Annotated in this window: 39 protein-coding genes (2 of these 39 cut by a window edge); 24 read left to right on the forward strand and 15 right to left on the reverse strand. The window is 60.6% G+C overall.

What is annotated here, in order from left to right:
• The 5 genes from KYK83_RS08420 to KYK83_RS08440 form a co-directional block, all read right to left on the reverse strand.
• Positions 1-761, reverse strand: the start of a protein-coding gene (locus KYK83_RS08420; RefSeq protein ID WP_222827897.1) for a VirB4 family type IV secretion/conjugal transfer ATPase. The gene continues 1,678 nt to the left of window position 1, outside the view; only the first 761 of its 2,439 coding nucleotides appear in the window; the start codon lies at positions 759-761; its stop codon lies beyond the left edge, outside the window.
• Positions 751-1,035: a VirB3 family type IV secretion system protein gene (locus KYK83_RS08425; protein ID WP_103024165.1), complete on the reverse strand. Its 285-nt coding sequence runs from the start codon at positions 1,033-1,035 to the stop codon at positions 751-753. The genes KYK83_RS08420 and KYK83_RS08425 overlap by 11 nt, the downstream gene beginning before the upstream one ends.
• Position 1,036: 1 nt before the next feature.
• Positions 1,037-1,336: a TrbC/VirB2 family protein gene (locus tag KYK83_RS08430; protein WP_222827898.1), complete on the reverse strand. Its 300-nt coding sequence runs from the start codon at positions 1,334-1,336 to the stop codon at positions 1,037-1,039.
• Between the two features lie 4 nt (positions 1,337-1,340).
• A complete protein-coding gene (locus KYK83_RS08435) occupies positions 1,341-1,970 on the reverse strand; it encodes a lytic transglycosylase domain-containing protein (RefSeq protein ID WP_248284343.1) in 630 nt (209 codons plus the stop codon).
• Positions 1,971-2,119: 149 nt separating this feature from the next.
• Entirely contained in the window at positions 2,120-2,503 is a 384-nt protein-coding gene (locus tag KYK83_RS08440) for a hypothetical protein (protein WP_103024163.1), read from the reverse strand.
• 265 nt (positions 2,504-2,768) lie between these two features.
• Here KYK83_RS08440 and KYK83_RS08445 point away from each other — a divergent pair, with 265 nt between their 5' ends.
• A complete protein-coding gene (locus tag KYK83_RS08445; RefSeq protein WP_222827899.1) occupies positions 2,769-4,343 on the forward strand; it encodes a hypothetical protein in 1,575 nt (524 codons plus the stop codon).
• A 123-nt stretch (positions 4,344-4,466) separates the two neighbouring features.
• Positions 4,467-7,220, forward strand: a complete 2,754-nt coding sequence (locus tag KYK83_RS08450; RefSeq protein ID WP_222827900.1) for a TonB-dependent receptor domain-containing protein — start codon at positions 4,467-4,469, stop codon at positions 7,218-7,220.
• 52 nt (positions 7,221-7,272) lie between these two features.
• Here KYK83_RS08450 and KYK83_RS08455 read toward each other — a convergent pair whose 3' ends face one another.
• Positions 7,273-8,124 (reverse strand): DMT family transporter, encoded by an 852-nt coding sequence (locus KYK83_RS08455; RefSeq protein WP_222827901.1) that lies wholly within the window; start codon positions 8,122-8,124, stop codon positions 7,273-7,275.
• A gap of 325 nt (positions 8,125-8,449) precedes the next feature.
• Here KYK83_RS08455 and KYK83_RS08460 point away from each other — a divergent pair, with 325 nt between their 5' ends.
• From KYK83_RS08460 to KYK83_RS08470, 3 genes are all read left to right on the forward strand, one after another.
• Complete coding sequence (locus KYK83_RS08460; protein ID WP_222827902.1) at positions 8,450-10,885, forward strand: S9 family peptidase; 2,436 nt, start codon at positions 8,450-8,452, stop codon at positions 10,883-10,885.
• A 180-nt stretch (positions 10,886-11,065) separates the two neighbouring features.
• Entirely contained in the window at positions 11,066-12,196 is a 1,131-nt protein-coding gene (locus tag KYK83_RS08465; protein WP_222827903.1) for a glycosyltransferase family 4 protein, read from the forward strand.
• A gap of 24 nt (positions 12,197-12,220) precedes the next feature.
• On the forward strand, positions 12,221-14,389 hold the full coding sequence (locus tag KYK83_RS08470; protein WP_222827904.1) for an amylo-alpha-1,6-glucosidase: 2,169 nt from the start codon (positions 12,221-12,223) through the stop codon (positions 14,387-14,389).
• A gap of 93 nt (positions 14,390-14,482) precedes the next feature.
• Here KYK83_RS08470 and KYK83_RS08475 read toward each other — a convergent pair whose 3' ends face one another.
• From KYK83_RS08475 to KYK83_RS08500, 6 genes are all read right to left on the reverse strand, one after another.
• Positions 14,483-15,160: a response regulator transcription factor gene (locus KYK83_RS08475; protein WP_222827994.1), complete on the reverse strand. Its 678-nt coding sequence runs from the start codon at positions 15,158-15,160 to the stop codon at positions 14,483-14,485.
• Between the two features lie 102 nt (positions 15,161-15,262).
• Positions 15,263-16,285 (reverse strand): aldo/keto reductase, encoded by a 1,023-nt coding sequence (locus tag KYK83_RS08480; RefSeq protein ID WP_222827905.1) that lies wholly within the window; start codon positions 16,283-16,285, stop codon positions 15,263-15,265.
• Between the two features lie 14 nt (positions 16,286-16,299).
• The gene (locus KYK83_RS08485; RefSeq protein ID WP_222827906.1) at positions 16,300-17,043 is read right to left on the reverse strand and encodes an SDR family NAD(P)-dependent oxidoreductase; all 744 of its coding nucleotides are present in this window, start codon (positions 17,041-17,043) and stop codon (positions 16,300-16,302) included.
• Between the two features lie 10 nt (positions 17,044-17,053).
• Positions 17,054-18,196: an acyl-CoA dehydrogenase family protein gene (locus KYK83_RS08490; protein ID WP_222827907.1), complete on the reverse strand. Its 1,143-nt coding sequence runs from the start codon at positions 18,194-18,196 to the stop codon at positions 17,054-17,056.
• Positions 18,197-18,210: 14 nt separating this feature from the next.
• A complete protein-coding gene (locus KYK83_RS08495) occupies positions 18,211-19,188 on the reverse strand; it encodes an NAD(P)H-dependent flavin oxidoreductase (protein WP_283249931.1) in 978 nt (325 codons plus the stop codon).
• Between the two features lie 57 nt (positions 19,189-19,245).
• Positions 19,246-19,836: a flavin reductase family protein gene (locus tag KYK83_RS08500; protein ID WP_222827909.1), complete on the reverse strand. Its 591-nt coding sequence runs from the start codon at positions 19,834-19,836 to the stop codon at positions 19,246-19,248.
• A gap of 220 nt (positions 19,837-20,056) precedes the next feature.
• On the opposite strand from KYK83_RS08500, the gene KYK83_RS08505 reads away from it, so the two are divergent.
• The 10 genes from KYK83_RS08505 (at position 20,057) to KYK83_RS08550 (ending at position 35,004) form a co-directional block, all read left to right on the forward strand.
• Positions 20,057-23,077 (forward strand): TonB-dependent receptor, encoded by a 3,021-nt coding sequence (locus KYK83_RS08505; RefSeq protein ID WP_222827910.1) that lies wholly within the window; start codon positions 20,057-20,059, stop codon positions 23,075-23,077.
• 110 nt (positions 23,078-23,187) lie between these two features.
• Complete coding sequence (locus tag KYK83_RS08510) at positions 23,188-24,741, forward strand: tryptophan halogenase family protein (RefSeq protein ID WP_222827911.1); 1,554 nt, start codon at positions 23,188-23,190, stop codon at positions 24,739-24,741.
• The gene (locus KYK83_RS08515) at positions 24,738-25,457 is read left to right on the forward strand and encodes a SapC family protein (RefSeq protein ID WP_222827996.1); all 720 of its coding nucleotides are present in this window, start codon (positions 24,738-24,740) and stop codon (positions 25,455-25,457) included. The genes KYK83_RS08510 and KYK83_RS08515 overlap by 4 nt, the downstream gene beginning before the upstream one ends.
• Positions 25,450-26,481: a cupin-like domain-containing protein gene (locus tag KYK83_RS08520; protein ID WP_346729440.1), complete on the forward strand. Its 1,032-nt coding sequence runs from the start codon at positions 25,450-25,452 to the stop codon at positions 26,479-26,481. Before KYK83_RS08515 ends, KYK83_RS08520 begins: the two co-directional genes overlap by 8 nt.
• Positions 26,478-27,980, forward strand: a complete 1,503-nt coding sequence (locus KYK83_RS08525; RefSeq protein ID WP_222827912.1) for a tryptophan halogenase family protein — start codon at positions 26,478-26,480, stop codon at positions 27,978-27,980. Before KYK83_RS08520 ends, KYK83_RS08525 begins: the two co-directional genes overlap by 4 nt.
• A gap of 64 nt (positions 27,981-28,044) precedes the next feature.
• Complete coding sequence (locus KYK83_RS08530; protein WP_222827913.1) at positions 28,045-29,106, forward strand: LacI family DNA-binding transcriptional regulator; 1,062 nt, start codon at positions 28,045-28,047, stop codon at positions 29,104-29,106.
• Positions 29,099-30,283, forward strand: coding sequence for an MFS transporter (locus tag KYK83_RS08535; protein ID WP_346729441.1), 1,185 nt, complete (start codon positions 29,099-29,101; stop codon positions 30,281-30,283). Before KYK83_RS08530 ends, KYK83_RS08535 begins: the two co-directional genes overlap by 8 nt.
• Positions 30,284-30,365: 82 nt before the next feature.
• Complete coding sequence (locus tag KYK83_RS08540) at positions 30,366-32,768, forward strand: glycoside hydrolase family 3 protein (RefSeq protein ID WP_222827915.1); 2,403 nt, start codon at positions 30,366-30,368, stop codon at positions 32,766-32,768.
• A gap of 110 nt (positions 32,769-32,878) precedes the next feature.
• Positions 32,879-34,177, forward strand: a complete 1,299-nt coding sequence (locus tag KYK83_RS08545) for a sugar MFS transporter (protein ID WP_222827916.1) — start codon at positions 32,879-32,881, stop codon at positions 34,175-34,177.
• Positions 34,178-34,269: 92 nt separating this feature from the next.
• Positions 34,270-35,004, forward strand: a complete 735-nt coding sequence (locus tag KYK83_RS08550) for a 3'(2'),5'-bisphosphate nucleotidase CysQ (protein WP_222827917.1) — start codon at positions 34,270-34,272, stop codon at positions 35,002-35,004.
• Here the strand turns inward: KYK83_RS08550 and KYK83_RS08555 are convergent.
• Complete coding sequence (locus KYK83_RS08555) at positions 35,001-35,894, reverse strand: HpcH/HpaI aldolase/citrate lyase family protein (RefSeq protein ID WP_173830052.1); 894 nt, start codon at positions 35,892-35,894, stop codon at positions 35,001-35,003. The genes KYK83_RS08550 and KYK83_RS08555 overlap by 4 nt on opposite strands.
• 345 nt (positions 35,895-36,239) lie before the next feature.
• On the opposite strand from KYK83_RS08555, the gene KYK83_RS08560 reads away from it, so the two are divergent.
• Positions 36,240-37,451 (forward strand): acyl-CoA dehydrogenase family protein, encoded by a 1,212-nt coding sequence (locus tag KYK83_RS08560; protein WP_103024142.1) that lies wholly within the window; start codon positions 36,240-36,242, stop codon positions 37,449-37,451.
• 18 nt (positions 37,452-37,469) lie between these two features.
• Positions 37,470-38,540: an acyl-CoA dehydrogenase family protein gene (locus tag KYK83_RS08565; protein ID WP_222827918.1), complete on the forward strand. Its 1,071-nt coding sequence runs from the start codon at positions 37,470-37,472 to the stop codon at positions 38,538-38,540.
• A gap of 108 nt (positions 38,541-38,648) precedes the next feature.
• On the opposite strand, the gene KYK83_RS08570 is transcribed toward KYK83_RS08565, so the two are convergent.
• Complete coding sequence (locus tag KYK83_RS08570; protein WP_222827919.1) at positions 38,649-39,875, reverse strand: TetR/AcrR family transcriptional regulator; 1,227 nt, start codon at positions 39,873-39,875, stop codon at positions 38,649-38,651.
• 348 nt (positions 39,876-40,223) lie between these two features.
• On the opposite strand from KYK83_RS08570, the gene KYK83_RS08575 reads away from it, so the two are divergent.
• From KYK83_RS08575 to KYK83_RS08585, 3 genes are all read left to right on the forward strand, one after another.
• Positions 40,224-41,474: a serine hydrolase domain-containing protein gene (locus KYK83_RS08575; protein WP_222827920.1), complete on the forward strand. Its 1,251-nt coding sequence runs from the start codon at positions 40,224-40,226 to the stop codon at positions 41,472-41,474.
• Positions 41,471-43,507 carry a 3-hydroxyacyl-CoA dehydrogenase NAD-binding domain-containing protein gene (locus KYK83_RS08580; RefSeq protein WP_222827921.1) on the forward strand — a complete coding sequence of 679 codons (2,037 nt, stop codon included), beginning with the start codon at positions 41,471-41,473 and terminating at the stop codon, positions 43,505-43,507. The genes KYK83_RS08575 and KYK83_RS08580 overlap by 4 nt, the downstream gene beginning before the upstream one ends.
• A 160-nt stretch (positions 43,508-43,667) precedes the next feature.
• Entirely contained in the window at positions 43,668-46,433 is a 2,766-nt protein-coding gene (locus tag KYK83_RS08585; RefSeq protein ID WP_222827922.1) for a TonB-dependent receptor, read from the forward strand.
• 107 nt (positions 46,434-46,540) lie between these two features.
• On the opposite strand, the gene KYK83_RS08590 is transcribed toward KYK83_RS08585, so the two are convergent.
• A complete protein-coding gene (locus KYK83_RS08590; protein ID WP_222827997.1) occupies positions 46,541-47,599 on the reverse strand; it encodes a YihY/virulence factor BrkB family protein in 1,059 nt (352 codons plus the stop codon).
• Positions 47,600-47,704: 105 nt separating this feature from the next.
• On the opposite strand from KYK83_RS08590, the gene KYK83_RS08595 reads away from it, so the two are divergent.
• From KYK83_RS08595 to KYK83_RS08610, 4 genes are all read left to right on the forward strand, one after another.
• The gene (locus KYK83_RS08595) at positions 47,705-50,017 is read left to right on the forward strand and encodes an autotransporter assembly complex protein TamA (RefSeq protein WP_248284345.1); all 2,313 of its coding nucleotides are present in this window, start codon (positions 47,705-47,707) and stop codon (positions 50,015-50,017) included.
• The gene (locus tag KYK83_RS08600) at positions 50,017-54,225 is read left to right on the forward strand and encodes a translocation/assembly module TamB domain-containing protein (protein WP_222827924.1); all 4,209 of its coding nucleotides are present in this window, start codon (positions 50,017-50,019) and stop codon (positions 54,223-54,225) included. The genes KYK83_RS08595 and KYK83_RS08600 overlap by 1 nt, the downstream gene beginning before the upstream one ends.
• Before the next feature lie 351 nt (positions 54,226-54,576).
• On the forward strand, positions 54,577-55,902 hold the full coding sequence (locus tag KYK83_RS08605; protein ID WP_222827925.1) for an alkaline phosphatase PhoX: 1,326 nt from the start codon (positions 54,577-54,579) through the stop codon (positions 55,900-55,902).
• A gap of 177 nt (positions 55,903-56,079) precedes the next feature.
• A protein-coding gene (locus KYK83_RS08610; protein WP_222827926.1) for a S46 family peptidase crosses the window boundary here: on the forward strand, positions 56,080-57,671 show its 5' portion. 457 nt of this gene lie beyond the right edge of the window; 1,592 of the gene's 2,049 nt are visible here — the first part of the coding sequence; its start codon is at positions 56,080-56,082; its stop codon lies off the right edge, out of view.

Below are 57,671 nucleotides of genomic sequence, written 5' to 3' on the forward strand. Positions count from 1 at the left end.
CCCAGTACTGCAGCGAAGTCGGGCGAACCGGATCCGCGCATCTCGATCGCATCAAGACCGAAGCTGACGCGGCGGTATGGCAGCATGTACCCGACATCGACATCGTCCGCCGGTTTGCGCACCGGGCGCATCTCGCCATTATACAGCGCGCTCAGCAGCTCGAGCATTTCCGAATTGATATTGCCCTGCGGCCCGACGTAATCGGCCAGCGGCGTCGCTCCGTACGCCTGCAATGCGGCGACCAGACCTTGCGACGCAGCGCGCAGGCTTCGCAGATCCTTGGGATCGGCCTCCAGCCTGTCGCCATCCTTGCGGCGAAATTTCTTGCCGACACGTTCCACAAGCCCCGCCTTGCCGCGGGCAGGACGACGGATGAGCGTAATGAACTGATCGTTCACGAACAGCTGTCCCGAACCGAGCCGCTCGCTCCAGCGTTCATCGATGTGACGACTGATCGGATCGGGAAATTCAGCCGCAAGCTCAACGGACACGCGGCGACGGATGACGTGGTGATACAATACGAACCGCGCATCGAGGGTCGAACGCAATACGACCTCGCGTGTCGCGGCATGCGCGTTCAGCGCTTCACTGTCCTCTGTCTCGAACAGTAGGCCCGGCACCTGGATCGCGGTCATGACCGATCCGTCGCGCAACAGCAGCGTGCTTTCGTCGATCAGGCGAACATAGGGCAGACGGTCGCCGGCTCGCGCTTCCTTTGCGCTCCAGGCAGCGGCGCCCTTCCATTTGTCGTTACGCGGCATAGGAATTGCACCCCCAGCGCTTGTAATTCTTCACCCGTGGGCATTTGCTGACCTTTGTGATCCAGAGGTCGAAAATACGCGGTTCGCGCAGGCAGGCGAAATAGCCGATGCCATGCATCACAGCGAAGACCAGCAGTGCAAGCCAGCTGCCGGTGATCAGAAAAGCTTCGGTCGTCACCATCCCGTTGATGATGAAGTAATTGTACGTCACGCCTGCAAACATCTGCGGGCGCGTCAACGCGCGGTGAACGGGATGGCGGACGAGCGCGGTCATCCTAGCTGGCCGCGCCCTGAATACCGGCGACAATCGACGCTGCACCGAACAGGATGAAGACGCCGATGATGACGGTGGCGCCGAAACGCCAGTTAAGGCGGCCGGTCAGCATCATGAACCCGACGGCAGCAACAGCCATGACCGCCACGGCCGTGGCGACATTGCCGAGCAACGTGCCCTGCAACCAGCCGAGTGCTGCCACAATGGGGCCCGATCCGGCCGGATCGGCACCCTGCGCAAACGCTGCGCTCGGCGTCAACAGAGCGGCAAGAGCTGCCGGAACGATAAACTTGCGACTCAAGTAACTACTCCCGTGAGTGGTCAGAAAGACGGCCCATGATGGCCGCCACATAATGCTGGGTTTCGCGAATGCGCGGAATGCCGTTGGCGCGGATAACGCGTCCGGGTCCGGCATTATAGGCCGCCAGTGCCTTTTCCAGATCGCCGTCGAACCGGTCTAGTTGTTCGCGCAGGTAACGCGCCCCACCTTCGAGATTGGCGAACGGATCGTTCGGGTCGACACCCAGGTCGCGTGCAGTGCCCGGCATCAATTGCGCGAGCCCGCGCGCGCCGACAGGCGACACCGCATTCGCACGCCAGCGGCTTTCCTGCCAGACGAGAGCTTCTATCAGTGTCGGGCTGAGATCGAAGCGCGCTGCAAGTTCGGCGACCTTGGCCTGATAACCCTGGGGAACAAGGCGCGCATGCTGGCCGGGATCGGCCACCGCGATATCGGGAACGAAAATATCAGCCGGAACTTCTGAAGTGGGTTCCGCAGAGATCAGTTCGGTTGGCGCAGCAGGAAGCGCGGTGCTTCCGCCGGTTACCCAGCGCGCTCCGTCCGCGTTAATCTCCATGACATCCGCCTTCACCGGGAAAGCGATCAGCGCCGCGCAGGACAAACCTGTCACCAGCGCCAAGCGTGCTAGAATCATTGCACCCTCCGTCCGGCCCCCATGAGCATACTACATGACAGGCGAGTGACACAAAACTGAATATCCGGGAATGTGTCGACGGGACGAAAGAATAAAGGCCCGTGCTCGCCGGAGCACGGGCCTAAACAGCTTTTCGGCTTCTGTAAAAGTTAGCGTAACGACAGGGCGTAATAGCGGGCGAACTCGCCTTTATCGAGCATCGCCAGCGCCTTGCGCGCGAGATGTCGCGAATCGACCCAAGCACCGCCCGCGGTCTGCAGTTCGACACTGTCGCGGGCCATAGCGGCGGTTTTAAACTCCGCCCGCGCGGCATCGTATTCGCCTGTCCGCGCAAGCGCGATGCCATGATTGATCAACCGGGCCGGATCGTTTTCGGCCAGCTCATCGCAGTTCTCGATAGCTTTGCGGGCAGCGGTATTCTCGTTCGAAACCAGCTCTTCATACCCGACATCGTAATCGGCCTGTGGGCCTGCGACGGCTTCGACAGGACCCTGCGCTAAAAGGGCCAGCGCAATGCTCGTGATAATTGCCATGACAGCTCTCCCTACTCTCGTTGCCAGAGCAGGAATGCCTCACCGCACGGACAATCGCAACAAAACTGTAACATTGTCATATTTCTGCAATCATCGCGGTAGCCGGGGCATTTTCACAGCGTGCTCCGATGCGTCGCAATATCTGTTGAAACTGCAACATAACGGTCATCTACCGACACAAACTGTCACACAGCGTCCGTAGCGGACGAGTCGCGATCAAGAGTTCGCAACTCGATTCTTCCGGTTTTTGAGGGGACCGCTACCCGTGACAAATTTTCACCGTTCGCTCGTACTCGGCTGCTCGGCTCTGGCTCTGGCCAGCTGCGGCGCCGACGAAATCGTCTCGCCCGGCACTGGCGGTGACATCATCATCAACCCGCCTGCCACGCCTGCGCCCACCCCGGCACCGACGCCGGCACCGACTTCGGGCCCGGTAACCGCTGCGGCAGAATGCCCAACGATTTCCAATCCAGCGGGTCTCGCCGATGACGGCACGGAAACCGGTCCAACCGGCGAATACCGCGTCTGCATTTTGCCTGCAGTTTTCAGCGCCAGCACCACGCTGCCCTTCGTGGAAGGCCTGGTATATCGCATGAACGGCCGGGTCGATGTCGGCACCGACGGTGGCCCCACTGCCACGGCGAATGATACGAATGTCGAACTGACGATCGAACCCGGCGCAATCATTGTTGCTTCGGGATCGAGCTTCCTGAACGTCAACCGCGGTAACACCATCCAGGCCAACGGCACGGCTACGCGCCCCATCATCTTCACGTCGACGAACAACGTGACCGGCGTAGATCTGAACCAGGATACTTCGGGTCGTTGGGGCGGCGTTGTCCTGTCCGGCCGCGCCCCCGTCACCGATTGTATTGCTCCTGGCGCGACGCCTGGCACCACAGCTTGCGAACGTCAGGTCGAGGGTGCAGCGCAGCCGGCTCTGTTCGGCGGCGCCACTGCAGATGATAGTTCCGGCAGCATGACTTTCGTCCAGATCCGCTATTCGGGCTTCGTCCTCTCCGGCGATAACGAACTGCAGTCGCTTACCACCGGCGGCGTCGGCTCCGGAACCACGCTCAATAACATCATGAGCTACAACAGCTCGGACGACGGCGTCGAATTCTTCGGCGGCGTTATGAATGTTTCGAACCTGATCGTCGTCGGCGCGGAAGACGACAGCATCGACACCGATACGGGCGTGAAGGCCAATCTGCAGAACGTGATCGCCATCCAGCGCCCTGGATTCGGTGATACGATCATCGAAGCGGACTCCTCCAATGGCCTCGAAGAAGACACACCGCGTCAGAATGTGAAGATCTCGAACGCGACCTTCATCGCCAACAGCGGTGTTGGTGATCAGGCCATCCGCATTCGCGGCTTTGCCGATTTCACCATCGTCAACTCGGTTCTGGTCGATCAGTCGGGCAACACGCCGTGCCTGCGGGTCGACAATCCCGAAACGCTCAACCGCGCTGCCAATGCCAGCATCGACGAAGCTGGCCCGGTCGTCTTCAATTCGTTCGTCCTCGATTGCGCAACGGACTTCCGCGATGGATCGGGCGGTGTCACCCCCGCAGACGTTCAGACCCGCTTCAATGCTGGTTCGAACAACAATGCGGGCTTCACCAACACGCTGTCGATGACCTTCATCAATGGCGCGAACGAAAACGGTGTTGCGGTATTCGATCCGACTTCGCTTGGTTCCTTCTTCACGCTTCCGACCAATATCGGCGCCGTTTATCCCGGTAACAATACTTGGTTCCAGGGGTGGACCTGCAACTCGGCAACGGTGACCTTCGATACCGCGGTATCCGATTGCACCAGCCTGCCGATCTACTGATCTGAACACATGGCGGCCGGGCAAACGCATTTGAGCGTCCCCGGCCGCCTTCGCTTTTCAAATGGGGCGATCGCTGCGCTCCACTCCAGTTTCAAAGGCCTGAATATGAGGGGGTCTCGAACCATGTCGACCGGCAAGCAGCTTACTGCGCTGCTCCTGTTCACCACCGCGCTCACCCTGCCCGCAGCGGCATTCGCTCAGGATGCGGGTGTCGGCACCGGTGCCGAAGGCGTACCCGCAGATGAAGATGCCGCTACCGATGCCCTTCAGGCACAGCAGGCACAGGGCATCGACAACACGCCGCAGGAAGAAGAGTTCGAAGAACCCGATATTTCGGTGCCCGGTGGCTCTATCGTTGTTACCGGACGCCGCCGGCAAGACGTCACCCGCGCGTCCTCGCAGGTCGTGTCCGTGCTCGACAGTGCCAGCATCGCCCGCTCCGGCGAAGGCGACATTGCGGGCGCCCTTACCCGCGTGACAGGTCTTTCCACCGTGGGGAACGGTCTCGTCTTCGTTCGCGGCCTTGGCGATCGTTATTCGCTCGCCCTGCTCAATGGTCTTCCCCTGCCCTCACCGCAGCCGCTGAGCCGTGTCGTCCCGCTCGACATCTTCCCGACCAGCGTCATCGCGTCCAGCCTCGTGCAGAAAACCTACTCGGCCAACTTCCCGGGCGAATTCGGGGGCGGCGTGATCAACCTCACGACCCGCGCGGTACCGGACGAAAGCTTCGTCAAGGTCAGCGCGGGCATCTCCGGCGACACCGAAACCACATTCGGGACCGGATACAGCTATTACGGCTCGGATTACGACTGGTTCGGCTTCGACGACGGTCGCCGCGAACCTGGTCCCAACCTGCAGTCCTTCCTTAACAGCGGCCTCCAGATCACCGACCCGCAGGTCGATCAGCAGGCGATCCTGCTCGAACTGGGCGATCCCAATCAGATCCTCCTCCAGAGCACCGATGAACTGCCGGTCAACTGGTCGGCAGGCATCACGGCAGGCACGAGCTTCGACGTTTTTGCCGACGGACGTTTCGGCATCATCGCCACCGCCTCGCTCAGCAACAAATGGCGCAACCGCTTCATCACCCGCCAGGTCGCGGTGAACGGCGCGCTCGATCTCGATCAGGACGGCACGCAGTTCCAGACCGACCAGCGCATCCTCGCAAATGCGATGCTCGGCCTCGGTCTCGAGGTGGGCGAACACCGGTTCCGCCTGACCAATCTCTTTATCCGGGACTCGCTCAAGCGCGCATCGCTGGCACAGATCAACGATCTGACCGATGATGATGACGACCTGTTCCAGAATACCGGCTGGTACGAACGCCAGCTGTTCGACACACAGTTTGTCGGTGAACTCGAATTCGGCGATCTCTCGGTCGATCTGCGGGCCGGTTATGCGCAAACGCAGCGCGAAGCGCCCAATGAATGGGAATTCGTCTATACCCGCGACCTTACGCCCACGACCCAGCTCGACGAAATCTATCTGAACCTCCAGAACGGCGGTCAGCGCGGGCGCACCACGGTGGCCTTTTCCGATCTGACTGAAGATCTCTATTACGGCGGTCTCGATCTCAGCTATCAGTTCGCCGACTGGGTTACGCTGACGGTTGGCGGCGCCTATACCGACACGACTCGCCTCTCGCGCCGCCGGGAATTCGATATCCGCGCCACGGGCGCCTATCCGCTCGTTTTCGGCGCATTCCGACCCGACAACCTGCTTGGCGATGCCCTGATCAATCTCGGTTACGATACGGCGGCGCAGGCTGCTGGCGGCATCGGCCCCTTCGGCTATCAGATCATCGACACGACCGCATCGGACCCGGCCTTTTCCGCCGGGCTGGAGATCAAGGCGGGGTATGTGCAGGCCAATCTGACGCAATCCGATGCCCTGTCGCTCGACATTGGCATCCGCTACGAAGACGCCACGCAGGAAGTGGTACCGCTCGGGCTCGACGGGCGTCCGAACGGCTCGGCCAATGCCACCCTGCTGAACAACGATTACTTCCTCCCTGGCGCCACGCTGACATGGGAAGTGATGGATAGCGTCCAGCTGCGCCTCAACGCGTCCAAGACCATTGCCCGCCCGCAGTTCCGCGAACTGATCCTGCAAACCTATTACGATCCGGAAACGAACCGGCAATTCACCGGTAACCCCGGCCTGATCGACAGCCGCCTGACCAATTACGAAGCCCGCCTCGAGCATTATTGGGGATCGAACAGCCGGGCCAGCGTGGCAGGCTTCTACAAGGATATCGAAAACCCGATCGAAATCTTCTCGAGCTTCAACGACAACGCGGTCGTCAGCCGCTTCGCCAACGCCCCGTCGGCCAAGCTCTACGGTGCCGAAGTCGAGTTGCAGTGGAACAAGGACCTCTACGACCTCGGCGAATGGTGGGACAGCAAGCGCTTCGTCGCCATCGCCAACTACACCTACACCAAATCCGACATCAGTGTTCAGGATGGCGATCTCGTCAACATCCCAGAACTTGGCGGGCTTCAGCCGGCGTCGAACTTCTTCGAAGACGGCACGGCGCTGACCGGCCAGTCGGATCACATCGCCAATGTGCAGCTCGGCCTCGAGGACCTCGACCGCGTCAGCCAGCTTACCGTCCTGTTCAATTACGGCAGCAAGCGCGTGATCAGCCGCAGCACCCTCTCGCGTCCGGACATCATCGAAGACCCGGGCCTGACGATCGACCTCGTCGCTCGGCAGGGTTTCCAGCTGGCAGGCGCCGAGCTGGAACTGAAACTCGAAGCGCGCAACCTGACGGGACGCGATCATTTCGAATACCAGACGGCCGGCGACGCCCGGATCGAGAACAACAGCTACCGCGTGGGCCGCAACTTCGCAGTCTCGCTATCGGCTGAATTCTAAGCTTCTGCGAAGACTAGGCCGGGGGCCGCTTTCTGGCGGCCCCTCGTCATCCTCAAGTCGAACGTCCTAGCCGGGTCATCAACACGCCGGCCAGCACGATCATGGTGGAAACGACTTTCGCCAGGCTGAGCTTTTCTCTGAGTACGAACACGCCGATCAGTAGAGCAAAGACGATCGAAGTTTCGCGCAATGCGGTGACGAGTGCGATGGGCGCCTGCGTAAACGACCAGACGACCAGCGCGTATGCCGCATAGGATGCGCCCCCGCCGATCAGCGTCAGCCGCAACCCCTGACGCGGGATCCACTTCAACGCCGAGGGCCGCACCACTGCAGTAATGGCACCGAACGCCAGCGCATTTCCGATGGTCAGCCAGCCGTAATAGCCCAGCGCCGTCCCCGCCTCGCGCGCACCCAGTCCGTCGATCAGGGAATAGGACGCGATGAAACAGCCGGTCGTCAGCGCCAGCACGGCGGCCTTGCGATCATGCAGCCCGTCCCTCTTTCCGACCAGCGCGATGGACATGATGCCGAGGCCGATCAGCGCGATGGCGCCCAGCTCGACCGGCTGCAGGCTGACACCCAGCAACGCCACCGAAACCAGCGCCACGATCAATGGCGCGCTCCCCCGCGCCAGCGGATAGACCTGCGTCAGATCGCCGGCATCGTAAGACGCCATCAGAAAGAACTCATAACCCAGATGCAGGCTGATCCCCGCCAGTATCAGCGTGTAGCTGGAAGGGTCCGGCGCCGGCACGAAGAAGAGCGTCGGTATCGCAAATACCGCCTGCCCGATGACGACGGCCGCGGTGCCGAGATATTTGTCCTTCCCACTCTTCACCATCGCGTTCCAAGCGGCGTGAAGCGCGGCGGCGAGGATGACGGTAAAGAAAATAGCGGCGCTCATGCCGGCGGCTATAAAAAGATTGACGCGAGCATGTACAGGTGATGCTGCCGAGAAAAACCGGTGCCAACTGTGGTCTGGTCTCTTCCAATTGGCGATTGGCAGAAGGCACGACTTTCAAATCGTTGGATACGCCTCTGCGGAACCGTCCATGTCCCTCGCAGCCGTTTACGGATCGGCTCCTTGCGCTTAGCGTACCCCCAAGGGAGCTATTCCGTTGATTCGATGGTCAAATATCTTGCCAAGGGCGATCTCTTGGTCCTCGCTCTTTCTCGTCGCCTTGTGCACTGCAGGTACTGCCCACTCGCGTCCACTCACGATTGATGACGTGCTGGCGATACAGACCGTCGACGGTGCAGATATTTCGCCAACTTCCGGCGAAATCGCGATCGCGATGCCCCGCCCAGCAGCGCCGGACGAAGTGTATGGTCGCAACTCATACGAGATCGACCCGTCGCGCAACGACATATGGCTTGTGCAACGCGACGGTACGGCTCTTCGGCGCCTCACGAATGGCCAGCCGGACGCTGCGGCGTATTGGTGCCCCCACTGGAATGCCGATGGAAACTACCTCGCCATGTTGTCCACGGCACCTCAGGGCAACGAACCCCGGGGTGGTGACAATGCGCGGCTTTACGTTTGGGATCGCGGGTCGAAAACTCCGCGCCGCCTAAGTGAAAGAGCTATCATGACGCAGACGCGTTACGGGGGCCCGCTGAATGAAGTCGATCTGCGTGCCGCTCGAAAAAGCTCTCCTGAACAATGCCGCGCCAATGATGAAAATGCACCTTTCGTCTGGCTCGACGAAACCCGGCTGCTCGCGATCCTTATGCCCGAGGGCGAAAATTCAGCTTTCGTAGACCGTTACGCCAGGTATCACCGCGAAGCGGCGCGCGCAGGCGCCGAAATCCGCGCCGGCGAAGTTGCGACCGTTTCGCGGTCTGACAGCCCAGGCGAGAACCCCACGGAATATCGCGCCGAGCTGGTCTTATTCGATGTGGCAGACGGGTCGCAGACGACGCTCGGGTGGGTGCCGGCGTTCCCAATGTTCGGCGCGTTGACCATTGCGCTTTCACCCGATGGGGCACGGGCCGCTGTACTTGCTCCGCGCCGCGCCATCCCGCAGCATTTGCTGGCTTCGCCCAGATTGAACTTCGCTACTTGGGAGATCGAAAATACGTTGCTCGTCGCAAACCTGCAGGGCGATGTTAAACTTACCGAGATTTCACTGCCGGCCGAAGCGAGCTTTCCAGTCGATCTTGGCTCCTGGTCTCCGGATTCGCGCTATCTCACGCTCAGAGCAAGAGGCGATACCTCGCGCAATGCTGCAGAACTATGGGCTCTGGATGCGGAAGCCGGCACGTTGGAAGCCATGGCGCCGGGCGAAGATGCGGGCCCGCTTTATCCGCAACGCGGACCGGGCGATTATGCTTTCTGGTCAGGGGACGGCAAGCTCCTGGTCAAGGCAGCGAAGGCCGGCGGCGAGGGGCGCTGGCGAAGCATAGATGTAGCCGAGGGAAAAGAACTCGCGTTTTCGTCCGGCCTCGCTGGCCTGAGTTCACCGAGGCAGCTCGCCGATGGATCGCTCGTCGCAAAAGCTGGCGACAGCCACGTTCGCTACGCGTCCGACCAAGGTCAGTTCGTCCGCTGGCCTCCCATCGACGTTGCCGGGTGCACGGGGCCGGCAGAACTTGTCATGCGTTATGAAGGCGATGTCGCGAGATACACCCTGTGGACGATCGCCGGGCCTCTCGACGCCGCCGTTTCGCTCGATCCCGCCACCCGGATCCTCGATCATGATTGCACGGGTCTGGTGGTCGCCCAACACAGCCAGGTGGGCAGCGTCGTTCGCTTCGTCCCATGGGCTGGGACACCGGCCAACCTGATGGAGCGCAACACGCATCTCGCCGCAGTGGAACGGGGAGAGCGGCGGATGATCGACTATACGCACGCAAACGGCAGCGCACAGAAGATGGCCGTGCTGTTTCCGCCGGATTACGATCCGGCAAGAAGCTACCCCACTCTCTTCTGGGTCTATGGGCGTCACTCGCCGAGCGGGGTGGATGACTATTTCCTCGATCCGCAAATGCCGGGCTTCTACAATCTCGATCTCTATGCGGGGCAAGGCTTTGTGGTCGTCATTCCGTCCATCCCGATCCCGCGGGGCGACGCTCCGAACGAATCCTTCGCCGCAATACCGGGAGGCGTCCTTCCCGCGCTCGACAAGCTGATCGAGCTGGGCATCACCGACGCGGCACGCGCCGGGGTTTTCGGGCACAGCTACGGTGGCTTCACCGTCAATGCGCTCGTCGCCCAGACCGATCGCTTCGCTGCTGAGGCCTCCCTGTCGGGGGCGAGCGATCTGGCGACCGCCGCGGCCTCGTTCGATCCCACTGCCCGCGGATGGCGGGGGGCCGAACAGGACATGGCCTTCAACCAGGGTATTTACGAAAGCGGTCTCAATTTCAAAGTGGACCCCGGCACGGACCCGGCACTTTACCACCGCAATTCCCCGCTGACCCATGTCGATCAAATCGTCACACCGCTTCTGATCATTCATGGCGAGCTCGATGTTCGAGCGCCTCTCACCCAGGCGGAGACGCTCTATTCACTCCTGCACCGCCGGGGCAGACCGGCGAGACTTCTGCGCTATTGGGGAGAGAACCATTCGCTTGCCAATTCGCCGGCCAATGTCCGCGATATCAGTCACGAATTGTTGGCCTGGTTCGACCGGCACTTACGTGGCCGAACGGACGAGGACTAATCCGCACCACCCCATTCCGCGCCTGAATTGAAAACCGCCTCTTCGGGACACTGCGTAACAGCGAACCGCTGCATTATTCCTTCCGTCGCACCGGCCGCCCCTTCTATCGCTAAAAGCCGGCAGCCGCGAGCTGGAATGCCGGAATTTCCGTTTGGACTGTGACGCTTTGAAAGGGTCTTCATGCGCATAGCCCAAATCGCTCCGCTTGCGGAAAGTTGCCCTCCAAAATTATACGGTGGAACCGAAAGGATCGTGCACTTCCTGACCGAAGAACTGGTCAGCATGGGGCATGACGTCACCCTTTTCGCCTCGGGCGATTCCCGGACCAGCGCCGAGCTGGTGCCGTGCGTTCCTCAGGCGCTCAGGCTGGTCGACGGCGCGCAGAACCTCGTGCCGCATCATCTAAGCATGGTGGAGCGCGTGCGGCGGCGGCTCAGCGATTTCGACATCGTGCATTTTCACATCGACCTGTTTCACTATCCCGCCATCCTCACCTGGGAGACGCCGACGGTCACGACGTTGCATGGGCGGCTGGATATTCCCGACCTGCAGACCTGCTATCGTACATTCTCGCAGGTTCCTCTCGTTTCCATCTCGCAGAACCAGCGTATGCCGATGCCCCCGGTAAACTGGATCGACACCGTCTATCACGGTCTCCCGGACCAGATGCTGCCCTACGACAAGGACGGCGGCGATTATCTGGTATTCCTCGGTCGTATTTCGCCGGAAAAGCGACCCGACCGGGCGATCGAGATAGCGGTGCGAAGCGGTCGGCCGCTCAAGATGGCGGCCAAGATCGACGCGGTGGACCAGGCCTATTGGGATGCGGAAATCCGCCCTCTGGTCGAAGCGCACGACAACATCGAATATATCGGCGAAGTGAACGAAGCGCAGAAGGCGGAATTGCTGGGCGGCGCAGGCGCGCTGCTGTTCCCGATCGACTGGCCCGAACCCTTCGGTCTGGTGATGATCGAAGCCATGTCCTGCGGCACGCCCGTAATCGCCTGGAGAAACGGCTCGGTGCCCGAAGTGATGCAGGACAAGGTGAGCGGCCGGATCGTCGACACGATGGATGATGCCGTTGCAGCCGTGGACGAGGTGTTCGGTTTCGACCGGGCGAAGGTTCGGGACTATTTCGAACGACGCTTCACGGTCCGCCGCATGGCCGACGATTACGTGCAGATGTTCGAACAGCAGATCGCCAGGCACCAGAATTTGCGCGCCATCGATACCGTCGATGTCTTTCCGGATGCGCTGCGCCAGGGTTCCTTCCGCGCAGGGCGGCCGCCTGCGCTGGATACGGCTGCCTGAATTGAAAAGGAGGGCAGGCAAATCTTGTTAGAAAACGGTACGGTCGTTCTCGATGGGCAGCACCAGGTGCAATCATCGACGTCGATTCAGGAACAGGAACTTCGCGCCGTAAAACACGGCGATTCCTTTGCGCTATTCGATACCCATGGCGACGTCGTCGGGGCCGAAGCCACGCCCGAAGGGGTCTACTTTCGCGATACGCGGCAACTTTCTTTCTGGCGCCTCACGATCTGCGGCACCTACCCCATGCTTCTGGGATCGGCGCTGGATGACCGGGTCGATGCCCTGATCGTCGATCTGACCAATTCCAGCCTGACCAACCGAACCGGCCAACGCATCCCCAATGACGTCCTGCATTTCGGGCGGGTCAAGTTTCTGCACGAAGGCAGCGCGTTCGAACGGCTTTCGGTACGAAACTTCGACCAGTGTGCGCACAGTTTCAGCATCGAACTGACCCTGGGTGCGGATTTTCGCGACATGTTCGAAGTGCGCGGCGACAAGCGCGAGCGGCGCGGAACCCATGCCCAACCCCGCTGCACCCCGGACGGGGTCGAATATCGTTATACCGGGCTCGACGATATCGAGCGTCGGACCGCGATCAGTTTCGCTCCCAAGCCGGACTTCATCAGCGACCACAAAGTGCGTTTCGATGTGAGCCTTGCGCCGGGCGAGCGGAAGGTTTTCTACACCCAGATCGCCTTTACCGACGATGAGAACGAAAACCCCACGCGCGCATATCTCGAAGGTTACCGGGCACTGCGCCGGGGGCGCCGCGATGCGCTGGTCGGTCGTCCCTCGCTCGTCTCTTCCAATACCTCTTTCGATGCGATGATGGCGCGCAGCATCGCAGATGTGACGACGCTGACCACCCAGACGCCGCAGGGGCCTGCGGCATATGCCGGCATTCCGTGGTATTGCACCCTGTTCGGGAGGGATTCCCTCGTGACCGCGCTGGAAATGCTCTGGTACGATCCTTCCCTGGCTCGCGGGACCCTGCTCCGCCTGGCCGAATTGCAGGCAGTTGCAGATGACCCGGCAGCCGATGCAGAGCCAGGTAAAATCCTCCACGAAACAAGGCTCAACGAAATGGCCAATACCGGCGAAGTTCCCTTTCGCCATTATTACGGCAGCGTCGATTCCACCCCCTTGTTCATCTTCCTTGCGGGCGAGTATTTCCGCCGCACGGGCGACAGGGAAAGCATCGAAGCGCTGTGGCCCCACCTCGAAGCAGCTTGCGCATGGATCGAAAATGCAGGCGATCGCGATGGTGACGGCTTCTTCGAATATGGCCGTCGAAACCAGAATGGCTTGCGCAACCAGGGCTGGAAGGACAGCCACGATGCGATCTCTCATGCCGATGGAAGGCTGGCCGAAGGGCCGATCGCGCTCGTCGAAATGCAGGCCTACGTCTATGGCGCCTGGCGGGCCATGGCCGACATCTCGAAGGCCCGTGGAGACCGCGGGGCGGCAAGGGAATGGCGCGCAAAAGCAACCGATCTGAAGCAGCGCTTCAATGCCACATTTTCCGATGAGGAGCTTGGATGCTATATCCTTGCGCTCGATGGCGACAAGCAACCATGCCGCGTCGTGTCCTCCAACGCGGGCCATGCTCTCCTGACCGGTATTGCCACACAGCGTCACGCGGAAGCGGTGGCGGCGCGTCTGCTGGAGCCTGATTGCTTCTCCGGTTGGGGCATCAGGACACTCGCGCGCGGGGAAAGCCGTTACAATCCGATAAGTTATCACAACGGTTCGATCTGGCCGCATGACAACGCCCTGATCGCGGCGGGTTTTTCGCGTTACGGCTTGCAGGATGCGGTAGCCAGGGTCTTCGGTGCCCTGTTCGAAGCGACCTTCTATTTCGACCAGCAGCGCTTTCCCGAACTGTTCTGCGGCTTCGGTCGCCGCCATGGCCGCGGCCCCACGCTCTACCCCGTGGCTTGCGCACCGCAGGCCTGGGCAAGCGGCGCGCCGATGTACATGATCCAGGCTGCGCTCGGGCTGAACGTTTGCGCGCCTGACGCAGTCCGGTTCGACAAGCCGAGCCTGCCCGCCTTTTTGTCCAACCTGTCGCTCGACGGGCTGGCCTGCGGCGAAGCAAGCGTTGACCTTGACGTCCAGCAGATCGGTCCGGCGACCAGCGTTTTCGTGCGCCGCGCAGGTAAGAACGTTAAAGTGGCAATTGGAATTTAATCGGTCGGAGCTGGTTCTTCAAAGCGCAGTCGGCGGGCAGTCTTCCCGTCGTCGCTCCGGAAATGCCTCACGCCCCTCGCTCACCAGCCCGCTTCATTCGTAGCTGTCGTATACATAGCCCAGCGAACGGACGGTGCGCACCCGTTCGCCTGCCCCGACGATCCGCAGGGCGCGGCGCAGGCGACCGATCCAGACATCCACGGTACGCTCGTCGATCGGCGGCTCCTGTTTGCCGAGGGCTTCGATCAGATCGGTGCGGGTCAGCACGCGGTCGGGATGCTGGGCGAAGAAATGCAGCAGGCGGAATTCGTTCGGCCGCAGGTTCAGTGGCTGCCCCGCCCAGCGCGCCTGCAGGGCTGCAAGATCGACCAGCAGCGCGCCCAGTTCCAGCCGTTCGTTGATCCGCGGCTGCCCGATGCCGCCCTGCAACGCCATGACCCGGTCCAGAATCATAGTGCGATCGACCGGCCCCACCAGATAATCGTCCGCCCCGGCGCGCAGAGCGCGGCGTTTGTCGTCTGCATCATCCTGTTCGAGCACGATGGTGATATGCGCTTCGTCGAGACGCGGGTCTCCGCGCAGACGGCGACACATCTCCAGACCCGAAAGGTCTTCCATCACCCAGTCGACGAAAGCACAGACCGGCCCTTCGACCAGCCGTCTCGGGCCATCGGAATACAGACGGGCGAATGCATAGCGCATCTCGCCATTCTCGAAATCGGGAAGCTCCCCTGCAATCGGATCGGTCAGGAAAATATTGATCGTGCGCACGCGGTTTTCATCCCACCCTGTCGGGGGATGCGATGGCGCACTCATGTGACTGGTTTGTGACCCGCTCGGCGCGATTGTAACACTTTGCGCCGGTTACGCTTCCTACGTGTCCGCGACCGATAGCGACCAGTTGCGCGGGACCGTGGTTTCGACGCCGACGGGGCTCTTGGGCAGATATGGCGCTTCAAGCCGCGCGACCTCGTCTTCGGTCAGGCCCAGGTCCATGGCCGCAACTGCGGCGGTGATATGTCCCTCCTTGGTCGCCCCGACGATCGGCGCCGTCACGCTCTTGGCGAAATGCCAGGCCAGCGCCACCGTCGCGCGAGAGACACCGCGCTCCTCTGCAATTGCACCCACGGCCTCCACGATGGCGCGGTCCGCTTCTTCCTGCTGGCGATAGAGCGTTTTGCCGAACCCGTCCGTTTCGCTGCGTACGGTGGTCTCGTCCCAGCTGCGCGCAAGCTTGCCGCGCGCCAGCGGGCTCCATGGAATGATCCCGACGCTCTGATCCGCGCATAGCGGCAGCATCTCGCGCTCTTCCTCGCGGTAGAGCAGATTGACGTGGTTCTGCATGGAGATGAAACGTGTCCAGCCATTCGCCCTGGCGACCTCCTGCGCCTTGGCGAATTGCCATGCCCACATGGACGACGCGCCGATGTAACGGGCCTTGCCCGCCTTCACGATATCGTGGAGCGCCTCCATCGTTTCCTCGATCGGCGTGTCCTTGTCCCAGCGGTGGATCTGGAACAGGTCGACGTAATCCATGTTCAACCGGGTCAGGCTGTCGTCGATTGCCTGCATCAACGCCTTGCGGGACAGGCCGCCGGCATTGGGTGCCTGCCGCCAGGGCATGAAGGCCTTGGTTGCCAGCACGATCTCGTCCCGCTTGGCAAATTCGGGCAGCAGCTTGCCGACCACTTCTTCCGATGCGCCGAGCGAATACATGTTGGCGGTGTCGAAGAAGTTGATCCCGGCTTCCATCGCCTCGCGAATGAAGGGACGCGACTGGTCCTGATCGAGCACCCAGTCCCCATGCCAGCCGCGGCTGGTATCGCCATAGCTCATGCAGCCGAGGCAGAGGCGCGAAACCTTGAGGCCCGAGGGGCCGAGATTGACGTATTCCATAATCTCTCTTCCTTTCAGGAAAGCGTCATGCCGCCATCCACGCGGATGGTCTGGCCGACGATGTAATCTGCCAGCGGCGAGGCGAGAAACAGCGCTGCGCCAGCCATGTCCTGCGGCGTGCCCATGCGGCCGGCGGGTATCCGCGCGACGGCACCTGCTACCCGCTCCTCATTGTCGGTGGTGACCTTGGTCAGCTTGGTGGGCACCAGGCCGGGCGCGATACCGTTTACGCGAATGCCCTCGCCAGCCCACGCCTGCGCCAGGCTGCCGACCAGGCTCACCGCACCGGCCTTGCTCGCGGCATAGGCAGGGTTGCCGATCATCGCGTGATAGGCGCCCACCGAACTCACGACGATCAGCGATCCGCCGCGCTCGGCCAGCATGGGCCGCACCATGCGCGCGCAGTCCATCAGCGAATTGAGATTGACTGCCATCACCACGTCCCAGCCCTCGCGCTCGAACTCTTCGCGGCCGTACCGAACGGTACCCTGACACAGGACCACCACATCGAGTGTTCGGGGCAGTGTTCGGCTCAAATCATACGTATGATTGACATGCTTTGTGGCGTCGAAGCGATGGAAATGGAGCCCGCGAAGATCGCTGCCCTCCTCGGCCGAATACTCCTCCGCCGCGCGTGTGCCGGTGACATGGACATGCCCGCCGCGGCTGAGGAAGCCATGCGCAATGCCATTTCCGATACCACTCGACCCGCCTATGACGAGAATGGTTTTGCCCGTGAAATCAAGCGGTTCGGCCACTCTTCGCTCCTCAGATCGACCGGCTGATCACTTCCTTCATGATCTCGTTCGTGCCGCCGAAAATGCGCGTCACGCGCGCATCGCGCCACAGGCGGGCGATGGCGTATTCGTTCATGTACCCCGCCCCGCCATGCAGTTGCAGCGCCTTGTCGCAAGCCTCCCACTGCAAGTCCGTATGCCACAATTTCGCCGCGCTCGCCTCGTCCGTCGTCAGCTCGCCGGCGAGGTGTTTCCTGATCGCCCAGTCGAGATGCGCCCAGCCGACTTGCAGCTTGGCCTTGAGGTCTGCGAGGACGAATTTGGTGTTCTGGAATTCGAACACGGTCTTGCCGAAAGCCTTGCGATCTTTGGTGAATTTCACCGCTTCGTCGAAAGCGCGCTGTGCAGCCGCCTGCGCTCCGACGGCAATACCGAGGCGTTCCTGAGGAAGCTCTTCCATCAGGTGCACGAAGCCTCTTCCTTCGCCACCCAGAATATTGGTCATCGGCACGCGGCAGTCGTTGAAGAACAGCTCGGAAGTATCCGCAGAATGCTGCCCGATCTTGTCGAGATTGCGCCCACGCTCGAACCCCGGAGTGTCAGCGTCCACCAACACCAGCGTGGTGCCCCTCGCGCCCTGCGAGGGATCGGTCTTGGCGACCACAATGATCACATCGGCATTCTGCCCGTTGGTGATGTAAGTTTTGGACCCGTTGACGACCAGATGGTTGCCATCCTTGATCGCAGTCGTTCGAATGCCCTGCAGATCGCTCCCGGCCCCCGGTTCAGTCATAGCAATTGCGGAAATGACGTCGCCCGACACCATGCCAGGCAGATATTTGGCGCGCTGTTCATCCGTGCCGAGGCGTTCGATATAATTGGCGGTGATGTCGTTCTGAAGGGTGAAGCCTGCCGAACTGCCGAGATAGGACAGCTCCTCGCACAACACACAATTGAAGCCGAAATCGAGACCCAGGCCGCCATTCTCTTCCTTGACGGTCGGGCACAGCATCCCCGCCTCGCCCAAGGCCTTCCATGCTGAGCGGGGAACAATCCCTTCTTCCTCATGCTGGTCGAGATAGGGGGTCATGTGTTCTGCAAAGACCTTGCGCACAGTATCGCGAAAGGCCTCGTGATCTTCGTTATACGCGGTGCGCTGGCTTGTATCGAGCATCGTCGTTCTCCCCTTCAGGCGGCCAGCAAGCCAGTGAGGCGCTGGCGGATCAGGCTCTCCGCTTCGGCCATGATGCCGTCGATCAGTTCCTTGCAGGTGGGAATATCGTCGATCAGTCCCGCCACCATGCCGCATGACCACGCGCCAGCGTCCATGTCTCCTTCAGTCATGATGCGCGGGTAGACCCCCGCCACTTCTTCGATGATGTCTTCGAATTTCAGATCTGCGCCCAGCTTCCGTTCTTTCTCCAGCAGCCGTTCGACAGCATCGTTGGTCATCACCCGCTCGGTATTGCGCAAGGGCCGCATGACGAGGCGCGTGTCGAGCTCGCTCGCAGCAACAATCGCCTTTTTTACATTCTCGTGAACCGGCGCTTCTTTCGTCGCGATGAAGCGCGTGCCCATGTTCATCCCGTCGGCACCCATGGCCAGGCTGGCGACGAGGCTGCGCGCATCGGCCATGCCGCCACTGGCCACGAAAGGAATTTCCAGCTCGTCCGCCGCGCGCGGAAGCAGGATCATGTTCGGAATGTCGTCCTCGCCAGGGTGACCACCGCATTCGAACCCGTCGACCGAAACAGCATCGCATCCGATCGACTGTGCCTTGAGGCTATGCCGCACGCTGGTGCACTTGTGGATCACCTTGACGCCTGCATCCTTGAAGAAGGGAAGCACCTGCTGCGGATTGTTGCCCGCGGTCTCGACGATTTTTACGCCGCCCTTGATGATGACCCGAACGAGCCCAAGGTAATCCGGGGCATTCACGGTGGGGAGAAATGTCAGATTCACACCGAAGGGCTTGTCCGTCATGTCTTTGCAGCGGGCTATCTCGTTGGCGAGCTTTTCGGGCGTGCCCTGTGTCAAACCCGTGATTATGCCGAGCCCACCGGCGTTCGATACAGCCGCTGCCATCTCTGCCAAGCCAACGTAGTGCATCCCGCCCTGGATGATCGGGTGTTCGATTCCGAACATTTCAGTAATACGGGTTTTCATAGCCTGCATCTTTCCTAGTTGCTTTTCGCAACGGGTATCGGTGTGCAGCCGATGAGTCTAGCGCTTCGCCAAGGCTTCGAGAGCCTCGAGCAATTCCTTGCCGCTCGTCGTAAGGGAAAGCTCACCACCCAGCCTTTCGGCCAGGCCTTCCCTCTCCAGATCGTCACCGGTCGGCGAACGCATCACTCTTCCGTACTGGCCGCCGTGATAGATCAGCGGTTCGGCCTCACGCCGGTCGAAATCCACCACTTCGCCAAGAAAGATCGCATGATCGCCGCCTTCATATTCGAACCGCGCGCGGCAACCGAAACGTGCGGCATAGCCATTCAAGAGCGGCGCGCCTTCCGGCCCATCGGCACTATCCATGCCGGCGAACTTGTCTTCGCCCGGGCGCGCAAACCGGTCTGACATGGATTGCTGGTCTGCGGCAAGAACGTGAACCGCCCAGCTTTCGGCATCGCGAAATACCGGCAGTGAGCCCGACTTGAGCGACAGGCTCCACAGCACCATCGGGGGATCGAGGCTCACCGAATTAAAACTGTTCGCCGTCAGGCCGAAAGGCCGCCCTTCCGCGTCTCTCGCAGTCACGATCGTTACGCCGGTAACGAAGCTACCTAATGCGTCGCGGAAAGCCTTGGGTTCGAACATCGTCGCTCAGCTAACCTTGCACTGCCTCTTCGGCAACAGCTGAAGCCGTTATCGGGGTAAATTCCATCCCATGAAAGCTGCAACATCTTTGCAACATTAGCGCCTTTTTCCAGCGCCGCCTTGCTAGAAGAATTGACCAAGTGAACGTTATCAAATAGGTGAACGTTCACATAAAAGTGTTTCGTGCGTGGCATGCGCACGAATTGGGAGGAGAATCAGCATGAATTTGAAGCGCAAGCCTTCGCTCGTCCAATTTCTGGCCGGCGCATCGGTTGCCGCAATGGGCGCCAGCGCTCCGCTCGCCATGGCGCAGGATGCGACCGCTGGCGACGAAACTTCGGATGAAATTTTGCAAGACGATAGCGATGTCATCATCGTTTCGGGCATTCGCGCCAGCTTGCAAGATGCGATGAACATCAAGCGCAATGCTGTTGGCGTGGTCGACGCGATCAGCGCTGAAGACATCGGTAAATTCCCCGATACGAACCTGGCTGAATCGCTCCAGCGCATCACTGGTGTTTCGATCGACCGTCAAAATGGCGAAGGTTCGCGAGTGACCGTCCGTGGTTTCGGACCGGATTTCAACCTCGTGCTCCTCAATGGTCGCCAGATGCCCGCCTCCACGCTGGGCGATTGCTGCTCTGCACCGGCATCGCGTTCCTTTGATTTCGCGAACCTCGCATCTGAAGGCGTCGCGGGAGTGGAAGTCTACAAATCGGGCCGCGCGTCCCTGCCAACCGGCGGGATTGGCTCGGTCATAAATATCAAGACGCCGCGTCCTCTGGACCGTCCTGGCTTCCAGGGAAGTATCGGTGTCAAGGGTGTGCTGGACTACACGTTCGAGGACACGAAAATCACTCCGGAAGTTTCCGGCATCATCAGCAAGACCTTTGCAGACGATACAATCGGCGTTCTGGTGACCGGCTCATATCAGCGCCGCAAGGCGAGCCTGTCGCAATTCTCGGTCGGTGAATGGCGCGAAGGCTATCTCGCCACCGAAGGAAACTGGGGCTCTCTCGCGATGCCCGGCGACCCACGTTTCGATAACATCGAAAACCGTCCCGAAGGCGACGATATCTATCAGGTCCCGCAGAACGCAGCTTACGACTTCACCGACATCGATCGTGAACGCATCAACGGCCAGGCCGTGCTGCAATTCCAGCCATCCGACCAGTTCACGGCAACCCTCGACTATACATTCTCTCAGAACACCATTGATGCGCGTACCAGCAGTATCGGTGTATGGTTCAACCATGATCAAACCAGCAGTAGCTGGACCGACGGCCCGGTCGCCGGACCAAACTTCTATTCGGAAGTCTTCGCTCCGCCCGAACCTGCCGTCGGCAATAACGGAAAAGATCTGGCAATCACCGGGGCTGTGGCGGCCAACCGCAACATCAATCATTCAATCGGCACCAATCTCGAATGGAATCATCCGAGCGGCATGCGGTGGGTATTGGATGCGCACTATTCGACGGCTGAATCGAAGCCGACCTCCCCTTACGGCAGCAATGTCGCCGTGGGCACATCAATCTTTGGCGTGCAGAGCCAGACTGTCGATTTCACCACCGACCTGCCGGTGATCTCCGTTAACATGTATCCGGGATCGGAGATCGATGCCTCGAACATTCGTCCTTCCGGCAACGCATTCCGCAATGCCTATATGAAGGACCGGATCATCGAGGCGTCCCTGCGTGGTGGATATGACTTCGACGACAGCTTCATCGAAAGCCTCGACTTTGGAGTCACCTTCACCGACAACAAGGTTCGCACGGCTTACGGCTTCCTCCAGAATGAAACCTGGGGCGGAACGCTGAGCGCAGACGAAACGCCGGACGATTTCTTCACTCCGCGCAGCACGTCAGAAGACCTTCAAGGGATGAACGGCGCGGACAGTCCGAACATCATCCCTACCTATTACAATATCGCCACCGAACAACTGATCGATCTGCTCGAATCCAGCATCGGTATCTGTTCCGATCCGTTCGTAGGCGTTCCACTTGGGGAGGGATGTCTCGCCGAGTATTCGGTCGATCGTCGCCTGCGTGAAAAGACGCTCGCTCCGTTCGTCCAGTCGCTTCACACTTTCGACCTTATGGCGGACGAAGCGCATCTCCGTCTGGGATTGCGGTATGAAACAACCGACGTGAAGTCGTCGGCGCTCGTTCCCATTCCTACCGGTACCGAGCAGTCGTCTGAAAACGAAATCGCTGTTCGCTATGATGGCGGAGCAGCAGGGTTCACCACGTTTGCAGGCAAGTACAACAACTGGTTGCCTGCCGTCGATTTCGACATATCGCCGATCAACGATGTCGTGCTCCGGGCATCATATAGCCATACGATTACGCGGCCGGACTATGCCAGCCTGAATGGCGGGCTGACCGTGAACTCGCCGGCTCGTCCCAATGGTGGCAGCACTGGCGGTTCGGGCAACCCGAACCTGCTTCCGTACAAATCGAAGAACATCGACCTTTCGGCTGAATGGTTCTATGCCCCGGCAAGCTACGTTTCCGTGGGCTATTTCCGGAAAAGCGTCAGCAACTTCATCGCTAACGCGACAACGCAGACCACAGCCTTCGGTCTGACGAACCCCAGCCAGGGAGCCGTTGCTCAAGCAGCTCGCGCAGCTTTGGGCGACGACGCTACCTTTGCTGAAATTCTGGCTTATGCCGCTGCGAACAATCCAGAAATGGTGACGTTCGACGCCGATGGCGACCCGGTTGGTCTGCTGGGCCAGCCTGGCGATCCGGAACTGGTGTTTACACTGACCCAGCCCTTCAACAGCGATCAGTCGGCGACTCTCGACGGTTTCGAATTCGCAGTGCAGCATAGCTTCTGGGAGACGGGCTTCGGCGTTATCCTGAACTATACGATCGTGAAGAGCGACACGGACTACGACAACACCCTGCGCTACACCGAGCCTCAGTTCGCTGTGACAGGCGTGTCGGATAGCGCCAACGCTGTCCTGTATTATGACAAGGGTGGCCTCCAGGCCCGCGTAGCTTACAACTGGCGCGACGAATTCCTGTCCGGATACGGCTTCGATCCGTTCTATGTCGAAGCCTACGGTCAAGTCGACGCCAGCGCGAGCTACGAGTTCAGCAATGGCGTGACGATTTTCGGCGAGGCGATCAACTTGCTCAATGAAGATCGCCGCGGTCATCGCCGCGCCGATCAGGCGGTTTACTTTGCCGCTCCGGGCCACGCCCGCTATACCGCTGGCCTGCGCTTTACGTGGTAATCGAAAGCGGAGGCGACGTCCTTCGTATTCGAATGTTAGGAGAGCCGCACTGCCAGCAAGCAGTGCGGCTCCTTTGGCACCGCAGATAAGCAAGGTTATGGACCAGATGGATGTCAGGCGAATTTACTAATCTGGTGATTGTAGGCGGGGGAACGGCCGGATGGCTGTCCGCTTGCATCCTGGCTGCCAGGCGGCCGGAACTCGCAATTACTTTGATCGAAGCGCCGGACATCCCGACGGTCGGTGTGGGCGAGGGAAGCTGGCCAACGCTACGCGAGACATTGGCCGTTATCGGGATCGATGAGACCGAGTTCCTCACGGAATGCGACGCTTCGTTCAAGCAAGGCTCCCGCTTCGACGGATGGGTCGATGGCTCCGAGCGCGACTGCTATTACCATCCCTTCTCCGCCCCGCTTTCGGGCTCCATGCCGGACATTCTGACGGCTTGGAAGATGCAGAATGACGGGCAACCCTATGCCGAGGCGGTGAGCCCGCAAGCCGCAATCTGCAACCGCGACCTCGCCCCCCGGCAGCGAACTATGCCTCCCTTCGCCGGAGCGCTCAATTACGGCTACCACCTCGACGCTGGCAAGTTCGGCGCGTTGCTTGCCAGTCACGGCGTAAAGAGGCTTGGCGTTCGTCATGTGCATGGGAAGGTGACGGGTACCGAGCGGTCAGTAGATGGGCTATTTACTCGGTTGCTGCTTGATAACGGCTCAGCAATCGAGGGCGACTTCTTCATCGATTGCACCGGAATGGCCAGCAAGTTGATCGGCGAAGAACTCGAGATTGGATGGGTCGACCGGTCCGACGTTTCTTTCAACGATCGCGCTCTTGCAGTTCAGGTCCCCGTCGTGCCTGATAGCGCGATCGCATCACAGACAATCGGCACTGCGCATCGGGCTGGCTGGTTGTGGGATATCGGCTTGCCGACCCGCCGCGGGGTGGGCTGTGTCTACTCGTCTGGTTTTCTCTCAGATGACGAGGCCCAAGCCATTTTGATGAACTATATCGGTTCTAGGATAGCTGGCGCCGAGCAGACGGCTCTTACTCCGCGCGGTCTCAAGTTCTCCACCGGCTATCGTGACAAATTCTGGGCAGGCAACTGCTTGGCAATTGGTCTTTCGGCAGGGTTTATCGAACCGCTTGAAGCGTCGGCCATCGTGCTGATCGAATTGTCGCTAAAGGCCTTGGCCGACGGCTATCCGCAAAGCCGCGCAGCGCTCCCCCGGCTCGCCGATCGCTTCAACAGCCTGTTCCGTTATCGCTGGGAGCGGATCGTGGACTTTCTCAAACTCCACTATGTTCTCAGTACCCGCACGGAACCATATTGGCAGGCTCACCGCGATCCCGCTACCATACCCTCCTCCCTTGCCGCCCACCTCGATCTGTGGCGTGATCACGCGCCATCCAGCGGCGACTTCCCACAGATCGACGAGATTTTCTCAGCGGCGAGCCACCAATATGTGCTTTACGGCATGCGCTTCCCGCAGCCAGCGGACATCAGCAGTGCGCCGAGCAGCGAGGTACAACGACAGTTCGCGAAGGTCGCCGAACGTAGTCGTGCGCTAAGCGCGGCGCTGCCTTCCAACCGGGCCTATTTCGATGCACTGTGCTCATCAATGGACAAGAATTCGGCACGAGGGGTACCGACCAGACAATGACTAGCCACGAAGTTCTGAACACTGCCGATCATGCGGAACTGCGCGTGCGTACCGAAGCAGGCACTGCGCTCGGCGATGCTGTCATGGCCGCCCTTGTTGTTCCTCAGGAGTTTCGTCAAGTTCAGGCGCATTATCCGATAGTATTCCGCCGCGACGCGGAAAACGGCGAATTCAGTGCCTTAGCCCTCTTCGGCTTTGAAAATGGCGAGAACCTGTTCCTTGGCGAGGATGCCTGGGACGCCCGGTACATCCCGCTATCAATCTCCGTCCGCCCTTTTCTCATAGGTCGCAGTCGGGATGAGGGCGGTGAGGCGCAGGTTCACATCGATATGGACCATCCCCGCATAGCAATCGGCGAGGAAGGAACGCGGGTTTTCGACGAGCACGGACAAGCCACGCCTTTATTGGATGATATGTCGGAAAAGCTTGGTTTGCTCCATGCTGGCTATGAAACGTCCAAACACTTCTTCGAAGCGCTGGCGCGATATGACTTGCTCGAACCGTTCGTCTTTGAGGTGCCTCTTTCAAACAGATCGAAACAGTCGCTTGTCGGCTTCCACATGATAAATGAAGATAAGCTGCGTTCGTTGGACGCCGATGCGCTTGGAGCACTTCAAGCCGACGGATATCTGATGCCGATATTCATGGCTGTCGCATCTCTCTCCAACCTGACCGAACTGGTCGTCCGGAAGAATGCAAAGGAGGATCGTGGCTGAAGCCGCTCCCTCTATTTTCGCGCAGATGAAGCACGTCGAGAGCCGCGAGGTGGCAGACGCTGTCGCGCTTTCGGCGCTGCTTGACGACGACCCGCAGCCATTTGTCGTGCGAGGGCTGGTAAAGGATTGGCCTCTCGTAACGCGCGGGCTGAACTCTGCACACGAGGCGCGGGAATATCTGCTCGAACGGGCCCGCCCCGTACCGTTCACGGTCACGATCGGACAACCTGGGCGTGACGGTCGCCTCTTCTACGACGACGATTTCGAGATGAACTTCCGCACCGCACGTGGGAAATTACCTGATATTTTCCGCGGCTTTGACGACAACGAAGGTCGCTCGGACGCTCCTGCGATCTATCTCACGTCGGTCGACATGAAGCTATTTTTCGACGGTCTCGTTGAAGACAACCTGTCGCCAGTCGATGACCGCGACCCGCTCCACAGCATTTGGATAGGCACCGCCACGAGAATTGCCGCCCACAACGACTTCCCGCGCAACCTTGCGTGTTGCGCAGTTGGTCGGCGACGTTTTACCATCTTTCCGCCGGAGCAGTTTGAGAACCTCTACGTCGGTCCACTTGAAAACACACCCGCAGGGCGGGCGGTCAGCATGGTGGATTTTCACGCGCCCGATTTCGATGCTCATCCTCGGTTCGCAGAAGCTTTAAGACATGCTCAAGTCGTCGAACTTGAACCTGGCGATGCAGTCTACATCCCCTCGATGTGGTGGCATCATGTAGAGGGCCTCGACCCATTCAATGTTCTGGTGAATTATTGGTGGCGCGATACGCCCGCGTTCCTGGGTCAGCCCCAAGAGGCCCTTAACCACGCAATTCTCGCCATCCGGGATCTGCCACGCGAAGAACGGAATTTCTGGCGGAAGTTGTTCGATCATTATGTGTTCGAGAATCCCGCCGAAGTGACAGATCACATACCCGAACAAGCCCGAGGCATCTTGTCGCCGCTGACATCCAGAACAGCTGGTCAGATCCGGGCGTTTCTTTTGAGGACCCTCAATCGATGAGCAGCGACTATAAGCCCCGGCGCATTGTAGTGGCTGGCGGCGGCACCGCAGGCTGGATGACTGCGGCCGCGCTGGCAAAAACGATGGGAGATGCGATCGATCTGACACTCGTCGAAAGCGATGCGATCGGAACAGTCGGAGTGGGCGAAGCAACCATCCCACCACTTATCAACTTCAACCGTCTACTTGGCATCAACGAAGCCGAGTTCATGCGCGAGACGCAGGCGACGTTCAAACTCGGCATCGAGTTCGAGAACTGGAAGCGCGACGGCGAGAAATACTTCCATTCTTTCGGTTCAACAGGACGCGATCACTGGTCGGCTGGATTCCAGCATTTCTGGGGCGAAGGGCTGCTGCGCGGGCACGACTACAGTTATGATGACTATTGCCTCGAACTGTGCGCGGCATATGCCGGAAAGTTCGCGCATTTGCCCGACAACCGATTGAACTATGCCTACCACCTCAATGCGACCGCCTTCGCCGCCTTCCTTCGCCGGATTGCCGAAGGTGCCGGCGCGAGCAGAGTTGAAGGAAAGATTGCGCACGTCGAACTCGACGGTGAAAGCGGGAATATCGCTGCAATCGGCTTGGAGAACGGACAGCGGTTGGAAGGCGATATTTTCGTCGACTGTACTGGTTTCCGAAGCTTGCTAATCGAAGGTGCGCTGCACGTTGGCTACGATGATTGGTCTCATCACCTGCCGTGCGACAGCGCGATTGCCGTGCAGACGGAATTATCTGCGTCTCCCGTGCCCTACACACGCGCTATCGCGCACGATGCGGGATGGCAGTGGCGCATTCCATTGCAGCACCGCGGCGGCAATGGGATCGTCTATTGCAGCCGATACTTGTCCAAAGATGCCGCACATGATCGACTGATGTCGACCCTCGAAGGCAAGGCGATCAGCGAACCTCGTGCAATCCCGTTCACCACCGGAGCCAGGCGCAAGCAGTGGCATCGCAATTGCATCGCCATCGGGCTGTCTTCAGGTTTTCTCGAACCGCTGGAATCGACGAGCATCCACTTGATCCAGCGTGCAGTGATCCGCCTCCTGCGTATGATGCCTGCCGGCGAGGTGAGTGAACGCGACAGCGCCGAATTCAATGATCAGCAACTTACCGATATGATACAGGTCCGCGACTTCCTGATCCTGCATTACAAAGCCACCGACAGGCGCGACAGCGCGTTCTGGCGTCAATGCGCAACGATGGACATTCCCGATAGCCTTACCCAGAAGATGGAACTGTTCCGCGAAACCGGGCGCGTGTTCCGCAAAAACGACGAGCTCTTTGTCGAGAACAGCTGGGTTCAGGTGATGCTCGGCCAAGGCATCCTGCCTCAGGCTTTTCATCCTGTGGCGAAGAAAATGAGCGACGAGGAACTTTCGAAGTTTCTCGAGATGCTCCGCACCAATGTTGCGCGTACGGTGCAAGGTCTCCCTGCCCATCACGCCTATGTCGCGCAATTTTGCGGGGCAAAAGGGGTCGCTGCTGCCTGAAAGCAGCCTTCCAACTCACGCGGCGTCGTATTAGCCAGAAAATACTCGAGGGGTTACCGATAACATGGGCCGGCGGCGTCAATCAGTCACCATCAAGCACGTTGCAGCGGATGCAGGAGTGTCCCTGCAGACGGTCAGTCGCGTCATCAATAACGAGCCAAATGTTCGGCCTGCCATGAAGGCAAAGGTTCAGGCCAGTATCGAAAAGCTCGGCTATGTTCCGTCGATCGCCGCCCAGCGAATGAGCGGGTCGCGTTCCTATCTGATCCTGGCCATCAACGACCGCGACCGCACCATTGCGGACTGGAAAGCGCGTGATGGGCGGGACTGGGTGGACCAGATGCTGTTAGGCGGCATGCTGACTGCTGCAGAGCTCGGCTATCGGATGATTTTCGAACTGGTTGATACGCATAGCGACCATGTCGAACGCGAACTTGGCGCGGCCATCGCCGCCCTGCAGCCGGACGGGGTGATAGTGACGCCGCCGCACTCGGAAAACGCGCAGATCACAGGCTTGCTGGCGGAAAGCGGTATCCCCTTCGCCCGGATCGGCTCCAAGGAGGCTGGCCCCGGCATCGCCATGACCATGGGCGACGATCTGCTGGCCGGCAAGGCGACCGACCACCTGATCGAACTCGGTCATACGCGCATCGGCTTTATTTCCGGACCCGCCGAATACAGCCTGACGAGCTGGCGTGTCGATGGCTGGCGCGAGGCCATGGCCAATGCCGAATTCGATTGCGACGGCCTTCTCGAACGAGGGGATTTCGGTTTCGAGAGCGGACTTGCCGCGGCGCGCGCCCTGCTCGATGGGGATATCAGGCCGACGGCAATTATCGCCAGTAGCGATCAGATGGCTCTGGCCACACTCGAAGCCGCAAAGGAACGCGGGCTCAACGTGCCAAAAGATCTTTCCGTCATAAGCTTCGACAACACGCCGATCGTTCGGTTCAGCAACCCACCGCTGACGGCGCTGGATCAGCCGATTTCGGCCACCGCAGCGCGAGCGGTCGAACTGTTGATCGACGCTAAGAAAAATGGCCATCCCTCCGAACCGGTTGTCCTCGAGGGCGAACTGGTCGTGCGCGGCTCTACTGCGCGCGTGGCTGCAGGTGCTCGTGCCTGAAGATTTCAAACAGGGACAGCCAACTCGCTTCCTTTGGCTTTATGCCTTGGCAGCCGCTGGCGGAGCTGTGGCCTATGTGCCCTTTCTGACCATCATGCTCCCCCTGCGAATGAACGACATTGCCGAAGGCCAGGAGATACAATCGCTTGCCTACGCCGCCTTTTCTGGGGCGATCGCGGCGAGCATCACCAACATCGCCTTCGGCTGGATCAGTGATCGGACCGGGGTGCGCCGCCCGTGGATAGCCGGCGGACTCGTCTTGTCCTCGCTCCTGCTGGTTTCGATGCAATTCGTGCAAACCGTGCCAGCACTCGTGGCAATGATCGTCATTTGGCAATGCGCATTGAACATGATGCTCGCCCCCCTTGCCGCATGGGCCGGAGACTGCGTTCCCGACCATCAGAAGGGGTTGCTTGGGGGTCTGCTCGCCCTGTCACCGGCCCTGGGGGCATTGTCCGGTGCATTGGTGACAGTTCCCGGCCTGGCTGCGCAGGATACCCGCCTGGTGCTGGTCGCAGTTCTCGTTGCACTTATGGTCGGCCCAGCTCTTCTCTTTGCCCGCCCCTTCCCCATGCCGCAGCTCATGGAGAAGCCGGAGACAGAGGAGGCAGTCGCCTCGCAGCCGCACACTACCGTCGCCCGCATGTGGCTGGCCCGCCTGCTGGTGCAGATTGCCGAGGCGGCTCTCTTTGCGTTTCTGCTGTTCTGGTTCATCGCCATTGATGAGACGACTACCGACAATGACACGGCCACGATTTTCAGCCTCGTCCTCGGTATATCGGTGCCGCTTGCGATGTTTGTGGGTCGCTGGTCCGATCGTAGTCAGCGGCCGATCTTGCCCCTGGTCCTCGGGTCCGGCGTAGGGAGCGTCGGCCTCCTGATCATGGCCTTTTCCGACAGCATGGCCGTAGCGGTCGTCGGCTATGTCGTATTCGGCCTCTCGACCAGCATCTTCCTTGCTCTCCATTCCAGCCAGACGCTGCGAGTACTTCCCAGACCGCGAACCCGCGGAAGGGATCTGGGCCTGTTCAATCTGACCAACACCGTGCCATCCCTGATAATGCCCTGGCTCACTCTTGCTCTCGTACCGGTGTTCGGCTTCGCGGCTCTCTTCATGCTGCTTGCAGCGCTCTGTATGATCGCCTGCGTCCTGTTGATCACTCTTCCCCGCGCCTAGCCGCTTGACCTGGCATTCCGCCCGTGCCAGTTCCTCAATTGATAACGTTCCCAATCAAATCGGGATCGCGAGGGGATAGAGTATGAAAGCGTTCTTGTGGGCCTCCGCTGCCTGTGTTGCTCTGGCTGGATGCACCGTGCCGCAATCCGGTGTTGAAAATCTTCCGGTGGCTCAAGCCACCGACACGAGCGAAGATGCCCGCATAGCCGACCTGATTTCGCGAATGAGCGTCGAACGCAAGGTTGCGCAGCTGATACAACCCCAGATCAACAGTTTTACCGCAGAAGACATGCGTCGCTATCGGTTCGGCAGCTATCTGAATGGCGGCAATGGCGGGCCGTATGGCAACGAATATGCCGAAGCGAGTGAATGGCTCAAACTCGCTGACGAGATGTATCTTGCCTCCGTCGAACCGATGCCAGGCGGCGAACCTGTCATTCCGACCATGTGGGGCACCGATGCCGTTCATGGCCATACCAATATAATCCGCGCCACGATCTTCCCTCACAACATTGCGCTCGGCGCCACGCGCGATGCCGACCTCGTTCGCCGCGTCGGCGAAGCGACCGCAGTGGAAATCGAGGTCACCGGGATCGACTGGAACTTCTCTCCCACGATCGCCGTCGCTCAGGATGACCGGTGGGGTCGCACCTACGAAAGCTACTCCGAGGATCCGGCAATCGTCGCGCCCCTGGGCGCAGCGCTGGTCGAAGGCCTCCAGGGTCGCAAGGGCGACCCGAACCGTCTCGGCGCGGGGCACGTGATTGCCACAGCGAAACATTTTTTCGGCGATGGCGGCACCGATCAGGGCGTGGATCAGGGTGAAGTCACCGGCGATATCGAAGCGTTGAAGGCGGTCCACGCCGCGCCCTACCCGGCAGCCATCGCTGCCGGTGTGGAAACGATCATGGCCAGCTTCAATTCGATCAACGGCGAAAAGATGCATGGCAACAAGTCGCTGCTGACCGATGTCCTGCGCGGCGAACTCGGCTTCGATGGGCTCGTCGTCGGCGATTGGAATGGCCACGGCCAGGTCGCGGGTTGCACCAACACCGATTGCCCGCAATCGCTGCTGGCCGGTCTCGACATCTACATGGTTCCCGACGACTGGAAGGGCCTGCTCGAAACCACTGTAGCGCAGGTCAAGGACGGCACGATCCCGATGGCCCGGCTTGACGAGGCGGTTACCCGCATCCTGCGTGTTAAAATGCGGGCAGGTCTGCTTGGGGACATGGTTCAGCCGTCCAAGCGGCCAAATGCCGGCGATTATGCTCTGCTTGGCTCTGCCGATCATCGTGCAATCGCCCGCGAAGCCGTCGCGAAGTCGCAGGTCCTGCTGAAAAACAACGGCATCCTGCCGCTCAAGAAGGGCGCGAACATTCTGGTCGCGGGCAGCGCGGCAGACGATATCGCTCAGGCTTCAGGCGGTTGGACGCTCACCTGGCAGGGCGGCGGCGATCTCGACAATAGCTATTTCCCCGGCGCCACTTCGATCTGGAAGGGCCTGGAAACGGCCTTGAAGGAAGGTGGCGGCAGCGCCACGTTATCGCCGGACGGCCAGTATTCCTCCAAGCCTGATGCCGCTGTCGTGGTCTTCGGCGAGGAACCTTACGCCGAATTTGCAGGGGACCGCAAACACCTCGGCTTCACGGATGAGGAAGGCCTAGGTCTGCTGCGTAAGTTCAAGGCGGAAGGCGTGCCTACGGTGGCCGTGTTCCTTTCCGGCCGTCCGATGTGGGTAAACCGCGAAATGAATGCGGCTGACGCTTTCGTCGCATCTTGGTTGCCGGGGAGCGAAGGCGCAGGTGTTGCCGATGTTCTGACAGGCGCGACACCTGCTACAGGCAAGCTGGGCTTCAGCTGGCCTGCGACCTGTGACTTCGGGCCACTCAACGGTCCTGATGGTGCGCTATTCCCGGTGGGCTATGGTCGTGCTCTTACCGACACCTCTCCCACCGCACAGCTCGATGAAGATTGCGCGCCTCTTCTGGCCGGGCCGACGCGTGCATTGTTCGAAGCAGGGCGGCTGGCCGACGGCACATTTGCCTTTGCGGTCAAGCCCAATGTCGAAGGCGAAGGCGAATATCTCGCCCAGATGCGCGGAGACCTGACAGACGCTGGAGTGACGGTGCGCGGATATGACCGTGATGCCCAGGAAGATGCGCGGGAAGTTTATATGCGTGCCGGCTCGCGCTTCGGTCTCAGGCAGGATCGCGACAGCGGCGGGGCCTATCGCATTGCTTACGAGGTCGTCACACGCCCGGCCGCACCGGTCGCCCTGCGCGTGGGTGAAGATGCGGTGGTGAACCTGACTGACCATTTCGCTCTCGCACTGGGCAAGGGGTGGCGCGAGATGTTGATTACCGATGCCTGCGCGCCGGGCCTCGGCAATCGCATCCGTTTTGAGACCGAAGGCGACATTACGTTCCGTATCTCGAGCATCACGCGTGAAGATGTCGCAGAAGGCACCCCTTGCTCGTTTTGAGGAAACGAAATCGTATTCACTTTGTGTAGTGCCGAAAGACTGGCAAACAGCGCAAAGATAAGATCAATGTCGGGCGTCATTGAGCCCCGACACCTGGGAGGAATGTAGAGATGGCACTGGCCCCTGATGTTGCAGCGCGCACGGATCCTGCGGCAGTTGTCGAGGATGGCGAAGGGATCAAGGCGCCGGGTCTCAACTATTTCGTCTTCGGCCTGTTCTTCATCTTCGGCGGCATCACGTCCCTGAACGATGTCATCATCCCCAAGCTGAAGGAGCTGTTCACGCTCAACTACACGCAGGCCATGCTGGTGCAGTTCTGCTTCTTCGCCGCCTATCTCGTGATCGGCATCCCGGGGGCCAAGCTGGTCAAGAAGCTGGGCTACATGCGCGGCGCAGTGGCCGGCCTTTTGACCATGATGGTCGGCTGCCTGATGTTCATTCCCGCCAGCCAGAACGCCACCTACTGGGTGTTCCTGCTTGCCCTGTTCGTCCTCGCCAGCGGCGTGGTGATCGTCCAGGTCGTCGCCAATCCGCTGATCTCGCTGCTGGGGCCGCAAAGCACGGCCCACAGCCGCCTCACCTTTGCCCAGGCCTTCAACTCGCTGGGCACCTGGGTCTTCCCGCTGATCGGCTCGGTCGTCATTCTGGGCAGCCTGGCCAATATCACTGCCGATCAGCTCTCGGGCGCCGAGCTTACCGCCTATCGCCAGGCGGAAAGCGAAGCGATCTGGCAGGGTTATCTGGGCGTTGCCGCCCTCATCGCGCTGGTCGCGCTGGCCGTCTGGCTGTTCCGCAATCGCCTGCAGGGCGAAAAGCACGAGGCATCGAGCGGCTTTGCCGGGCTCGACCTGCTGAAGCGCAGCCGGTTCGGCTTCGGCGCGCTGTGCATCTTCCTCTATGTCGGCGCGGAAGTGTCGATCGGATCGATCATCATCAACTACCTTGCCGAAGACCGCGTGCTGGGCCAGCCGGAAAGCGTGATCGGCTGGATGATCAGCCTCTACTGGGGCGGTGCGATGGTGGGCCGGTTCATCGGCTCCTACTTCCTGCGCCTCTTCTCGCCCGGCAAGATCCTCGCCTTCAACGCGACCGGTTCGATCCTGCTGATCCTGATCAGCGCCAACAGCTCCGGTACGCTGGCCGCCTATAGCCTGCTTGCCGTGGGCCTGATGAACTCGATCATGTTCCCCACGATCTTCTCGCTCGCCTGCGAGAAGCTCGGCTCGCGCGCGGCGGACGGATCGGGCATCATCAATGTCGCGATCTTCGGCGGCGCGGTCGTCCCGCTGCTGTTCGGCGTCCTCGCCGATACCACCGGCAGCCTCCCCCTCGCCCTCACCCTCCCCGCCATCTGCTACGCCATCATCGCCAGCTTCGGACTCTTCGCGCGAAAACCCGCAACAGCGTGACAGGGAGGGGGGGCGCAACTCTTTGGGGTTCGCAAATCGACGCAGTTCTGCCATGCGTTCCCGACATGCGGTGACGCGGGGGCGTTTACGAAATGACTGACGCAGAATTGGCTGCCCATCTCGCCAAAATCGCGGGCAACATATTGATCGAAGTTCGCGATAGCGGGATGTTTACCGGCAAGGCGCTGGGCAAGGCTGGCGATCAGACCGCAAATCAGTTTCTCGTCAGTGCCCTTCGCGAACAGCGACCCGACGACGGGCTGCTTTCTGAAGAAAGCAGGGACACTGACGAGCGGCTTTCCAAGGACAGGGTCTGGATCGTCGATCCGGTCGACGGCACACGGGAATTTGGCGAAGCCCGAACCGATTGGGCGGTCCACGTCGCATTATGCGTAAACGGCAGGCCGGAGACAGGCGCGGTTGCATTACCGGGCCTTGGCATCGTTTTGCGCAGCGATGCTCCCATTGCACTACCCGCCCTTCCCCAAAGGCCCCGCATGGTGGTCAGCCGCACACGGCCGGCCGCTGAAGCGGTTGCGGTATCCGATACAATCGGAGCGGAACTTATTGGAATGGGTAGCGCCGGCGCCAAGTCCATGGCCGTGGTTCGCGGCGAGGCGGAAATCTATCTCCACACAGGCGGCCAGTACGAATGGGACAGCGCGGCCCCCGCTGCTGTTGCACTGGCCCATGGCCTTCATGCGAGCCGCATCGATGGCAGCCGGCTCGTGTACAACAATGCCGATACCTATATGCCGGACCTGCTGATCTGCCGGGCTGAATGGGCCGAACAGGTACTGGCCGAAGTCGCGAAGATTTCGACCTAGTCTTCGACCTGCGCAAGCAGTTGGCGCGCGCGGGACAGATGCGGACGATCAAGCATCCCGCCTCTCCAGCCGATCGCTCCCGCGCCCGGATTGTCTTCGAAAAGGGCAACGATCTCGCGCGCCTCGGCGACCTCTTCCTCGCTCGGCGTGAAAGCTTCGTTGATGACCGGCACCTGGGCGGGATGAATTGCCAGCATGCCACGATAGCCCTGACGTCGAACCTCGATCGCACGCTTTCGGAGACCCTCGAGATCGCGGAAATTGGTGTCGATCGTCTCGACTGGCACGACTTCAGCAGCCGCTGCCCCGAGCAGGCACAGGCTCCGGGCGAGTTTGTATGTGAACGCGAATTCGCCTTCGAAATCCTTGTTGCTCTGCGCCCCGAGAGAATCGGCAAGGTCCTCCGCACCCCAGGTCATCCCCACCAGGCGCGGCGCCCCGGCATAATCGCCCGTGGTGAACATCGCTGCCGCGGTTTCGGTTACCAATGCGATGACCGGGGTAGAGCCGGGTTCTATTCCGTTTTCCACTTCCAGCGCCGTCATCTGGCGGTCCAGTTCCTCGACATCAGCGCGGCCGCGCGACTTGGGGAGCATAATGCCGCCGGGCCGCGCGGGCATGACGATGGCCAGATCGTCGGCCGTCCACTTGCCGTCGAGCGGGTTGACGCGAACCCACAGGCGAGCGCGTTGTGCCTCGTCCTTGCTGCGCAGAAGTTCCGCGATCGCATTGCGGGCATCGGCCTTGCCGCTTTCGACGACGGCATCCTCAAGGTCCAGGATGACGATGTCGGCCTCGCCGTCGGCGGCCTTGTTCATCTTCTTGTCGCTATCGCCGGGCGCGAAGAGCCAGCTGCGCATGCGGAGGGTGGGTAAGTTGATCATGTACATGCTTGAGGCGAAAGGAGGGGCCCGCGTCAAGGGTGAAGCGCCATGCCGTAACGTCCACATGGTTGCGCTTGCCCGCATTCGATTATGCGGTATGTTACCGCCTCGTCGACTTGCGATTCCGACTGAAAGGACAATCCACGCTCGAATAAACGCGGTGGAAATTTGGATCCATCAGGGAATCTCGGTTAGGGTCGAAAAACTTTTTGAATATAGGGTATCCAACCGGCAGCTGCTTTTAGGTTAACCCGCAAGACTATGAGTAGAGGCCACAAAGCATCCAGCAGAATGGATCGTGGCCGCGGGCCGAAGAGCCCGATAGAAGGACAGGAATTAGAGGAGAGGCCTATGGCAACACAGCTTGAACCCGACGCCCGCGCCGATGAGAATGCGTTTCGCACCGAAGTGCAGGAATTCATCGCCGCGAATTTTCCCGAGGAACTGAAGAACAGGGGCAATGCCCTTGCCGGCGTGGAAGGACCCAGCAAGGAGACTCCGGCGCAGAAGGCATGGCGCGAAGCCGTGGGCGAACGCGGCTGGGGCACACCGACTTGGCCCAAGCAGTATGGCGGCGGCGGACTGAACAAGGCCGAAGCACGCATCGTCGAGCAGGAATTTGCCAAAGCCGGCGCCTACAACCCGATCGGGGGCATGGGCGTGATGATGTTTGGCCCGACGCTCCTAGAATATGGCAGCGAAGAGCAGAAGCAGGAGCATATCCCACCCATCTGCCGCGGCGAAATCCGCTGGTGCCAAGGCTATTCCGAACCCAATGCCGGGTCTGACCTTGCCAATCTGCAGACCTTTGCCGAGGACAAGGGCGACCACTATCTCGTCAATGGCCAGAAAACCTGGACCAGCGGCGGCCAGTGGGCCGACAAGTGCTTCGCCATCGTGCGGACCGACAAGAGCGACAAGCACAAGGGCATCAGCTTCATGCTGATCGACATGGACACGCCGGGCGTGGAAGTGCGCCCGATCACCATGATCAGCGGGATGAGCCCGTTCTGCGAAACCTTCTTTACCGACGTCAAGGTGCCGAAGGAAAACCTGGTGGGCGAAGAAGGCCAGGGCTGGACCATCGGCAAACGCCTGCTCCAGCACGAACGGACCAATCTTTCGGGCGGCGGCAGCATGGCCCGGATGATGGGTGCCAGCCTGTCGAACATCGCCAAGAAATATTGCGAAACCAATGAGGACGGATCGCTGGCCGACCCGATCCTGCGGGACAAGATCGCGAATTTCGAAATCCGCTGGTCGAGCTTCCTGCTGACAGCGCGCCGCGCAGTCGACGAAAGCAAGGCGCAAGGCGGCGTTTCCGAGATCAGTTCCGTCCTCAAGAAGGTTGGCACGACGCTGGGGCAGGAACGCGCGGAGCTCCTGATCGAGATTCGCGGCCTTCAGGGCCTGGGCTGGGAAGGCGACGAGTTTTCCGACAGCGAACTGGAATCCGTGCGCGGCTGGCTCTTCGGCAAGGCAACCACAATCTATGGCGGGTCGACCGAGATCCAGAACAACATCATCGCCAAGCGCGTGCTTGGCATGCTCGACCACCAGTAAGAGGGGAGCACACAGACAATGGCAGTTCTCAACGAAGAACAGGAAATGCTGCGCGATATGGCGCGCGACTGGGCAAAGAACGAAAGCCCCGTAGCCGAATTCCGCAAGGTGCGCACCAGCGGCGAGCCGCAGGCCTATAATGCCGATGCCTATGCGACGATGGCGCAAATGGGTTGGGCCGGGGTCATCATTCCGGAAGAGCATGGCGGGTCCGACTTCGGCTTCATGTCGGCTGGACTGGTTATCGAAGAGCTCGGCAAGACGCTGACCGCGAGCCCCCTGATCGCCACGACTATCGCTGCCAGCGCCATCATACTTGGCGGCAGCGACGAGCAGAAGGCAAAGTGGCTGCCGAAGCTGGCCAGCGGCGAAGCCGTTGCAACCCTGGCGGTGGACGAAAGCGCCCGTCACGATCCTTCCAGTATCGAAACCAGCGTGTCCGGCGGAAAGATGACCGGCAAGAAGGCCTTCGTCCATGAAGCGCATGGCGCCGACCTGTTCGTGGTCGCGGCCAAGGACGGCCTCTATCTGGTCGAAAATGGTGACGGAGTTTCGCTGACCACTCGCAAGCTGACCGACCAGCGCAATCATGCCGATATCGCGTTCGATGGCGCAGCGGCGGAAAAGCTCGAAGGCGGCGGCGACAGCCTGCTGGAGGACGTACTCGATCGTGCACGCGTACTGACGGCTGCCGAAATGCTCGGCATGGCGCAGGCCGTGTTCGACACGACGCTCGACTACCTGAAGCAGCGGGTACAGTTCAGCCAGGTCCTTGCGACCTTCCAGGCGCTGCAGCATCGCATGGCCGATCTGTTCGCCGACCTTGCGCAGATGCGTTCGGCCGTCGAAGGCGGCCTTCAGGCGATCGACAGCGGGTTCGGTGTGGGGCAGGCCGCGACCGTCGCCAAGGCGGAAGCCAACCGTGTTCTGCATCTCATCAGCAATCAGGGCATCCAGTTGCACGGCGGCATCGGGATGACCGACGAATATGATGTCGGCTTCTACCTGAAGCGTGCCCGAGTGCTTGAATCCTCCTGGGGTTCATCGAGCTATCTCCGGGATCGCTTTGCCCGGTTGAGCAAGTACTGACGACAAAAGAGGCGCCCGCGATATTGCGCATATCGCGGGCGCCTCTTCCTTTAAGAACGGGCGATATCTTCGTTCGGCCTCGACGGGACACGGCGTACCGGCCGACCTTTACGCAGGCGCCGTGATCATCCCCTGCGCCATGACCGACAGATAGGTCTTCACCGCATCTTCGCTTTTATCGAAACGTGCCGCCCAATGCCGTGCATCATAGGCCGAGTTGACCGTGGACATCAGCACCTGCCCGGCCACGAGCGGATCTATCGCGCGGACCGAGCCATCCGCGACCCCATCGATCAGCATGCCCGCGAAGCGGCGTGCCAGCCGATTGGACCGCGTAACGACATCTTCCTTATGTTCGGCATCGAGCGCCTGAAGCGCCGTGGTGCGCAATAGCGGCGTACCATCGAAAAACTGCAGATCGATCAGTTCGGCAAGGACACTCGACAATCGGGTCCAGTAATCAGTCTCGATGTCGCGCCCGGCGATCTGGACGGCCGACAGGCGATCGTAGCTCTGCTGGAAGCAGGCGAGTACCAGATCGTCCTTCGCCTCGTGATGGTGATAGAAGCTGCCCTTGGTCACATTGAGGCTTTCGGCAATGCGACTGACGGACGCGCCGCGATAGCCGCGCTCGTTGATCGTCACCGTAGCGGCCCGCAGAAACGCTTCGTTCTGCCCGGCCTGTTCATCATCCGACGTGCGCCAATTGCCGACGAGTTGCTGGGGATCGACCAGTCCGCGCGTCGTGGGCAGACCGTAAGCGAGGATATCGAACAGGCGATCCTCGATCCGTGAAAAGTCCAGAACGGAATAGCGCAGCGACCAGACCGGCCACCACATCATCGCTTCGAGAAGGATATGGGCGCGCGCCGAAAACAACGCCCGTTCTTCCCGGTCAGCCCAATCGCCAAAGAACCGCCGTACCAGGTCCACAACCCGCAGGTAATGAGCCATCAGCGCGTCATAGGCCGCCCTGTCGAGCGTGCGGATTTCGGACAATGCAGTGGTCAGTCCTCGTTCGCCCGCGCGGATGCGTTTGCGAAGGGTGACATGGGCGGCGATGAAATGGCGCAGCCGAGCCGCCGGATTGTCCTGTTCCAGCGCCTCTGCCGCCATCCGTTCCATCAGGGTGAGCGTTTCGTCATAGACCGCGACGACGAGCTGTTCCTTGCGGGGAAAATAATAGGTCACGCTGGTCGCATTCAGCCCGATGGCCTGTGCAACATCCGCAAGCGTCGTTGCCTGCACGCCCGCATCATTGATCAGGATCGACGCCGCATTGACGATGGCATCGCGTTTTTCCCCGAACTTGCGGGTGTTGGGTGCGCGGCTCATGAGACGAAGATGCGCATGGCGATGCCGAGCACCCTATTTCCCGGGGATGTCGGGAGGCTGTTGCACCGGTGTTGCTTGCCATCGGAAAGTCGCAATCGGTGAGCGTTGCCGGTCCCTGCCCGCCAGCCAAAAGGCCACACGATCGCCATTGCGCGCGCAAGCTCGCTCATCCCAATCCCCTCTTGCTGTCGCCTCTGTCGGGCGACTCTCTCTCCAATGCACAAGCTACACCCGTCCAACCCCGACACGCAAGCCGTGTTCGAAGTTGAGGTATGAGGGTGGCAAGAACAGATGAATTCGCTATTCGTACAAAACCGAAGCATAGGTATGCGCGGAGAGGAGACAGGAATGTTCGAGCTGGCAGACGCCGGAACACTGGGATTCGATAACGAGCGACTGGCGCGAATCGCACCCTTCCTTGCCAAGACTTATATCGACAGCGGGCGGTTGCCCAATGCCCAGCTGGTCATCGCGCGGGACGGACAGCCCGTACATTACACCAAGCTAGGTTCGATGGGAGACGACAAGCGCGAACTGCGCGATGACGCCCTGTTCCGTATCGCCAGCATGACCAAGCCCGTCACATCGATCGCTTTCATGCAGCTGGTCGAGCAGTGCGAGGTTGCGCTGGAAGAACCGGTTGCGCGCATCTTCCCCGAATTTGCCGACCTGAAGGTCTATGCCGGCGGCGGTGGGGCGATCCCGTTTGCGCCCGGAAAGCCCGCCAGCGCGATGCGTTTCGTCGACCTGCTGACGCACATGTCCGGCCTCACCTACGGACTGCAGAACCGCAACAATATCGATGCGGCCTATCGCGAGAACAATTTCGATTTCGCCCGGGATCACCTCGATAGCGATGCCTTTATCGAGAAGCTGTCCAAGCTGCCGCTGGAGTTCGCACCGGGGACCGGCTGGAATTATTCGGTTTCCACCGATGTGCTGGGCGTTGCCGTCGAACGGATCAGCGGAATGCGGCTTGGCGATTATTTCGAAAGGCACATCTTCGCACCGCTGGGGATGACAGACACCCATTTCGGCGTGGCCGAGGGACAAAGCGAGCGGCTGGTCGATGCCTATGCCTACCAGCCGGGCCATGCCCCCAAGATGATCAATGCCGGCGCGACCAGCAAACTGAACGAGCCGGGCGCCTTCGACAGCGGCGGTGGCGGGCTGATCGGGACGATTGCCGATTACCACCGGTTTTCGACCATGCTGCTGAATGGCGGAGAACTGGACGGCGCACGCATCGTCAGCCCGAAAACCATACGGTTGATGCGTACCAACCACTTGCCGAACAATGCCGACCTGACCGAAATGTCGAGCAGCCTGTTTTCCGAAGCCAACAATGCCGGAACCGGTTTCGGCCTTGGCTTTGCCATGGTGATCGACCCGTCGAAGACGCTAATGCCGTCAAGCGAAGGCGAATTCTATTGGGGCGGCGCCTATTCGACCGCCTTCTTCGTCGATCCGGTCGAACGGATCACCATGGTGTTCATGACGCAGGTTTACCCTTCGTCGACCTACCCGATCCGCCGTCAATTGAAGACGCTGATCTATTCCGCCCTAACCGACAGCTATGCCGATGGAGACCGTCCATGACTTCCCCTATTCGCACCGAACGCCACGATAACGTCCTTGTCGTCATTTCCGACAATCCCCCGGTCAACGCACTCGGCCAGGCAGTGCGTGCCGGGCTGAAGGATGCGATCGCAGACGCGCTGGCAGACGACGGTGTCGAGGCCGTCGTGATCCGCTGCGACGGTCAGACCTTCTTTGCCGGCGCCGATATCACCGAGTTCGGCAAGCCGCCGGTCGGCCCCAATCTGCCGGAAACGCTGGATGCGATGGAAGCGAGCGACAAGCCCGTCATCGCGGCCATCCATGGGACGGCGCTGGGCGGCGGCTGCGAGGTTGCGCTGGCCTGCCATTACCGCGTTGCCGTGCCTTCGGCAAAGCTCGGCCTGCCCGAAGTGAAGCTGGGACTGATTCCGGGCGCCGCTGGCACGCAGCGCCTGCCGCGCCTTGTCGGGGCGGAGGCCGCCCTCCCCCTCGTGGTCGGCGGCAATCCGATCCCTGCGAAGAAGGCCGAAGCAATCGGACTGCTCGACGCGCTGGTGGGCGAAGACAGCCTCGAGGCAGACGCCATCGCCTTTGCCAAATCGAAGATCGGCCAGCCGGTCCCGCGCGCATCGGAAGGCAAGGCCAATGAAGACGGCGTTCGCGATCCGGACCTGTTCGACCGTTTCCGCGCCTCGCAAGGACGCAAGATCCGCGGTTTCGATGCGCCCAATGCCGCGATCGAGGCGGTCAAGGCAGCGGGCGAACTGTCCTACGCCGACGGCGTGAAGAAGGAACGCGAACTGTTCGGCAAGCTGATGGGCGGCACGCAGAGCGCGGCCATGCGCCATTATTTCTTCGCCGAACGCGCTGCCAACAAGATCGACGATGTGCCCAAGGACACGCCGCTGATCCCGATCAGGAAGGTCGGCGTCATCGGCGCCGGCACGATGGGCGGCGGCATCACGATGAATTTCCTGTCGGCCGGCATTCCGGTGACGATCCTGGAAATGGCGGAAGACGCGCTCGATCGCGGCACGCGCACCATGCGCAAGAATTACGAGAACACCGCCAAGAAAGGCCGCATGACGATGGAGGCGGTCGATACCGCCATGGGCCTGCTCACTCCGACGCTGTCCTATGACGATCTGGCCGATTGCGATCTCGTGATCGAAGCCGTCTACGAGAATATGGACGTGAAGAAGAAGGTCTTCGCCAAGCTCGACGACGTGGTGAAGGACGGCGCGATCCTTGCCTCCAACACCAGCTATCTCGATATCGACGAAATCGCCACGGCCACCAAGCGCCCCGGCTATGTCGTCGGCCTGCACTTCTTCTCGCCAGCCAATGTCATGAAGCTGCTGGAAGTCGTGCGCGGCAAGGAAACGCGCGACGATGTGCTTGCGACGGTGATGAAGCTGTCCAAGAAGATCGGGAAAGTGGCCGCAGTGTCCGGCGTCTGCCCCGGCTTTATCGGCAATCGCATGCTTTCCAAGCGCCAGGAACAGGCCAATGCGCTGATCATGGAAGGCGCGAATTACTGGGACGTCGACGACGTTCTGCTGGAATTCGGCTTTCCGATGGGGCCGTTCCAGATGGGCGATCTGGCCGGAATCGATATCGGCTGGCACCGCGATCCGAGCAAGGTGACCACCGTGCGCGAAGCCCTGTGTGCTGCGGGTCGCTTCGGGCAGAAGGCAGGCAAGGGCTTCTACGACTATGACGAAGCGCGCAACCGCACGCCGTCGGACGAAGTGAAGCAGATCATTGCCGATTTCGCTGCCAGGGAGGGCAAGGATCAGCGCGAGATTTCAAAGGACGAAATCCGCGAGCGGCTGCTCTATCCCATGGTCAACGAAGGCGCGAAGATCCTCGAAGAAGGCATGGCTCAGCGCGCCAGCGACATCGATGTGGTGTGGATCAACGGCTATGGCTGGCCGCTCTATACGGGTGGACCGATGTTCTGGGCGAAGACCATCGGTTTCGAAACGGTGGTCGAGGGGCTGGACAGACACGGCCTTCCGGTCAGCGAGCATCTGCGCAAAACGGCCGCGGACGGTGGATCGCTCGATTGAGGCTACTTTAGTGCGGCAATTTCGAAACAGCGGTACGCAATTCGACGAACAATCCGGCACGTTGGACCGTTGCACCTTGACATAAATGAGCATTTTCCCTTGAGATTCGAGGCAAGGGTATGCGCCGGATAAGGCGCGCCCGCACGGAGAGGAGAAACCGATGAAAAGATTCAATCTACGCCACCAATGCGCCCTCGGAGCACTGGCGGGGGCGATGGCCTTTGCGCCATCCGCTGCTTCGGCCCAGGACACGGCGACCACGGAACAGGATACCGATCTTGTCGCCGCCGCGGATGTCGATGACGGCAATGTCATCATTGTTCGCGCGCAGGGACGTGACCAGACCCTGTCGGATGTGCCGGTGGCCGTTTCGGCCGTGACCGCGGAAACGCTGCAGAAATCCGGTGTCGCCGATATTCGCGACATGAACCAGGTTGCGCCGTCGCTGCTCATTTCTTCGACCGGTAACGAATCCAACGGCTCTGCCCGTATCCGCGGCATCGGCACGGTTGGCGACAACCCTGGCCTCGAAAGCTCTGTCGCGGTGTTCATCGACGGTGTGTATCGCTCACGCTCGGGTAATGCCCTCTCCGAACTCGGACCACTCGATCGCGTCGAAATCCTGCGCGGGCCTCAGGGCACGCTCGGCGGCCGCAACTCGTCGGCCGGTTTGATCAATATCTATACCGCCCCACCCGAGATGGACGGTTTTTCGGGTTATGGCGCTTTCACCTACGGCAATTACGATGCCATTCGTGTCGAAGGCGGCATCAACGCGCCCTTAGGCGAAACGGTGGCGGCGCGTATCGACGGTGTCTATTTCCAGCGCGACGGGTTCTATAACGATGTCGTCAACGACACGAGAGTGAACGATCGCGATCGCTACCTCATTCGCGGGCAGTTGCTGTTCGAGCCGACGTCGGATCTCAGCATCAGGCTCGTCGGTGATTACTCGAAGAAGGACGAGGCGTGCTGCGCCGCTACCTTCGTGCAGCCCAGCTTCGCTCCGCTTGCACGACTGTCGGACGATCTGCCTCCGACATCAGCCGATGCAAAGTTCGACTATCCCGGATCACTGACGCCTGCACTGACCAGCACGGCCAATCCGATCATCCCGGTGTTGTTGGCACTCGGCCAGGACCCGCGGGCGCTCAACCAGTCGACGTTCAACCGCGACATCTACGTCACGCCGGGACGTAGCTATCAGGGGGAAACCGAGGATTACGGTATCTCCGGCGAAGTCAATTGGGACTTCGGCAACGTCACGATGACGTCGATCACCGGCTATCGCGACTATTCCAACTTCCAGGGGTCGGACACGGACTACACCCAAGTCGATATCCTGTATCGTGCTCCGGGGCCGAATGCCGGTGCGCGCGAGTTCAAGACATTCACGCAAGAGCTCCGGTTCAACGGTTCGCTGCTCGATGACCGCATCGACTGGCTGGTCGGCGGCTTCTACGCCAATGAAAAGCTGGAGACCCGCGACAATCTGAGGTTCGGCACACAATATGGAGCATTCGCTCCGTGCCGCGTCGTGAACGCTGTCAATCCAGCGCTTGCCTCGCCACTCAGCACCGGATGCCTAAGCGCTGGTGGACGCGCAGCGCTGCTGGCCGCGAATGGCGGTGCGGGCGCCTTTGGTGCCGCAACCCCGCTGATCTTTGCCGGCTTGGACAATCTGGCCCAGATCAACGACCTCGGTGGCACGGGCGATGTATACAATCAGAAGAGCGAAAACTTTGCGCTCTTCACTCACAATATCGTCCACATTACCGACAAGCTCGATCTGACGTTGGGTCTTCGTTACACAAATGAAACGAAGGACTTCAACGCATCGTTCGGCAACGACAACGTCATCTGCCCGCAGAACCGCGCCCTTTTGGGCTCCCTGCTTGGGGTCCCGAGTTTGGCTGGCCTGGCAGGCGGTATCATCTCGCTGTCGTGTCAGGGCAATTCGACTTCGGAACTGGACGGCATATCGCTCGCCGATACTCGCGACGAAGATCAATTCACCGGCACGGCGATCCTGAGCTACAAGGCCACCCCGGACCTGTTGTTCTACGGTTCTTACTCGCGCGGCTACAAGGCTGGCGGCTTCAATCTCGACCGCTCGGCGCTGACGACCCCGGTAGCGTTCAATGTGAACACTCTGGATCCGACGAACTTGCAGTTCGAGGAAGAAACCGTCGATGCCTTCGAAATCGGTGCGAAGTATCAGACCCGCCAGTTCGGCGTCAGCGTCGCTGCGTTCCGTCAGGAATTCACGAACTTCCAGCTGAACACGTTCAACGGTTCCGTCTTCCTCGTGCAGAACATCAACGCCTGTAAGGACGATCTGGGCGGAGCAGATCGTGACAACAGCGCGGCGACTGGCGCATGTGCTAGTGATCGGACCAAGCCCGGCGTGGTCGCCAAGGGTGTCGAGATCGAAGCGAACCTGTCTCCGGTCCGCGACCTCACCGCAACACTTGGCCTCACTTACGCCGATACCAGCTTTGCCAACAATCTGATCGGCAACGAGGACGGAACCCCGCTCGATCCGGCTCTGCGCCTGCTTCCGGGGGACAATATGTCCAACGCTCCCGAAATCGTGGCAACGTCGTCACTCAGCTGGACCCCGCCCATCGGTGATAGCGGCATGCGCGGCCTCTTCTTCGTGAATGCCCGTATGACCAGCGATTACAACACCGGGTCGGACCTACTGTACGGCAAAGAGCAGGATGGCTTTGTCGTGGTCAATGGACGGATCGGCGTGACCAATATCGGCGGCAGCTTCTCGGTCGAAGGTTGGGTGCAGAACCTGTTCGACACCGATTACACGCAGGTCGCCTTCAATACGCCGTTCGTTGCGGAACAGCAGACCTATTCGGCCTTCCTGGCCGAACCGCGGACCTACGGCGTCACGGTCCGCGCCGAATTCTAATCGGCATAAATCCTGACAAGGAAGGGCCCGGCATCTCACGATGCCGGGCCCTTCTTCGTTTAACGCATGATCGTAACCCGCCATGCTCGATTGCGATACGAAGCTTGCTAGGCTGACGACTTCACAAGTGACTTCAGTCTGCTCGTCTGGAGATGCCTGTTCACGGCTCTTCGTTCGGCCTTTTCCATCCACTGCGCGATCGTGAGATCGCCCTCTGCCACATCTGCGAGAACCGCACCGCGGCTGCCGGCAGGCTTCGGCGTTCCTATCGTGCTGTCGACTGCCGTCTGTCGTTCGATTTCTGCATTCAGCAAGGCGCCCGCCAAGACCCCGTAAGCCGACAGAAACAGCCACATAAGGAACACAACGATGGCAGACAGCGACCCATACGTCGCGTTGTAGTCGCTTACATAAGCCACGTAGAACGAAAAGCCGAAAGAGACGGCTATCCAAAGCACCGTGGCAAGCATCGCACCGGGAGCAAGCCAACGCCATTGGGCAGGCTTGCGGTCCGGCCCATACCGCATGATCAGAGCGAACCCTACGCTTCCGAGCAGTATCGAGGCGATCCAGGTCACGCATTTGATCGCGAATTCGGCGGCAGGGCCGAACAGGCCGCCCGCCTGCGTTTGCAGCCATGCGAACATCCCGCTGCTGATCAACCCGGTCAACGCCACCAGGATTGCTGCCAGTGTCAGAGCGGCAGCGCGAAGGGTCCGCGAAATGAAACCGCGGGTTTCATGTTCTTCGTTGATGATGTTGAGCGCGCCGATAAGACCGTTGGCAGCACGCATTCCGCCGTAAATCGCAAATATCAGAGCAATCGCAAGGGCAAACCCCGTGACGCCTGCATTTGCGGTCACGACACCCATAAGCTGATCTTCGATGACCGTGGCAACTTCGCTGGGCACCACTTCGATGATCGTCTGCATCTGGGCATGCACGGTATCGACATTGCCGATCAGGCCGTAAACCATGACGGTCGCAGCTATCAGCGGAGTAAGCGCAAGGAAGGTGAAAAATGCCACACCTGCCCCCAAAAGCGACAGATTGTGGAATCCCCACATCGTCCACACGCGCCTAAGAATCTGTTTCCAAGCGGCTTTCGGCATCTGCAAAGGGCTTTTAGCGGTTGCACCGGGCGCGTCTTTGGAGGATGACTCCATGTCGAGGGTGGGATTTTCGACCTCATCGGGAGCGTGTTGACCGCCTGGCGTTGATCCGATTCTTCCTTCGCTTTGCACGTTGGGTCGCTTTCTATGGTTGTCGATATGCCCTTTGCTGTTGAAACACCGCCGCGGGGCAAACGTGCCCCCGCGCGTCGCAGTGCATCATCGGCTCTGGCCTTGGCGATGGCGCTGGTTGCGGTTCCGGCAGTGGCGCAAAGCACCGATGCCCCGGTCGGCCAGACAAGCGCACTCGACGTTCCGGCCCCGCCCGCCGATGCGAACCTACCGCAAGTCGAGCCGGTCATCAGCGACGAGGAGTTCGACGAAACCGTCCCCGAACTCGACCCTTCGAACGATCCCGCCCTGGACGCGCCGTTGGAATCGATCGAAGACTTCGAACGGAGGGTTGCCCAGGAACAGGCTGGCGCTGCTCCTGCCGAGGGTCAGGACGTCCCGCTTGGCGACCCAACCCTCGCCGATGGGGATGCAGTGGAAGAAATCGGCGATGCGCCCATTCGCGATGCCGAACTGGCCGCCCCCCTTCCCCCGCTGGATCAATTCAATGTGGAGCCTGTCGAGTTTGCACAGGACGCAACCGATACCGAAACCACGGAGATCGCCTATTCCGTCCGCGTCAACGGCCTCGACGCTGCAGACGCAGAGGCGGCCACCAGCCTGCGCGACCAGTTCGATAACCTTTCCGCGCTGGAAGACGGGGATGGCAAAGCGGCGAATGTCGCACAGATCACCGCCCGGCTGACGGAAGACAGCGCCTTGATGCAGCGCATCCTTGCCTCGGAAGGCTGGTACGAGGCGCGCGCAGCCACACAAATCGATCGGACCGGCGAAGGCGATGGACTGTCGCTTACTGCAGTGATCGATGTCCTGCCGGGACCGCGATATTCCTTTTCCGACATCGTCATCGACGCTGATCCGACCGAGCCCCCGGACCTGATCCGCAAAAATCTGGTTCTCAAGACTGGCGATCCGATCGTCGCGGCGCGGGTTCAGGGCGCGGAGGCGAATGTAGCCGTTGCCCTGCCGGAAAACGGCTATCCCTTCGCGGAAATCGGCCAGCGCGACATTCTTCTGGACCAAGAGACGGGCGACGGTGTGTATACACTACCCGTTACAACCGGCCCGCGGTCGCGCTTCGGAGAAATCCAGACCACTGGCGACCTGGCGTTCGATGCAGAGCACGTCGGCGTGCTGGCCCGGTTCGAGCAGGGCGAACTCTACGACAGCCGCATGGTCGACGATCTGCGGCAGGCGCTGGTCGCGACAGGACTGTTCAACACCGTATCCGTACTGCCCCAGCAAACTGGCGAACCGGCCGGCGAAGGCACCGAATACGCGACCATTCTCGTGGAGCAGGAAGCAGGCCCACCGCGAACTCTGGCGGGAAGTGCAGGATTCGGCACCGGTCAAGGGTTCCGCATCGAGGGCAGCTGGACGCATCGGAACCTCTTCCCGCCCGAGGGTGCGCTGATCGGTCGCGGTGTGGTTGGTACACAGGAACAGGGAGCGGGGGTAACCTTCCGTCGGTCCAACGCCGGACAGAGAGATCGCACATTCCAGGCGACGGCCGAAGCCCTGCACAGCAATTACGACGCGTATGAAGCCTTCACCGGGCGGCTTTCGGCACTGATCAGTTACGATTCGACCAATATCTGGCAGAAGCCCTTCACCTACGCCTACGGCGTTCAGCTGATCGGTACGAACGAGCAGGATTACGATTTTGCCCTTCAGGACTTTTCGCGGCGAACCTTCTTTATCGGCGGGTTGATAGGCCAAGCCGGGATCGATCGGACCAACAGCCTGCTCGACGCCACCGAAGGCTTCAAGATCACCGCGATCATCGAACCGGAAGGTTCGTTGCAAGACGGTTTCACACCTTACGTCCGCGCACGTCTGGATGGGTCGGCCTATTTCTCGCCGACCGACGCGATCACCCTTGCCGGCCGCGTCCGTGTTGGCACAATCCAGGGTATCGAGCGATTTGATCTGGCGCCGTCGCGGCGTTTTTATGCCGGTGGCGGCGGTTCCGTGCGCGGCTTCGGCTATCAGCAGCTCGGGCCGCGCGTCGTGCTCGACAATCCCGATTTCGATCCAGACGATCCGGACGAATCCGCCGATCCCTTCATCTACCGCCCCTTGGGGGGACGCAGTCTCAACGAGGCCGCTGCCGAAGTGCGCTATCGCTTCGGCAATTTCGGGGTGGTAGGATTCGTCGATGCTGGTCAGGTATACGAAGACACGCTGCCTGATTTCAGCGACCTGCGGTTCGGAGCAGGGATCGGCGGGCGCTATTATACCAATTTCGGACCGTTGCGGATCGATCTCGCCATGCCGCTCGACAGGCGCCCGGGCGAAAGCAAATTCGCCGTTTACGTATCGATCGGGCAGGCATTCTGATGGCCGAGGAAACGGAAACCGTCCGCCACCATGACAACCGTGCTCGCCAGGTGGCGAAATGGGCCGGTATCGTCATCGGCGGCCTCGTCCTCCTGGTGGCAGCCTTGCTGCTTGGTCTCAACACGGGGCCGGGCAAGCGCTTCGTCGCCGATCAGATTGCCGCTCTCGAATTCGAGAACGGCATGGAGATCGGCGTCGGCCGTATCGAGGGATCGCTGTATGGCGAGATGATCCTGCACGACGTGTCACTGTCCGATCCGAAGGGCGTCTTCCTGGCATCGCCCGAACTACGAATGGATTGGCGCCCATTCGCCTTTATCGGCAGCCATATCGACATCCGCTCGCTCACATCGCGGCTGGTTACCTTGCAGCGCCTTCCGGAATTCGCCGAGACGCCCCCGTCGGATGCCCCTTTGCTGCCCGATTACGATATCGATATCGGCGAATTGCGGATCGACCGCTTCGTGGCCGAGGCGCCGGTCAGCGGTGAACCCCGGGTCGCCTCGCTCGCGGGCAAGGCGCATATAGCCGATGGCCGGGCGCAGGCGACGTTCGATGCCGCAACTATTTCAGGCAGAAACCAGGCAGGCGGCGACCGCATTGCGCTGGTTGTCGACGCCGTCCCCGAAGACAACAAGCTAGATCTGAAGCTTGACCTCAACGCCCCAGGCAACGGGGTGATCGCCGCGATGGCCGGCCTGACCGAGCCGCTTCGGGTCCAGCTTGACGGCACTGGCAACTGGGACGCCTGGAACGGGCGCCTCGACGCCAATCTCGCCAATAGTGAGCTCGCGCGTTTGCAGATCACTGCCCGCGACGGCACCTTTGCCGTGCGCGGCCCGACCCGGATCGCGCGCATGTTCGAGGGACCGACTGCAGCCCTGCTCGGCCCGGTGATGAATATTCAGATGTCTGCCGCCCTGGATGAGCGCCGGGTGACGCTCGACGGCAATCTGAACAGCGACGCATTTCGCCTGAACACGAACGGCCTCGTCGATGTGTCGGACAACAGCTTCGACGATCTGGCGTTGTCCTTCGTACTGTTGAAACCTTCGGCAATGGCCGAGAACCTTCGTGGCAGTGGCCTGCGCGCCTTGCTGACACTCAATGGCGAATTCGCCACGCCGCGTGTCGAATATGCAATCAATGCCAACCGCCTGTTGATGAATGACATGGGGCTCGAGAACCTGCGCGCCAGCGGGGAAGCGACAGTCGATGCAGAGCGGATCATGATCCCGGTCGATGCCAGCGTATCCCGCATCGTCGGACTGGACACGGTGGCTGGCGGAACCCTGCGCAATGTCCGTCTGGTCGGAGACCTCGCCATCGACGGCACGCGCATCCTGTCGGACAATATGCGCATCCGCTCGGACCGGATCGATGCGGGCGTGATCCTGCTCGCGGATACGTCGACCGGGCTCTACACCGGTGCCATCGACGGCAAGATCGACAATTACCGGGTCGAAAGCGTCGGGATCTTCAACATCGAAACCGATGTCGATCTTGAATCGCAGGACGGCGGCTTCGCAATGGCCGGCCGCGTTCGCGCGCGATCGACGAGCCTGTTCAACGAAGGCGTACGCGACTTTCTCGGCGGCAATGCGGTCGCGGCAAGCGACGTTCGCTATGGGCCGGACGGAATAATCCGATTTTCGAACCTGTCCCTGCGTGCCCCAGCCGCGCGCATCACAGGGGGCAGCGGTTTCTACGCGCCCGATGGAAGACTGGCCCTGAACGCGGATGGGGTCACCGATGCCTATGGCCGTATCGGGGTGAGAGTGGCTGGCACACTCAGCGATCCCGACGCGGTTGTCACTGCAGAGCGACCCGATCTGGGCATCGGTCTGGCAAATTTACGTGCGAATATCACCGGGGCTCCCAATGGGTATCGCCTCGCCGCCACCGGCGATACCGATTACGGCCCGCTTACCGCGGATTTGGTGCTCGGCATGGGCGATCAGCTTACGCTCGATATCAACAACGCCGATCTGGCGGGCATCGCTTTCGCCGGGTCTCTGCGACAAACACAGGCTGGACCGTTTGCAGGCCGTCTCAACGCCAATGGTCGAGGCGTTGCGGGTGTCGTCCGGCTTGATGCAGCCGGCGAATACCAGCAGGCACTCGTGAACCTTCGTGCTCAGAATACCGTGCTTCCCGGCCCCGCGAACTTGGCGATCGGATCGGCAATCATCGATGCACGGATCGTTCTTTACGACCAGCCCTATGTCGTTGCCGATGCCCAACTTTCCCAGACCACGTTCGGGAGCCTCAACCTTGCCGCGGCACGAGCGAACATCGACTATCGCGATGGCAACGGGACTGCGCGCATTCTGGCGGAAGGGGTTAGCGGCGTTCCGTTCCGCGTCGCCGCGAATGCCGAGCTTAAGCCAGACCTCTGGCGCGCCGCACTCAGAGGCCGGGTACGCGGCGTCGAATTCGCCACAGTCGGCCCGGCGCGCATCGTCCCGGGTGAGAACGACTATGAACTGCTGCCCACGCGGATCGATTTCGGTCGCGGGAACATTCGATTGGCCGGCACTTACGGCGAAGGGATGAAGATCCAGAGCCGCCTGGATTCGCTCGATCTCTCCATCGTCGAAGCGTTCGTACCCGGTCTTGGCATCAACGGCAGTGCGACCGGCAGTCTGGATTTCGACCAGCCGAATGCTTCTGCATTCCCCCGCGCCGATGCCCGGCTGCAGATCGCGAATTTCAGCCGTACGACGGCGGTTTCGGTCAGCCAGCCGCTCGATATCAATTTCGTGGGCAAGCTGCTTCCAGATGGCGGTGAAGCGCGCGCGGTCATGCGTCGTCGTGGCAGCGTCATCGGTCGCCTGAATGCATCCCTGAGGCCGCTGCCCCCCGGCTCAGGTAGCTGGACTACCCGGCTTCTCGCAGCTCCGCTGGATGGCGGCATCCGTTACAATGGGCCAGCGGATACGCTGTTCTCGTTCGCCGGTCAGCCCGATCAGCGCCTGTCCGGACCAATCGGCGTGGCGGCAGATTTCTCCGGCCGCGTACAAAGTCCGCAGCTGTCGGGGATCGTGCGCGCGAACAGTCTTACTTACGAAAACCAGACCTATGGGACGAGATTGTCGAACATGGCAATCGAAGGCCAATTCACCGGTGATCGTTTCGCCATTGAGCGTCTGACGGCGACGGCCGGTGACGGATCGGTAAGTGCGCAGGGTTTTATCAGCCTTGCCGAGGCGAGCGGATATCCGATGAACGTCGACGTCACGCTGAACAACGCTCGGCTGGCTCGGAGCGACGCCCTTGCTGCCACCGCCACAGGCAATCTGCGCCTGGCAAAGGCTGCGGGCGAAACCGCCCTGCTCTCCGGCGAAATCACGCTGCCAGAAACACGCTACCAGATCATCCGTCAGGGTTCAGCCGAAGTGCCCGAACTGACCGGCGTGCGATTCAAGCCACCGCGCGGTCCTAAGCGGATAACCGGTGAGGAGCCCGCCCAGCCACAGCCAGGGCTCTTCGACCAGCTGAGGCTCGATATCGCGTTGCGTGCTCCCGAGCAGCTCTATGTATCTGGCATGGGCCTCGAATCCGAGTGGAGTGCCGACATGCGGCTCGGTGGAACCAGCACCGCGCCCCGCGTTTCAGGCGAGGTTGAGCTCGTGCGGGGAACGCTTGGGTTTGCCGGCCGGTCGTTTGAATTGAGCGAAGGTCGAGTAGATTTTACCGGTGGAACGTCCATCGATCCTGTAATTCAGCTCACGGCGACGGACGACATCGAGGACGTCGTCGTCAACGTCAATGTGTCGGGCCGTGCTTACGACCCGCAGATCGCCTTCTCGAGCGTTCCGGGATTACCGCAGGACGAAATCGTGTCACGCATTCTGTTCGGTAGTTCGATCGGCAATCTTTCGACCATACAGGCAGTGCAATTGGCAGCCTCGCTCAATTCGCTCCGCGGGAGTGGCGGCGGCCTCAATCCCCTTGGGAAGCTGCGCTCGGCAACTGGCGTAGACCGGCTCCGCATTCTCGGGCCCGACGACACCAACGGCCGCGGGACGGCGCTCGCCGCAGGTCAGTATCTGACCGACGACATCTATGTGGAATTCATCACCGATGCGCGGGGGTTCACCGCGACACAGCTTGAAGTGAGCCTGACACCGTTCCTGTCGATCCTCAGCCAAGCCGGGGGGTCAGGGGCTACCAATGTCAACGTGCGTTATCGGAAGAATTACTGATGCGACGGCTTGCAATTCTGCTTCCGCTCGTACTGTCAGCTTGCGAACGGGAGAAGTCGTTCGATGAGCGGTACGAGATCGCCCAAGACGAGATAGAAAGCAAAGCAAAGGAACTGGATCAGGAGCTCACCCCTTCCCCAAGCCCTAACCCCGTCACGACAAAACAGCACGTGTCCGTAAATGAGCGCGAAAATTAACTAGCTCGTGGCGACCAGCCGCAGCGATGACTAACCGCGCCCATCGCGGAATTACTAAACCGTTGTCATGCCGCTGCCTTTCAGAGGAGCGTTGGCCATAGCGAGCATCGCCGCTAAAGGGCCGTTTTCGGTCACCGGGTAAGAGAGAATTCTGATGCTACTGAACCGCCGCAATTTCATCGGTGCCACCGGCGCGGCCTTTTCCGGGTTGTTGTTGAATGGTTGCACAGGCCGGTCGGCTCCGCTGGCGTCGGCGCCGTCATCATTCGCGGACTACGGTCCACTGGTTCCCGATCCTGCAGGAATGCTCGACCTTCCCCGCGGCTTTTCCTACCGGCTCCTGTCGAGCCTAGGGAATGCGATGACCGATGGCTGCACCGTGCCCGACAAGGCCGACGGCATGGGCTGTTTCTCGATTGGCAATGACGAGATCGTGCTCATCCGCAACCACGAACTGGTGCCGGCTGATGATGCCGGCGGCGTTCTCGCCAAAGGTTTCGGCACACGCGACGGCGCTATCGTGCCTGGCGGGACCACATCCATCGTACTCGATGCAACCACACTTGAGGTAAAGCGCGAGTTCCGCTCGCTTGCAGGAACGATCCGCAACTGTTCGGGCGGCATCACGCCATGGGGAAGTTGGCTGACCTGTGAAGAAGCACCCACGGGCCCGGGCCAGCGTTTCGGCGAAGGTCTCGCTGAAAATCATGGCTGGGTGTTCGAAGTTCCGGCCAATGCGACCGGCCTGATCGATGCGGTTCCCTTGAAAGCCATGGGTCGCTTCAATCACGAAGCGGCTTGTGTCGATCCGAGGACGGGGATCGTTTATCTTAGCGAAGATCGTGACGACAGCGTGTTCTACCGTTTCGTTCCGACCACCCCGGGGCGCCTTGGCGACGGCGGGCTGCTGCAGGCGATGGTCGTGGAGGGCCTATCGGACACGCGCAACTGGACGTCAGCCGACATGGCAGTCGGGTCTCGTCACACCGTACGCTGGATCGATTGCGACGATGTCGGATCCCCGAATGACGACCTGCGAAGCCGGGCCGCGGCAAAGGGTGCAGCCCTCGTCGCAAGGGGTGAAGGCATCCACACGGGAACAGACGAAATATTCGTGTGCTCAACGAATGGTGGCCAGCGAAAACTCGGCCAGATTTTGCGACTTGTCCCCGGCACTGGCGGCGAACCCGACCAGATCGAACTGTTTTTCGAAAGCCAGAGCAAAGACCAGTTCAACTACGGCGACAATCTCACCGTGGGTCCGAACGGCCACCTGATTGTCTGCGAAGACCAGTATACCGAAGTGGTCGATAACCATCTTCGCGGTATTACGCCCGATGGCCGGGCTTATACTCTGGGTCGCCTGCGCATACAGACAGAACTGGCAGGCGGATGTTTTTCGCCTGACGGTAAGTGGTTCTTCGTCAACGCATATTCACCGACGCGGACTCTTGCCATTACAGGCCCGTGGGCCGTCTAGATCGGCGAAAATTCCGAGCCCCGAAAGCCAGCGCGGGGTCAGGGCCTCAGTAGCGCTGAATTTACCAGAAGACTGGCGCAAAGGCGCGGAAGAGGTCTAACATATCGCCAAGAGCGGCCATCCTACAGATCGCATGACCGCCCTCGAACCAGTTCGCGGTCCAGGAGGAACAGTCAGATGCAAATCAATCGAAACGCACTTTTCGCCGCCACCGCCATTTGTGCGCTGGCTTCGCAACCTGCCATGGCAGAAGAAGGCATGTGGACGTTCGACGGTTTTCCAGCCGAGCAGGTCCGCGAGCAATATGGCTGGGCTCCCGATCAGGCGTGGCTCGATACGGTGCGCAATTCGGCTGTGCGACTGACGGGTGGCTGTTCGGCCAGCTTCGTATCGCCCGATGGATTGATCCTGACCAACCACCATTGTGTCGCGAGCTGCCTGTTCGACAATTCGGACGAGACTGCCGACTATCTGCTCAATGGGTTCGTTGCGGACCGGCGCGATGCCGAGCTCAAATGTCCGGGTCAGCAGGCCGAAGTGGTCACCATGATCTCGGACGTCACGCCCGATGTGATTGGCGCGATCGGATCGCAGACCGGAGAGGCGCTAACCAAAGCGCGCGACGCGAAGATCGCCGAGCTGGAGAAGGCTGGCTGCCCCGACTCGGAGACGACCCGCTGTCAAGTGGTGACGCTTTTCGGTGGCGGACAGTACAAGCTCTACACCTATCGCAAGTACTCCGACGTGCGCTTGGCCTGGGCACCTGAAGATCGAGCCGCGACCTTTGGCGGCGACCCGGACAATTTCAATTTTCCGCGCTACTCGCTCGATGCAAGCTTTCTGCGCGCATATGAGAATGGTCGGCCGGTCGCGACGCCCGAGCACCTAAAATGGAACCCTCGCGCTCCGGAAGAAGGCGAGATCACCTTTGTGGTTGGCAACCCGGGATCGACCAGCCGCCTATGGACGGACAGCCAGTTGGCATTCGAGCGCGAAGTACGGCTGCCGGTTACGGTCGCCACGCTCAGTGAACTGCGTGGTCGGTTGATCCGCGCAATGGAAGAAAGCAAGGAACATGCCCGCGAAGGCGGCGACATGCTTAGCGGCATCGAGAACAGTCTGAAGGTCTATATCGGTCGCACGAAGGCGCTTAACGATCCGGCTTTCACTGCCAAACTCGCCGAAGCGCAGAACGATCTGCGCCAGCAGGTTGCGGGCGATAGTGAGATCGGAGATCCCTGGACGACGGTGGATGAGGCGATGAACGCGTACCGCGCGCTCTACTATCCCCTGCGTTTCACCCAACCATCGGGCGATCTTTACAGCTACGCGCAAACTCTGGTCTTTGCGGCACAGGAACGCGGCAAACCCAATTCCGAGCGTCTGCCGGGCTATACCGACAGCGCGCTGCCGCTGACTGAAAAGCAGGTGCTCGACGAACGGCCCGTCTATCCGTGGCTGGATGAACTGGGCATGGAATGGAGCCTATCCAAGGCGCGCGAATATCTCGGCGTGGACGATCCCGACACCAAACTTCTGCTCGGGAAGGAGAGCCCGGAACAGCTTGCCGAACGGCTGGTAAACGGCACTTCCCTCGCCGATCCGGCAGTCCGCAAAGCGCTATGGGATGGCGGTCTCGAGGCGGTAGAGGCGTCTAACGATCCCATGATCCAATACGCGCTCAAACTGGCCACGCGTCAGCGCGAATTGAAGGCGTTGGCCGACGCCCAGTATTCGGGTCCACTGGCAGCCGCCGGCGTCAAGCTGGC

Source organism: Qipengyuania pacifica (assembly GCF_019857205.1).
GTDB lineage: Bacteria > Pseudomonadota > Alphaproteobacteria > Sphingomonadales > Sphingomonadaceae > Qipengyuania > Qipengyuania pacifica.

Bases quoted from the DNA above. Each gene is read 5' to 3' on its own strand.
- KYK83_RS08555 (WP_173830052.1), bottom strand. From the start codon at position 35,894: ATGTACATGATCAACTTACCCACCCTCCGCATGCGCAGCTGGCTCTTC.
- KYK83_RS08530 (WP_222827913.1), top strand. From the start codon at position 28,045: ATGGGCCGGCGGCGTCAATCAGTCACCATCAAGCACGTTGCAGCGGAT.
- KYK83_RS08500 (WP_222827909.1), bottom strand. From the start codon at position 19,836: ATGTTCGAACCCAAGGCTTTCCGCGACGCATTAGGTAGCTTCGTTACC.
- KYK83_RS08590 (WP_222827997.1), bottom strand. From the start codon at position 47,599: ATGGAGTCATCCTCCAAAGACGCGCCCGGTGCAACCGCTAAAAGCCCT.
- KYK83_RS08585 (WP_222827922.1), top strand. From the start codon at position 43,668: ATGAAAAGATTCAATCTACGCCACCAATGCGCCCTCGGAGCACTGGCG.
- KYK83_RS08570 (WP_222827919.1), bottom strand. From the start codon at position 39,875: ATGAGCCGCGCACCCAACACCCGCAAGTTCGGGGAAAAACGCGATGCC.
- KYK83_RS08440 (WP_103024163.1), bottom strand. From the start codon at position 2,503: ATGGCAATTATCACGAGCATTGCGCTGGCCCTTTTAGCGCAGGGTCCT.
- KYK83_RS08490 (WP_222827907.1), bottom strand. From the start codon at position 18,196: ATGCTCGATACAAGCCAGCGCACCGCGTATAACGAAGATCACGAGGCC.
- KYK83_RS08515 (WP_222827996.1), top strand. From the start codon at position 24,738: ATGACTAGCCACGAAGTTCTGAACACTGCCGATCATGCGGAACTGCGC.
- KYK83_RS08550 (WP_222827917.1), top strand. From the start codon at position 34,270: ATGACTGACGCAGAATTGGCTGCCCATCTCGCCAAAATCGCGGGCAAC.
- KYK83_RS08455 (WP_222827901.1), bottom strand. From the start codon at position 8,124: ATGAGCGCCGCTATTTTCTTTACCGTCATCCTCGCCGCCGCGCTTCAC.
- KYK83_RS08435 (WP_248284343.1), bottom strand. From the start codon at position 1,970: ATGATTCTAGCACGCTTGGCGCTGGTGACAGGTTTGTCCTGCGCGGCG.
- KYK83_RS08605 (WP_222827925.1), top strand. From the start codon at position 54,577: ATGCTACTGAACCGCCGCAATTTCATCGGTGCCACCGGCGCGGCCTTT.
- KYK83_RS08425 (WP_103024165.1), bottom strand. From the start codon at position 1,035: ATGACCGCGCTCGTCCGCCATCCCGTTCACCGCGCGTTGACGCGCCCG.
- KYK83_RS08595 (WP_248284345.1), top strand. From the start codon at position 47,705: ATGCCCTTTGCTGTTGAAACACCGCCGCGGGGCAAACGTGCCCCCGCG.
- KYK83_RS08505 (WP_222827910.1), top strand. From the start codon at position 20,057: ATGAATTTGAAGCGCAAGCCTTCGCTCGTCCAATTTCTGGCCGGCGCA.
- KYK83_RS08510 (WP_222827911.1), top strand. From the start codon at position 23,188: ATGTCAGGCGAATTTACTAATCTGGTGATTGTAGGCGGGGGAACGGCC.
- KYK83_RS08560 (WP_103024142.1), top strand. From the start codon at position 36,240: ATGGCAACACAGCTTGAACCCGACGCCCGCGCCGATGAGAATGCGTTT.
- KYK83_RS08495 (WP_283249931.1), bottom strand. From the start codon at position 19,188: ATGAAAACCCGTATTACTGAAATGTTCGGAATCGAACACCCGATCATC.
- KYK83_RS08480 (WP_222827905.1), bottom strand. From the start codon at position 16,285: ATGGAATACGTCAATCTCGGCCCCTCGGGCCTCAAGGTTTCGCGCCTC.
- KYK83_RS08540 (WP_222827915.1), top strand. From the start codon at position 30,366: ATGAAAGCGTTCTTGTGGGCCTCCGCTGCCTGTGTTGCTCTGGCTGGA.
- KYK83_RS08525 (WP_222827912.1), top strand. From the start codon at position 26,478: ATGAGCAGCGACTATAAGCCCCGGCGCATTGTAGTGGCTGGCGGCGGC.
- KYK83_RS08450 (WP_222827900.1), top strand. From the start codon at position 4,467: ATGTCGACCGGCAAGCAGCTTACTGCGCTGCTCCTGTTCACCACCGCG.
- KYK83_RS08545 (WP_222827916.1), top strand. From the start codon at position 32,879: ATGGCACTGGCCCCTGATGTTGCAGCGCGCACGGATCCTGCGGCAGTT.
- KYK83_RS08600 (WP_222827924.1), top strand. From the start codon at position 50,017: ATGGCCGAGGAAACGGAAACCGTCCGCCACCATGACAACCGTGCTCGC.
- KYK83_RS08575 (WP_222827920.1), top strand. From the start codon at position 40,224: ATGTTCGAGCTGGCAGACGCCGGAACACTGGGATTCGATAACGAGCGA.
- KYK83_RS08580 (WP_222827921.1), top strand. From the start codon at position 41,471: ATGACTTCCCCTATTCGCACCGAACGCCACGATAACGTCCTTGTCGTC.
- KYK83_RS08465 (WP_222827903.1), top strand. From the start codon at position 11,066: ATGCGCATAGCCCAAATCGCTCCGCTTGCGGAAAGTTGCCCTCCAAAA.
- KYK83_RS08565 (WP_222827918.1), top strand. From the start codon at position 37,470: ATGGCAGTTCTCAACGAAGAACAGGAAATGCTGCGCGATATGGCGCGC.